The sequence below is a fragment of the Mangrovivirga halotolerans genome, assembly GCF_026241165.1.
Classification (GTDB): domain Bacteria; phylum Bacteroidota; class Bacteroidia; order Cytophagales; family Cyclobacteriaceae; genus Mangrovivirga; species Mangrovivirga halotolerans.
Genome location: NZ_JAPFQN010000002.1, coordinates 173,014 through 230,684, shown reverse-complemented (window position 1 = coordinate 230,684; position 57,671 = coordinate 173,014). Strand labels below are relative to the sequence as shown.

Genomic DNA, 57,671 nt, shown 5'->3' with positions numbered 1-57,671 from the left:
GGTATTGCTGGGAAACGATGTCTTGCGAAAAAACACTTATCTGAATGCAGAAAAATGCGATTAAAAAACAAGAAAAAAATTTCATCATGACTAAATCATTTTTTCAAAGATAAACAATTACCTGTCTGATACATAAATAAGTATTATCTGATACATTATAATTTGCTATAAAAATAATTAATTCTCATAAACAAAATTTTATATAATAAGTTATAAGTAATGTAAACACCCATAAACATAAATAAATCAGATGAACTTTACATTGCACCAATTAAGAGTTTTTGCTGCTGTAACCGAACATCAGAGCGTGACCAAAGCTGCTGAATCCTTATTTATGACTCAACCAGCAGTGAGTATTCAATTAAAGCATTTACAAGATCAATTTGATGTTCCTCTTACCGAGGTCATTGGCAGAAAAATACATATTACTGATGCCGGAGAGGAATTAGCTATCCTGGCGAAAGAGATATTGGGCAATGTAGATGAAATCCAAACCAAAATGTCTGCTCTTCGGGGCGTTACCGCGGGTAAGCTCAAGCTAGCGGTGGTCTCTACTGGGAAGTATTTCATGCCGCATTTCATCAGTGAATATCATGAAAGGTATGAAGAAGTAAAATTATTTGTAGATGTTAGTAACCGACGAAAAGTACTTTCATCTCTCCAATCTAATGATGTTGATTTTGCAGTGGTTTCAATTTTGCCGGATCTTGAAGGAATAGAATATGAAGAAATCATGCCTAATCCTCTATATGTGGTTTCCGGGACTAATTCCAACGTTCCCTATAAGAAATATTATGAGCCTCAGGATCTGGAAGAAATACCTTTTATTTTCAGAGAGGAGGGATCCGGGACCCGAACGATGCTTGAAAAATATATTGCTGAGAATAACATCAATCCCAAAGTGATGCTAGAGCTTACTACTAACGAAGCTGTAAAACAGGCTATTATGGCAGGATTAGGGGTTTCAGTAATTTCAGCATATTCAATGCGACTGGAATTAAAAAATGATGAACTAAAAATACTTCCGGTTAAGGGTTATCCCCTGGTTAATACCTGGTACCTCGTGTGGTTAAAAGGTAAAAAATTCTCACCTGCTTCCTCAGCTTTTCTGGATTTTATTAGATCTGAAAAGGAGCGAATTTATGAGGATAAATTTGCCGATTATTTTATCGAAAAGGAGAATTACCAGGGTACTAAAGTGGTTATTAAAGATTGAGATAAATTAAAAAGGATCAGGTTGTTTAACGTTGATGAATGAGAAAGAGGCTGTTTTTATCAGCCTCTTTCCAATTTATATTATCTGGATTTGTCAAATACCAGATGGCCATTTTTGAATAATTTATCAAATTGAATAATTTTTAGAAAATTTATTTAAATTAAGGGGTTAGTAGCTGATAATTTTTAACTAATCTTTCTTCCTGATGCGAACATTTTTGCTTCTGTTGATTTTGACAGGAATTTCAATCAACGTTAGTGCACAAATAAGATATATTGTAAAAACAAGTGATTATGTGACCTCCCAACAATTGCATACTTCCATATTGCCTCAGATTGATTCAGAAGAATTGAAATTTAAGTCTTTCAGAACCCTGGTACCTTCGCTGGTAAAAAGAAATGAACCCTCATTTGCAGACAAGATATTTTTTATTAATAAACCTTCGGATATTAGTAAAGATGCTTTCTTAAAAATATTAGATGAAAATGAATTAATTGAGATAGCAGAAGAGGAGATTGTTTATGAGACATTTGAGGTAACAAGCGACTCGCTAAATTCAAATCAATATTATTTGGAAATGATCAATGCTTTTGAAGCCTGGGATATTTCTAAGTCATCAAGTGATGTTATCATTGGTATTGTAGATAGCGGCATTGATCTTGATCACGAGGATCTAAAGTCAAAACTTGCTCAAAATACAGACGAAATTCCTTCCAATGGTATCGATGATGATGGCGACGGTTTTATAGATAATGTCAATGGCTGGGACTTTGCAGGTCCTGATATTAATAATATATACTATGGTGGTGACCCCGAAGTGGGAATAATTGAATTTGGTTCTAATCATGGTACAATGGTTTCGGGAGTTGCTGCTGCTGCTACCAATAATAACACAGGGATCTCAGGGGTCGGGTATAATGCTTCTTTATTGATAACCAAACATTCTTATGACAATCAGGATTTCCTGGATGGAAGATTGTTTTTTGTTATGGCAGGAGTGTTGTATATGATAGAACAAGGTGTGGATATTGTTAATATGTCTTTTGGAAGTACCAGAAGAAGTGAAATCTTTCAGCAAATTATTGATTACGGACATGAGAAGGGAGTGCTTTTTGTTGCTGCAGCAGGAAATTCCGGTTATAGACAATTGACTTACCCTGCGGCATTAGATGGTGTAATTGCTGTAACTTCTTCAGATGAGAACGATGAGATTTCAACCTTTTCAACCTTTGGTGATTTCATTGATATCATAGCTCCCGGATCATCAATTTATACGACCTCTGCTGATAATTCTTATACCACCGTCGACGGAACTAGCTTTTCATCTCCGATAGTTGCCGGAGCTTTGGCCTTATTAAAAGGTAAATACCCTGATTTTTCTACCCGACAAATAACAGAGCTTTTAAAGATCTCCGCAGATAAATCCATACTACCTGACGGAGATTTTGTGTTTAATAAGTTATATGGAGCAGGGCGTATTGATATACTAAAAGCATTAACCATTAAACCCTCAGCAATCAGTTTTTCAAATATAAAAATTGTAAATGAAAAGTCTGGTCAGAAAGCTGCACCTGGAGATACCGCTATTGTATATGGCCTGATAAAAAATTCCTTATGGAGAAGTACAAATGCTCTCACTATTGAATTGTCAACAGATTATTACGGGATAAATATATTAGATAACCAGATTTCTCCCGGAGTTATAGATAGTTCAATGGAATTTAATACAGTGAGCACCCCCTTTAGATTAGTACTTAATTCAGATATTCCTGATGATAAAGAAATTGTTTTTAGAGTTACATACTCAGATGATAGATATTCATCGTTTGAAATATTTTCTTTTATTTTCAATCCAACACACTTAAATATTGACCAGAATCTTATTTCAACTACTGTTTCCTCAAAAGGTAGAATAGGATATGATGATGCGCCATATTATTCTGAAATAGGAAATGGGTTTTTATATAAGTATAAGAACCTTGTATCTAATATGGGATTAATGATGACTTCAAATGGTAAATTGTCAAACAATGTTATTAGAAGTAATTATAGTATTAATGATGATTTTACTATTATTGATAGAATTGAAAGACAAAATCCCGGCTTGTATTCCAACGAAGAATTAAGTGGTTCTTTTCATGATCTTAATAGTTATTCTCCTGTAGGTGTTCGAGTAGATTACCGGACGATGGTCTGGAAAGAAGCGCCAAATGATAAATATTTTATTGTTGAATATGAAATAGAAAATCAATCACAGGAAGATATTAATGATTTTTATTTAGGACTTTTTTCTGATTGGAATATTTCAATAGAAGGGAAGAACGACCGAGCCGGATATTTTTCGGAAAAAAATATAAATTTTGGATATGTCCATAACCTGGAAGAAAACGATACTATTTATGCAGCCATTCAACCGTTGAATGGAGATTTTAATTATTGGGCAATCGATAATGATTTAAGTATTCCCGGGAATCCATGGGGGATCAATCTCACCTATTCTGATGAAGAAAAGATTGAGTCGATGACTTCGGGAATCGGAAAGGCAAAAGCAGGAGATAATCCTGAAGGTCGTGATGTATCTCATACAGTCTCAATTGGGCCTGTTTCAATTAAAACAGGGGAGAAGGTGAAATTAGCATTTGCAGTTCATGCCGGTGATAGTTTGAATGATGTTTTAAACTCTGCAAAAGCTGCTTATAACATGTATAATTCCACTTTTAAAGCACCAATCCCTGTAGTAGATACTACCTATGTGTGTTATGGAAGTAATGCTGAAATTATTGCAAAAGGCGCTCTTAAATACAACTGGTATAAAATGAACACGGGAGGTGTTCCTGTACTAAAAAATGCCGATAGAATTGCTTTAAATAACATCACGAAAGATACTGTTTTATTTGTTTCGAACGCTGAAAATGAGTTTGAGAGCATTAGAACTGCTGCGGTGGTAAAGGTAATTGGTAATGCTTCTATTAATTTGTCAAAACCCGAATCGATTATTTGTCCGGGCGATTCGATTCAGTTATCCCTTCCTTATCAACCTGGTAATCAATATCAATGGTCTACAGGAAGTAATGAAAGATCGATTACAGTGAAGGAAGCTGGTTTATATAAAGTTGAGGTGTCAAATCCTGAGTATAGTTGTTCAAGTATTGAAAATCAAATTCAAATAGCCTATCGTTCAAAACCAACCAGTGTAATGAGTAGCAATTTTGAAAATACTACTGTTTATCTTCATCAATTGATAGAGTTTACTGATCAAAGTATTGGTGCGATGAACAGGTATTGGGATTTTGGAGATGGTGAAAATTCTATCGAGCAAAATCCTACCCGCAGATTTAAAGATACCGGGGACCTTTCAGTTACCTTAACAGTAACGGGCGAAAGTGGTTGTCAGGATGTTGCAACTACTCTTTTTAAGGTAACCGACATTAGAACGTTACTTGATGAAAATGAACTGTTTGTTTTTCCGAATCCAAGTTTAAGCGGAGTGTGGAAAGTATTGAACATCACTGAAGATGCAAAACAAGTAAGGGTGGTTAATCTTCAAGGAAACGAAATGCTAACTGAATACATTCATGATGAAGAAGAAATTATCATAGATGGTCGTCTGTGGCCTGCAGGTATTTATGTCTTGCAGATTTTTATTCGGCAAAATGGCATTTACACGGAGGAAATAGCTCTTCAATATCATAAGCTTATTAAACAATAAATCAATATCAAAAAAAGCGGCCTCAAAAGAAATTATCCTTAAGGCCGCTATTAATTTTTTATTAAAATTCTAAGCTTCTTCTCTCGCTAATTTTTCGATTAAATCCTTAAAATGCTCAGTAAACTGAATATAATGCTCTCCAGTACCAGGTCCGCTAAAGCCGGTATGGATATATCTTATTTCTTTATCTTTATCTAAAACGATGGTTGTAGGGAAAGCAATCACCCTGTTTAACATTGGAAGAGTTTCTGCCGCTTTTTCTTTATCTGCATTACCAGCAATTAAAACCGGGTAGTTTACTCCCAGACGATCTTTCATCTTTGTAACTCTCTTTGAAGCATACTCAAAATCATCTTTTTGTTCATATGCTAGTCCAACGATCTCTACAGGTAAATCCTGATTTTTTCTGTACCAATCTGCAAGAAACCTTGTTTCATCCATACAGTTTGGACACCAGCTACCAAGTAGTTGAACAATTATGACCTTATCTTCAAATCTTTTATCTGATAAGGAAACCATATTCTTTTCCAGATCGGGGAACTCAAAATTAAATGAATCATACCCCTCTTTCATATAAGTCATTTCAGAAGGATCTGGCAAAGAAGCATCGGGATCAGGAACAGCCGTCCAGTCTTCATACCAATGGATTCCAGACCAGAAGCTCCCGTCTAATGATCCATCATTTGCAATTTTTGCAGTAAACAAAAAAGCATGGTCTCCATCAAATGTGCTCAATTTCAAGCTATCGCCATCTACAACGCCAGTGAGATACCTGTAATCACCTGTTGGAGTTAAAAAAGTTCCTTTTACATCCGTGCCATTTTGATTGAATTCACCAACCGCCTCAGTAGTGTCTCCTTCAGGTGTGACAAAGGTGACTGAATATCTTTCATGAAGATTGGCCGTTTCAGAATTAGCCGCTTCAAATTCAGGTTTATCAGATAATTGAGCTTCAATGGGAATTCGGTAATCATTTGACTTATAATATTTAACAAACTCTCCAGAAAAGCTTTTTTCACCAAATTCGATTTCAAAGGCACTGTCAAAAATACTTAGAGAAACCTTGGCAGAATCTCCGGTTATAGAAAAAGTGTCTGAAGGCATTCTTTCTTCACCATTTATAAATGTTAAAAGATATTTTTCATCTGCCACTTCGCTTAATTCAATAGTGAAAGGAAGGATGTGTCCGTCCATATTCATTTCAGCTCTGTATTTACCAGTAACGATCTCTGGGTTTTCAGTATTTTCGGATTGTTCCCCACATCCTCCCACCATAAAAGTGAGTAATAGTATTAATGCGATTTCAGAAATGGTCTTCAAGCTCATAAATATTATTTTTTTGCCGTAATTAACGATTTTAAGCAATTCAAAGATAATTTTTTTTATGGAAGTGTCTTCAATTTGACGAATATTCTGTCAAATAATTAAAAAAGTACGGAATTTCCTCCCACCTTTTCCCACTTTAGTAACTAATTTTTATTATTTGCTTATAAATAACTGATAATCAAATACTTAATGTCAATTTACTCTTTCTTAACTAACTGATTTTGAAAGTTTTAATTCCTTTTGTTTGGTACTGAATAATAAGAATTTTATATTAGGTGGTAAAAAGTGGGGTGAAGTGGTGGAAATTGTCAGACTTTACTCTACATTTGTGAATTGAAAAGGAATAAATAATTAGCGCGCGTTTAAATGGCCTTTTTTACAAGTGAATATGAAATAAAGCTGGATGCCAAGGGGCGGTTAACACTGCCTTCGAAGCTGAAGTCCGGTCTCCCTGAATCGAATGGGAGTGAGCTTGTATTGAGAAGAGGTTTTGAACAATGTTTGATATTGTACCCGATGACTGAGTGGAAAAAGATCTACCAGAAGATTGCCGGGTTAAATGAATTTAATGAGGAACACAGAAAATTGCAACGCAATTTTTTCAGGGGAAATTCGGTTGTAGAATTAGATAGCTCGGGCCGGATCCTGATTCCAAAGCCAATGATGAGTTTCGCAGAACTCGATCGTGAGGCAGTATTAGTGGGGGTGGGAAACAAGATCGAATTGTGGAACCCTGATATATATAATAATTATTTGATCGACGACCAGCAAGAGTTTTCTGCATTGGCAGAAAAGTATCTGGACTCGAACTAATGTTCTTTGAAAGCTATGATGTACCATAAGCCGGTAATGCTTAAAGAGTGTCTTGAGGGACTGGCCATCAAACCAGAAGGTATTTACGTTGATGTAACCTTTGGTGGAGGCGGTCATTCAAAACCTATTTTAAAGTATTTATCGGAGGGTAAACTGTTTGCATTCGATCAGGATGTTGATGCTAAGGCGAACGCTGACCAAATTGAGTCGCCGAATTTTCAGTTTATTCAGAGTAATTTCAGGTATTTAAAAAAGTATTTAAAGCTGTACGGTATCAATAAGGTTGATGGAGTTCTCGCTGACCTGGGGATTTCGTCCCATCAGATTGATGTACCGGAGAGAGGCTTCTCAACAAGATATGAAGCCCAGCTTGACATGCGGATGGACCAGAACACTAACCTAACAGCCGAAGAAATTGTCAATACCTACTCTGAAAGTCAACTGCATCGTATTCTGGGGATCTACGGGGAGCTTAAAAATGCCCGTACCGCCGCAGCGACGATCGTGTCACATCGAATAAATAAACGAATTCAAACCGTTAATCAGTTAAAAGAAGTTTTGCAGAAATGTACGCCCCGTGGGAAAGAGAATAAATATCTGGCCCAGGTGTTCCAGGCGCTTCGCATTGAAGTTAATGATGAAATGAAAGCACTGGAGGATTTTCTGATGCAAACAGCTGAAGTAATCAGACCCGGAGGTCGGCTGGTAGTGATGTCATATCACTCACTGGAAGACAGACTGGTTAAAAACTTTATTGCAAAAGGCAATTTTCAGGGCCAACCTGAGAAAGACTTCTACGGTAACCTGATTCGTCCTTTCGAGCCGGTAAATCGAAAACCCATCATAGCGTCTGAAGAAGAAGTGGCTGAAAACAGCCGCGCAAGAAGTGCAAAATTGAGAATTGGTGAACGACTAAAAGATGAGTAAAAACACAAACAAGGCAAAAAGTCAAAGCAACAAAGCTGCTAAAAAACAGGGGTTTTTCTCCCGTTTCGAGCAGGTAGTAAGCTTTGAGACCGTCTTTCGAGACGGACTGCCTGTCAAGTTTTTACCATACATATTGTTTTACACAGCGATATGCATCTTTTACATCGGCCATACTCATTATGTAGATAAGACCATACTCAAGATCAATCGTCTTGAGCAAGAGGTAGAAGATTTACGGGCCGACTTCCAAACCTCACAAGCTGAATACAAAATTCAAAGTAAGCAGTCAGAGGTAGCAAAAAGGGTCAAAGCCCTGAAGTTAAAAGAGAGTGATGAACCGCCGTATAAAATTGAGTTGACGGAAAAATGAATATAAAACGTTCCATAGTACTGAGGGTCAGAATTGCCTTTATTATTATGTTCGTTTTTGCCCTCGCCATTATTTATAAGATCATTGAGATCAAATATATAGAAGGCGAAAAATGGGTGGAAATGGCAGAAAGTATAGGTTTTCGTGACAAGGAGGTAAATGCTGTCCGGGGTAACATCTACTCCGATGATGGTTCTTTGCTTGCTACCTCTTTGCCTTTTTATCGCGTGGCATTTGATGCCACAGTCTGCGATGATGAGGTCTTTAAATCCGGGATCGATTCACTTTCCATGATGCTTGCCGCTCATTTTGGTGACAGAAACAAGGCATCTTACGAGAGATTGATCAAGCAGGCACGTGCCAAAGGTGACCGATATATCGTACTTGGAAAAAGGTACATTAATTACAGGGAGAAAAAAGAGCTTGAATCCTGGCCGATCTTCAGAAAGGGCCAGATGAAAGGTGGAGTAATATTTGAAAAAGAAAACAGAAGGTATAAACCATTCAGACAATTGGCAGCCAGAACTGTTGGGTTTACTAACAGTGAAAAGAAGGGTGTTGTTGGTCTGGAATTTAGCTTTAATAATAATCTGGCCGGACAAAACGGTCGTGCAGTATTTCAAAAGGTTGGTAACGGTAACCTGAAACAGATCTACGATGGTAATGAAGTGAAAGCCATTGACGGATTTGATATTCAAACTACTATCGATATCAATTTACAAGATGTAGCAGAATCATCATTGCGTAAACACCTTCGAAAGCACGATGCTAATTATGGATGTGTGGTCGTGATGGAAGTGGCAACAGGTGAGATCAAAGCTATTGCGAACCTAAGCAAAAACGCTGAAGGTGAATACCGCGAACGATATAATTATGCTGTAGCAAGCTCCGTTGAGCCTGGTTCTACATTTAAAATAGCTTCGGCAATTGCGTTAATGGAAGAAACCGGTCTTGAACTTTCTGATACTATTTACACCGGCAAGGGAGAATTTAAGTTTTACGACCGCACGATGCGTGATCATAAACCTGGCGGTTATGGAACTGTAACTCTAAAGGAGGCTATTGAAAAATCATCAAATATTGCTGTTTCAAGGTGGGTTGATCAGAGTTTCAACACGAAACCTCAGCGCTTCATGGAATATGTGAGATCTTTTGGTCTTTCCGAACCACTTAATTTTCAAATGGTGGGAGAAGGGAAGCCATATTTTAAAGATCCGAATGCATCAGACTGGTATGGCACAACTCTGCCTTGGATGTCAATTGGTTATGAGTTGAGAATGTCACCATTACACATGCTGACTTTTTATAATGCCATCGCAAACGAGGGCAAAATGGTGGCTCCGATCATTGTTAAAAGTATTAGAAAGGCTGACGATGTAATTGAGCATTATGATACAAGGGTAATCAGGGATCAAATAGCTGGTAAAAGTACCCTATTAAAGATCAGAAAAGCGTTGGAAGGAGTAGTTGAAAGAGGAACGGCGATGAACATCAAGGGAACAGATTATAACATCGCGGGTAAAACCGGTACAGCTCAGAAAGTTAAGGACGGCAGATATACTAAAAATTATTACACAAGCTTTGCTGGATATTTTCCGGCTAAAAATCCTAAGTATTCTTGTATTGTAGTCATCGATAGTCCGAAAGGATATTTCCAATATGGTAGTGATGTTGCAGCTCCGGTATTTAAGGAGATTGCTGATAAAATCTTCTCTTTAGACCTGAACCTTCATCAACCATTACCATCGAAATTTGCTGTTGAAAAAGGGATTTTCCCTGTTGTCCAGTCAGGAAAATACGATGATTTAAATCTGATATTAAACAAGCTGGGTATCAGCAATCATTTAAGCGAACCGGCAGAATGGGTGAAAGCTTCGATTGATGGCACCAGCATCAAATGGAATGAAAAGTCTCAATCAGAAGGATTGATGCCTGATTTGAGAGGGATGACGGGAAGAGACGCTCTTTTTTTACTTGAGAACAAAGGAGTGAGAGTAGAACTTGCCGGTAAAGGCAGGGTAGCAAAACAATCACAATTACCGGGATCCAAGTTGATCCGCGGTAGTTATGTAACACTAACATTAGAATAAAATATAGTGAATAAATTAAGCGACATATTATATAAAGTTTCTATCAGGCAGGTGAAAGGCGAAACAGGCATGTCTGTCAGTGCTCTGGAAATCGATTCAAGGGCCGTGAAGCCTGACAGTTGCTTTGTCGCGATTAAAGGAACTGTGGCAGATGGGCATGATTACATAGACAATGCGGTAGAAAAGGGTGCAAAAGCTATTGTTTGTGAAACATTGCCAGATAAACTTTTTGATCACATTACCTACGTTGCTGTAGAGAATACCGCTGTTGCCCTGGGCACAATGGCCTCTAATTTTTACGGCAATCCGTCTGCCAGGCTGAAGCTTGTTGGTATAACCGGTACTAATGGCAAAACTACCGTGGCTACTATGCTGTACAGGTTATTTCAATCTCTTGGCCATAAATGTGGATTGATCTCTACTGTTGAGAACAGGATCGATCAAAAAGTGATCCCATCAACGCATACAACTCCTGATGCGATCAGTTTGAATAGACTCTTAGCAGATATGGTTTCAGAGGGTTGTTCATTTGCTTTTATGGAAGTGAGTTCTCATGCACTTGCTCAACACAGGGTAGCAGGTGTTGATTTTGCCGGTGGTGTTTTTACCAATATCAGTCATGATCACCTGGACTATCATAAAACATTCGATTCTTATATCGAAGCTAAAAAGTTGCTTTTTGACGGGTTGAGGCAAGATGCTTTTTCCCTGGTAAATATTGATGACAAGAGAGGGCGAGTAATGGTTCAGAACACTCGTTCTTCAGTAAATACATATGGACTACGTCAGCTTGCTGATTATAAAGCGAAAATGATCAGCAATACACTGCAAGGCATGGAATTACAAATCCATGATCAGCATGTATGGTTTAAGCTGATCGGAAAGTTTAATGCTTATAATTTATTGGCTGTATATGCAGTAGCGGTTCTTTTAGATGAGGATCCTACTGAAGTACTTTCGGCAATGTCCGAGCTTAATGGTGCTCCGGGCAGATTCGAACTGGTGATTTCACCGAAAGGAATTACCGGAATAGTCGATTATGCACATACACCTGATGCACTGGAAAATGTTCTGGAAACAATTGCAGACTTAAGAACAGGCAATGAACAAGTAATAACTGTAGTAGGGGCCGGAGGAAACAGGGATACAACAAAAAGACCTGAAATGGCTTCAATAGCAGCCAGATTCAGTGACAGGGTGATCTTAACCAGTGATAATCCAAGATTTGAAGATCCGATGGCGATAATCAAAGATATGGAAAAAGGTCTCGGACCGACACAGGTTAAAAAGAAAGTAAGCCTGCCAGACAGGAAGGAAGCGATTCGTTTAGCAGTAAACTTTGCTGAACCTGGTGATATTATTCTTATCGCCGGAAAAGGACATGAAACCTATCAGGAAATCGAAGGGGTTAAACACGATTTTGATGATCGTGCAGTATTGAAGGATATGTTTGAATTAATGAATGACTGAATATAATGCTGTATTATTTATTTGATTATCTCGACCAACAATTTGACATGCTCGGAGCAGGAGTGTTTCAATATATTTCATTCCGGGCAGGTATGGCAGCATTACTATCGTTATTGATAACGATCATTTTTGGTAAGAGAATAATCTTATGGTTGCAAAGAAAACAAGTTGGTGAAACGGTTAGAGATCTTGGTCTGGAAGGACAGCTTCAAAAAGCAGGAACTCCTACTATGGGAGGTGTTATTATTGTTGCAGCGATTCTCCTGCCGGTTATCCTCTTTGCAAAACCTGATAATATTTACATTATCCTACTACTGGTTACAACTATTGTGATCGGAGCTATTGGGTTTCTTGATGATTACATAAAGGTATTTAAGAAAAATAAAGAGGGACTTAGAGGTAAGTTCAAAATGATCGGGCAGATCTCCCTGGGATTAATAGTAGGTCTTACTCTCTATTTTCATGAGGATGTTGTGATCAGGCAATTTGAAAAGGCTGATGAAAAAGATCAGATCGAGATAGTTGAGGCTACTCCTGAGTATGAGGATGTAAAATCAATGAAAACTACTTTCTACTTTTTGAAAAATAATGATTTTGATTATACCGAGTTGACCGAAGCTATTGGCTTACCCGAAGATCTGACCTGGTTGATCTATACTCTTATTGTAGTATTTATTGTGACTGCAGTTTCTAACGGGGTTAATATAACTGATGGAATTGATGGTCTGGCTGCAGGTACTTCTGCTATCGTAGGGCTTACACTGGCAATCTTAGCTTATGTGTCTGGTAATGCTGTGTTCAGCCAGTATCTGAATATTATGTACATACCCATGTCCAGTGAACTGGTGATATTCTGTGCCGCCTTTGTAGGAGCGTGTATTGGTTTCTTGTGGTACAACGCTTACCCGGCACAAGTATTCATGGGTGATACTGGTAGTTTATCACTCGGAGGAATTATCGCTGTGCTTGCACTTGCAATAAGAAAGGAGTGGTTAATACCGGTGCTATGTGGTGTATTTCTGATTGAGAATTTATCAGTAATTCTTCAGGTGAGCTATTTCAAATATACCAGGAAAAAATACGGTGAGGGGAGAAGGATCTTTTTGATGTCGCCACTTCACCATCATTATCAAAAGAAAAATTACGCAGAACCTAAAATAGTAACAAGATTTTGGATCGTGGGTATCCTGTTGGCGATCATATCGCTGGCTACCCTCAAACTGAGATAAGAAATATTAATGGCTGACAGAATAATCATATTAGGCGCTGGAGAAAGCGGAACAGGTGCAGCTTTGCTTGCTGAAAGCAAAGGCTTCGAAGTGTACCTTTCCGACAGTGGAGCTATTGCCTCTAAATATAAGGTGAAGCTCGATAAGGCCGGTATACATTATGAAGAAGGAGGCCATGATTATTCTAAATGGGTTGGAGCTGTTCTTATGGTAAAATCACCAGGTATTCCCCCACAGGCTGATCCGATTAAATGGTGTAAAAAGAATAATATTCCTGTAATCGGAGAAATCGAATGGGGTGCCAGGTTTACTAAAAAGCCAATAATTGGAATTACCGGAACTAATGGGAAGACTACAACAACCTTACTGACTCATCACCTGGTGAAATCTGGTGGACTTAATTATGCTCTAACCGGCAATGTTGGTAAAAGTTTTGCGGAGGCTGTAATCGATAACGAAAAATACGACGGATATGTAATTGAAGTGAGCAGTTTTCAGCTTGATGACACTGTTGAGTTTAAACCAAAAATTGCTGTGTTATTAAACGTTACTCCTGATCATTTAGACAGATATGAAAATAGCATGGAGCTGTATCTATCTTCAAAAATGAGGATTGTAGCTAACATGGATGAGAATGACCACTTCATAGCTAACATTTCTGATGAATATACCTCGAGAGGAGTAGAAAAGGTAAAAAATAAGGTTGGCTTGATCTCATTAGATATAAACAATAAGAAAGCGGCTGTTAATATCGGGGAAAATGAGATCAATTTTAATCTGGATAAAAGAAAGTTTACAGTGACAAGTGAGGAATTACCTGTTAAGGGGCCTCACAATATGATCAATGCCGGGGCAGCGATTGCAGCAGCAATCAAGTCAGGAGTATCCGAATCTGACATAAGAAAAGGATTGGATTCTTTTGAAAATGCACCTCACAGGCTTCAACTGGTGACTAAAATTAATGGAGCTTCTTATGTCAATGATAGTAAAGCCACCAATGTAGAAGCTGTTTACTATGCATTGAAAAGTTTTGAAGATCCGATTATCTGGATCGCCGGGGGAGTTGATAAAGGAAACGATTATGAAATGATTCTTCCCCTGGTCAAAGAAAAGGTCAAAGCCCTAATTTGCATGGGGACTGATAATAAAAAATTAATTGATGCTTTTAGTGACCATGTTAAAACATTTGATACAGGCTCACTTAAAAAAGCGATGGCAGTGGCTTATGCAGAGGCGACAACAGGAGACGTTGTTTTACTTTCTCCGGCTTGTGCAAGTTTTGACCTGTTCAAGAATTATGAAGACAGGGGAAACCAATTTATTGAGGCAATAAATAAATTAAAAGAGGAGGTGAGTGATGACTGAAAAGATCAGACTATGGACTCAGGAAAATCTAAAGGGTGATCCGATAATCTGGGGAGTAATGTTTGCCCTGGGGTTGATCAGTATTTTCGTGGTTTATTCTGCGACAAGCACGCTTGCTCACAGAAATCACTTTGGTAATACCGAATACTATCTGATCAGACATACTATCCTTGTATTTCTATCATTTTTTACTGCTTACCTGGCGCATAAAGTCGATTTCAGGTACTTCAGTTTGTTATCAAAACTGGCATTATGGATCAGTGTGCCATTATTGCTTTATGCGTGGTTGTTTGGAAATACGATTAACGCAGCAAGCCGTTGGATTACGATACCATTGATCAATCAGTCTTTTCAGCCTTCGGATTTGGCTAAAGTAGCCCTGATTGTTGCTCTTGCTTCGATGCTCAGTAAACGACAACTAAAAATTGAAAACGTAAAGATCACTTTGCTACCAATACTGATATGGATTTTTATTGTCTGCAGTTTGATAGCAATGACAAATATGAGTACAGCAATACTTCTGTTTCTCACTTGCATGCTCTTGATGTTTATCGGACGAGTTCCTGTTAAATATCTGGCGATGCTTGTATTGATTGGAGCTATTGCTGGTACAGCGGCATTCACCATAGGACAGAGGGGAGAAACAGTGGTAAGCAGGGTGGAAGCCTTTCTGGATGATGATCACATAGGTTATCAGGAAAAGCATGCTAAACTGGCTATCGCATCCGGAGGTACTATCGGTAAGGGTCCCGGGAAAAGTGATGGAAGAAATTTTCTTCCTTCAGCATATGCTGACTTTATCTATGCGATCATTCTTGAGGAATACGGAGTAATAGGCGGTGTAGCAGTATTGATATTATACCTGGTGCTTCTGGTCCGGGGGATGCGTATGGTTGCGAATAGTGAAAAGGCATATGAAGGATTGCTCAGTGCCGGAATATCATTTTCGCTGGTGCTACAAGCGATGGTGAATATGGGTGTAGCTGTTGGTCTGGGTCCCGTGACAGGATTACCGTTACCATTTGTAAGTATGGGTGGTACCAGTTTGTTATTTACAGGTTTGGCATTTGGTATAATGCTCAGCGTAAGTAGAGGGCCGCAAGTTTCGCTTAATGAAGGAAAAGTTAAACAAGGAAAAAATTTTGCTAAAGCAGCTTAATGAGTAATAAAGGACCATATCGAATAATCATTAGCGGTGGAGGTACCGGAGGGCACATTTATCCAGCTATTGCCATCGCAGAGGAGATCAAGAAGCGTCATGAAGATGCAAAGATTCTCTTTGTCGGAGCCAAGGGGAAAATGGAAATGCAAAAGGTTCCTGAGGCCGGTTTTGAGATAAAGGGTCTTTGGATAAGTGGTATACAAAGAAAAGCTTCTGTCAGAAACCTTCTTTTCCCCGTGAAATTGATGAAGAGTCTGATCGATGCTCGTCGCATTATTAAAGCATTTAAGCCGGATGCTGCTGTTGGAGTAGGTGGCTATGCGGCAGGTCCATTGCTGTATGTGGCAGCCAAAAGAAAAATACCTACTCTGATCCAGGAGCAAAATAGCTTTGCAGGCTTAACTAATAAATGGCTCGCAAAAAGTGTTGATGTGATTTGTGTGGCATATAAAAATATGGGAAGATTCTTTCCACCTCATAAGATCAAACTTACCGGAAACCCGGTCAGGGCAGAAATTGCTGAAAATATGCCAGCGAAGTCTGAAGCCGCTGAACATTTCGGGTTCGATGCAAACAAGCCAATATTGCTGATTCTGGGGGGAAGCCTGGGAGCTAGAAGTATTAATGAAGGAGTGCTTAAAAATCTTAAAAAGTGGACACGAGAAGGAATTCAGGTGTTCTGGCAATGTGGTAAATTCTATCACGAGGAGATGCAGCACCGCGTAGATAAGATTTTAGGATTAGATAAATCAATGGTGAAAGTAACACCTTTCATTAAAGAAATGAATAAGGCCTATGCTTTGGCTGATTTGGTGGTAAGTCGGGCTGGAGCGCTTTCAGTTTCTGAATTATGTCTGGTTGGCCGTCCGGTAATATTTATTCCTTCACCACATGTTGCTGAAGACCATCAAACTAAAAATGCTCAGGCATTAGAAGAACATGGAGCAGCAATTTGTCTGAAGGATTCAGAACAAAGTGAAAAATTAGGTGACCTGGTTTCAGAGGTCATCACCGATGAAGATAAAAAATCAACATTAGCAAGTGCTATCAAGAAGATGGCTCTGCCAAATGCGACAAAAGATATTGTAAACGAATTAGAGAAATTATATAAGTGAAAATAGCGGATTACGATAACGTATATTTCCTTGGGATCGGAGGCATTGGAATGAGTGCCCTGGCTCGCTGGTTTGTCGATAGAGACAAAGCGGTAGCTGGTTACGATCGCACATCTTCAACTCTGACGGATAAATTATCCAATGAAGGGATGGAAATACATTTTGAGGATAATCCGAATTACATCCCGGCTAAGTTCAGAGATCCTGAAGCTACCCTGGTTATTTATACTCCTGCAATCCCTAAAAAACACGATGAGTTTGATTTCTTCAAAACGAGTGGGTTTACGATTTATAAGAGGTCAGAGGTATTAGGGATGATCACTAAAGATCATAAGACTTTAGCAGTGGCAGGAACTCATGGGAAGACAACGACAAGTATAATGCTTGCTCACCTTTTATATCATGCAGATTTGAATATGGAAGGATTGCTGGGAGGTATTGCTACTAATTATAATTCTAATTTATTGCTCAATCGCAAGGATGAAGAACCAATAATCGTGGTTGAAGCCGATGAGTTTGACAGAACTTTTCTTCGATTGCACCCTACTTCAGCTATAATCACAAATATGGATGCTGATCATTTGGATATTTATGGGCAGCATGAGGAGTTGGTGAAATCGTTTAAAGAATTCATTGAATTAATTCCAAAAGGACAAAAGCTTTATTACCACAATTCACTTAAGAATCAGCTGGATGCCCTGATTAAGGAAAGAGGATTAGTTGGAATCAGCTACGGAATCGATGAGGGAGATATAAAGGCCAAAAATATAAGAGTTGAAGAAAATGCTTTTGTTTTCGACATGTCTTACGAGCCTGAGAATTTGTTTTTTGGAGGCCTAGTTCTTCACCAGCCTGGTTTTCATAATGTGCTAAACGCCATAGCCGCATCAGCTATAGCACTTGATAACGGTTTGGAAAAGGAGGATTTGTTCAGTGGACTGGAAAGTTACAAGGGAGTAAAAAGAAGGTTTGAATATATCAGTATTACGGATAAGGCAGTTTATATCGATGATTATGCTCATCACCCTACTGAAATAACCTCACTTATTGATTCTGTAAGGAAATTATACCCCGATAAAAAAATGACGGTAATATTTCAGCCTCATTTATACACCAGGACAAGAGATTTTGCAGATGGATTTGCCGAATCACTGGATAAGGCTGACGATGTTATTCTGATGCCGATTTATCCTGCAAGAGAAGAACCTATTGAAGGAGTTGATTCGGAAATGATTCTGAATAAAATGAAGAATGAGAATAAGATAGTGATCGACAGAGAAGATTTGATCGCTTTATTAAAAGCCCGTGAACCTGAATTGCTTTTAACAGTTGGAGCGGGAGATATAGATAGAGAAGTAGTGAGAATTAAAAATATGCTCGAAGCATCGTGAAGAAGTTTTTAAATAAAATATCGATCCATACACCTGTGAAGGTAGCAATTCTGGCAGTAGTCTTTGTGGCTCTGGCTGGTTTTGCCGGTAACAGGTACCATACCCGGACTTGCTCAGAAATCAATGTCAGGTTAAAGGGTATAGAGGATAATTATTTTATCAATGAAGAAGATGTGGTATCGGCTCTGACATACAATGGAGTGCCTTTATCTGGAAATAGCTTTGAAAATATCAACCTTAAAGATCTTGAAAAGAAGATCCTGAAACAACAATACATCAAAACAGCAGAAGTGTTCCGCGGACTTGGAGGAAATCTTGTTGTTGAAGCAGAACTGGTAAAGCCGGTAGCCAGATTAGTTCAGAATATGGCAGCCGATGCTTACATAGGTATTGATGGCAGGATCATTCCGACTTCAGATCGATATACACCAAGAATGATGATCATAACAGGCGATTATGTAAAAAGTATAATTACCGGAAAACTTACCGAACAACCTGGTAATCCGATAATGAACCTTATCAAAAAGATCGAAGAGGATGAGTTTTTGAAAGCTCAGATTGCTCAGATAGACATTGATAAGAAGGGCAATGTAATTCTTTATCAGCAGGTAGGGAAGCAACGGATCGAATTGGGTAAGCCCGTCGATCTGGATAAAAAATTAAAAAAGCTGGAAGTGTTCTATAGTGAAATTCTACCTCGAAAAGGCTGGAATCATTATGACAGAGTTAACCTGGCTTATGAAGATCAAATTATTTGTGAATAGAAAAACAGACACCACCATAAATTATACAGTATCATGGAATACGAAAAAATAGTTGTAGGCTTGGATATTGGAACCACCAAGATCGCAGCCATTGTAGGAAAGAAAAATCAACACGGAAAACTGGACGTTCTCGGAATGGGACAGGCTGTTTCTGATGGCGTAGTCAGAGGAGTAGTTAATAATATTGATAAGACCGTTGCTGCCATCCAAAAGGCAATCAGAGAAGCTGAAGAGCAGTCTGGTATTGATATCAATGTTGTAAATGTAGGAATTGCCGGCCAACATATCAGAAGTTCTATGCACCATCATAGCATAACCAGAATTTCTGATGATGATGAAATCACGGTTGAGGATGTAAATCGACTGACCAATGAGATTTACCGTATTATGATGCCTGCTGGAAGTGAGATCATTCACGTAATGCCTCAGGATTATATGGTTGACTACGAGGAGGGAATTCTTGATCCTGTTGGAATGGCAGGAACTAAGCTCGAGGCTAATTTCCATGTAATCACAGCTAAGACCAACGATATTAAAAATATTCACAAGTGTGTTAAAAGAGCAGGACTAGAGGTTGAAAATCTGATACTGGAGCCACTTGCATCCAGCTTGTCAGCACTTAGTGATGAAGAAAAAGAGGCTGGTGTTTGCCTTATCGATATCGGAGGTGGTACTACTGATATTGCGATTTTCCATGATAATATAATAAGACATACCGCTGTGGTTCCTTTTGGCGGAGATATAATCACATCTGATATAAAGCAGGGGTGTAGCGTAATGCAAAATCAAGCTGAGTTGCTTAAAACCAAATTTGGTCGTGCAATAGCAGAAGAGGCAAGTCCAAATGAGATAATCAGTATACCCGGTCTCAGAAACAGGCCTCCAAAAGAGATCTCTATAAAAAATCTTGCTTTCATTATAGAAGCAAGAATGGAAGAGATCATCGAATATGTACACAGCGAAATCATCGCTTCAGGATATGATGATAAGCTTGCAGCCGGATTAGTGGTCACTGGTGGTGGATCACAATTATTAGGCATTAAACAATTGTTTGAATATATGACTGGCAAAGATGTCCGTGTCGGATTCCCGAACGAACATCTAGGCAAGAGCAAAATAAATATTGTGAAGAGCCCGATGTATGCAACGGGTGTCGGATTGGTATTGACCGGATTCAGATCGCTGGACGAGCGTGAAGAAAGATATAAAGCATATCCAGCCAACCGTGAAGCAGGAAATGAGAACACCAGTAAACCTAATGGTGGTGACTTTTTCAAAAAGATCATCAACAAGACCAAAGGATTACTGATCGATGATATCGATAACACTAATTATTAATTATTTAAAAGAACTAACTAACCGTCCCGGGTCACGCCGGACGGCACTATAACCACAATTTAAACCGTAGAAATTATGTCAGACAACGGATTTACTTTTGATATCCCCGAACATCAAAAATCGATCATAAAAGTGATCGGTGTTGGGGGAGGTGGTAGCAATGCTGTTAACCACATGTACAATCAGGGAATTAAAGATGTTGAATTTGTCGTCGTAAATACAGATTCACAGGCGTTAAAGGCCAGTCCGGTACCCTATAGGCTTCAGATCGGAACCCACCTGACTGAAGGACTGGGAGCAGGAGCTAATCCTGAGATCGGAAAAAACGCTGCTATCGAGAGCAAAGAAGAAATTAGAGAGCTTCTTGGCGACGGAACAAAAATGGTATTTGTCACTGCCGGAATGGGTGGTGGTACAGGTACTGGTGCTGCTCCGCAAATCGCCAGGATAGCAAAAGACATGGATATCCTTACAGTAGGTATCGTCACTGCGCCTTTTGGATTTGAGGGCAAAAAGAAAATGGCTGCTGCAGAAGCAGGAATAAAAGATTTAAAAGAATGCTGCGATACAGTTATCGTCATTCTTAATGATAAACTGAGAGAGATCTTTGGTAATCTGGCTATCAGGGAAGCATTTGGTCGGGCAGACAATGTTTTGACAACTGCTGCTAAAGGTATCGCTGAAATAATTACTGTTCCGGGATATGTCAACGTCGACTTCCAGGATGTTAATACAGTGATGAAAAACAGTGGTGCTGCAGTAATGGGATCAGCCCAGACTGAAGGCGAGAACAGGGCCCTGAAGGCTGCAGAACTGGCGATCAGCTCTCCTTTATTAAATAACCGTGACATCCACGGTGCTGAAAAGATTCTTCTTTCAATCATCTCCGGAGAAGAAGCTGAACTGCAAATGGATGAATTGACTGAGATTACTGAGTACATCCAGGAAGTAGCTGGAGATGAAGCAGAAGTGATTTTTGGTCATGGCATTGACCCTGATCTGGGCACAGCATTGAGAGTGACGCTTATCGCTACTGGTTTTGATGCTCCAAGCACAATCAAGGAAAATGTCGAATCAACAAACTCGAAGAAGGTCTTCGACTTGGAATCAAACAGGCAAATTAAATTATTCGGAGAGAACAACGATTCAAAATCATCAAAGAAAAATGATAAGCTTGATAACGGCCCGTCCCAATCAAGTCAATTCATTGCAAGAGATCAGGAAGAAGAGGATAAAGCCAACAACCTCTTCGACCTGGATGATGATTTTGAGGTTGTCGATGATGAGGAAGTCCAAAACAAAGAAGAATCTACTGAAAGTAATGACAGTGGAGAGGTTAAAAGGACTTTTGTATTTAGTGAGATCGAAATGAAAAAGCAAAAGCTCCAGGAACAGGCAATGGAGCGAAAGCAAAAATTAAACAATTATAACAGTACTCCTGAAAAACGTGATGAGGAATACAAAGAGAAATTCAAGGTGCCGGCTTATTTAAGAAAAAAAGTGGACTTGAAAGAATCTCAGCATTCTTCAGAACGAAACATGAGTAAGTATAATTTAAACGATGATAATGAGATCCTGGGGAACAACAAGTATCTGCATGATAATGTAGACTAATCCCGAAGGTCGCGAATATATAATCATTCATAGTCCCGGAATATGTCCGGAACTAAAAATAATATGTAGTTATGGTGGTGTAGAAAGAACATGGACCGCCACTTTTGCGTCGAGATTGATATTTATTTTTTCCATAGCCTTATTTTTTTTGACGATGGTCTGTGTTCTTTTTTAATAAATCTCTGACTACAAAATTATTTTTTATTTACGGTTAGTTAGGTGGTAAATACCGGCCTCACTTTTTGCAGGACGATGGCTTACAATTCTTTGCGGGCCGGTATTTTTTTTCTAACCATTAAGACTTGGTTAGTTAGGTAGAATGCCGGAATTTTTTGCGGTTCCCCTGGTCCGGGAAAGGCTTTAGTGCTCCGCTTCCGGCATTTCTTTTTTAAAATTTGAGAAATGCTTCTACTTGCTCGTCAATTAGTTGTTTATATAAGTCATTAAGTACTTCTTCGCCATCAAAATGCTTATGGATAAAAGAAAGCTTTGGCTTATGGGCTAACACATGGGTACCACAATAGTTAAAAATATCTGTTAGATGACTCAATGCCAAACCTGCACCCTGCACTCCTGAAGAAAGGCCCACCAAAGCACATTTCTTATTTGAGAAAGTATCAGGATATTGCATACCATCAATGAAAGCCTTTAAAACACCAGGAAATGAACCATTATATTCAGGAACAATAAATATAAATTTGGTTGTATTTAACATCCGTTCTCTGAACTTATTAAAAACTTCATGCTTACCCGCATTTTCATAAAGTGCCGAAAAAACAAAATCATCCGGAAGATCATCCAGTGAAATCACAGGAGCTTCAATTCCTTTTTCGCTGAGACAAGTTTGATAATAGGCAGCAAGCTTTGGACTTACCGCATCTTTTCGGTTTGTACCACTTATTATTGTATAGATCTCTTTATTATTATCCATAAAAAATGAAACTTCATGATCCATCGTCAATACAACGGATATTGTTAATAATTATTCTCAGTATTTATTCTATGATGGCTGATTCCCTTCTTTCCATTTAATATTACATCCCATGCTTGGGTGTTGAACTGCAGGAATGTCATCACCATCTAAAACGGCTTCCAAAACCTCAATAAGATCTTTTCCTGTGACTGGAATATCATTTCCGGGTCTCGATTCATCAAATCTGCCTCTGTAAATACACTGCATATTTTCATCGAATACAGAAAAATCAGGAGTACATGCAGCGTCGTATGCTTTGGCTACTTCCTGAGTCTCATCATATAAATAAGGGAAAGGAAATTCCAGGGCATTTGCTAATTGTTTCATATTTTCCGGAGAATCATCAGGATAGTTGGTAATATCATTTGAACTGATCGCGATGAAATTTATACCCTCATTTTCATATTTTTCAGCAACTTCAACAAGTTTTTTCCTGATGTGAATCACATAAGGACAGTGATTGCAGATGAACATTACTACAGTGGCTTTAGCACCTCTGAGATCATTTAAAGTAAATGTTTTTCCGGAAACTGTGTCAGGTAAATTAAAATCAGGGGCCTGGTACCCGAGTGGTATATCTTTTGTTGGTGTTAGTGACATATTTTTATTTTTAATATTTATACCGTAAAAACGGCTGATTAGTTTACTTTAATTCAAAATTATAGATTATCGTAAAGGATTGCATTTAAGGATGGAATAAATTAACCTTAAGTTTCAATTTACTTATTGACAAAATCAGAAAAATAATACCCGTGGCAAACTCTATACTCGATCAACTCAATGAATCTTTAGCAGTAATTAAAGAATTAGATATTGAAAAACCTGAATATGGTATAATCCTGGGTACCGGCTTAGGTAAATTAGTAGAAAAAGTTGATATCAAACAGACGATATCTTATGAGTCGATCCCGCATTTTCCTGTTTCTACTGTCGAATCTCATTCCGGACGATTAATTTTTGGTAGAATAAAAAATAAGCCTGTCGTCATAATGCAGGGGCGATTTCATTATTACGAAGGGTACTCAATGGAGCAGGTGACTTATGGAGTCAGGGTAATGAAATTGCTCGGGATTAATAAACTTATAATCAGTAATGCAGCCGGTGGTTTAAATAATGATTATGAAAAAAGTGATCTGATGATTATTGAAGATCACATCAATTTATTTCCGGAAAATCCCTTAAGAGGTAAAAATGAAGATAGTCTTGGTCCGAGATTTCCTGATATGTATGAACCATATGATAAGAATATGATCAGGATGGCAATGGAGTTTGGGAGAGATGAAAAGGTAAGAATTCATAAAGGGGTATATGCCGGTGTTCAGGGACCAAATCTTGAAACTCCTGCAGAATATAAGTTTCTAAGAATAATTGGAGCAGATGCAGTTGGAATGTCTTCTATACCTGAGAATATTGTAGCTATTCATATGGGGCTCCCGGTTTTTGCCATATCTGTAATCACGGATCTATGTACACCCGAAAAATTGAAACCAGTATCTATTCCTGAAATAATTTCAGCTGCTGAAACCGCTGAACCAGCTATGACCAGAATAATTATCCGGCTGATCGAAGAATTTTAGTTTTTAAAAATAAGTTTGCCACCACTAATTTCTTCAACTTCCACCAATGGAGGACGTTGAAGTGATATAACATCGCCAAATCCGGTTATTACACCGGTAATGCTTTCTGTGGGGTTAATTTTGACATCGTTTTTTCCACCATAGACTAAATCTACTTTTTTGCTTTGAAGGGTAGAAGCGTCAAACTGTCCAAAATTGTTTCTGTACTGAAAGTGAAGAGAATCCGCATTTCCGGATAAACTAACATTTGAAAAACTATTGTTATAGATTGATACTGCTCCTACAGTAGCAAACTGTAAATTAATATCACCCATTCCATCATCGATTTCCAGGTCAAATGTATTTATAGGTTCGACTGTTTGTAGTTCTAAATTGCCATACCCCCTGTAGTATATTTTGACATCAGCTGGAATTGGTAAATGGATCATTGTTCTTACCGGTGACCTGACCCAGGAACACGTGTTGCTGTCTTTTATATAAAGTGTATCTCTGTAAATATTCGTTTCTATTTTATGCAATAAGTTTTCAGGACCTTCAACTGTTATCGTTTCAGTTTGAGAGTCTGAAAACCGAATGTCAACACCGGTTTCTATGATAATATGCGAAAAAGTACTTATTGGTCTTTCTTCAATAGCATGCCCGCCTGCTTTTTTAAAGCAACCAAATGAATCCTGGTCGTTGCATGAAACAACCAGTAATAAGATTGTAGGCAGTATGTAAATCAATTTCTTCATAATCCTGCAAATATTCCCAATTCTATATTTTCCGCATTTCCTAAATGACTTCGCAATGCAAAATGAAATCCCATGAAGTCAGTAAGTTGATATCTTGCAGAATATCTTTGATAAAATAACTGTCCTGGATGAGCCTCATTATACAGGTAATACCCAAGCTGAAATAAGGCTCCAAACCGGCCAAAGCTAACTTCATATCCACCTGTCATACCCACACGACGAAAGTCAGGAGGTGTGTCGTTAATAAATGCAGGGTGGCGACTAAGGTCTTTTTTCAAGGCCAGGTTGTGAAAATAATCTAATCCTACTGCCCATTTTCCACGGTTTTGTAAAATAGGGTAGTAAAGAAATAAAAAATTGTAGAAAGGCTCTCTTTCGTTTACATCAAAGGAAGCTTCCTGTTGCATACCCCCAGAAGCAGTTAAGGTGTATTTTAAGTTTTTAGGACCTTGATCCTCCAGAGTAGGCACTTCTGACAAATCTGGTTTTGATGTGAAAGGTGTGTACCTCGCTCCAAGACCACCATTTATAATGTTTATCCCTTTATTGGGCTTAGTAAATGACCCATTACTTGCATGATAAATACCAATATTCAGGAAAGTAGCCCAATTATCTGTGACTTCATATGCAAATGAAAGATCCCCACGGATAACTGTATTTATATGTGATCCAAGCAATACATTTTTATTGTTGGTTTCCATGTCAAAAGGCTTGTCATTATAACTGACGCCAATTCCTGTAGCAAAATCAATCTGAAATCTTTCCTTTTTCAGAATTGGAAATTGTAAGGTAGTGGAAAGCCCAAACAGATTGCCAAGATATTGCTGGTTGAGATCAAAGTAATTAAATGAAAATTTGAAAGTAGGATAATTGTGCTCCTTTTCCCATTTTCTATAACCGTAGGTATGTTTAATAAGATGGAAAGCAAAACCATTGGGGCGGGCATCACGGGAAATAATACCTACCTCGGGTCCATGCTTCATAATAAACCCACGATTTAATTCAGCTACATAAGAATATCTGTAGGGAGATTTTTCCCCCTGGGCAGATGTTAAAAAATGTGAACCCAAAAACAGGGTAAAAACAGCTAAAAGCCTGATATTCATTGAAATGTAAATCTTTAAGAGCCTCAAAATTACCCATTGCAAGTGTATTAGACAATAGAAAAGGGCTGACAAATTAAAAATCTATTAAATTAGAAGATAATTTTCATAGTTTTGCATCAAATCCTGCTATGTCAATCAGCGTAAAAAACATATCAAAAATATACGGAGAACAGCATGCGGTTAAAGATTTATCTTTTGAAGTAGCCAAAGGAGAGATCCTCGGATTTCTTGGACCAAACGGCGCTGGTAAATCTACAACCATGAAAATTCTTTCCGGCTATATTCCTCCTTCTAAAGGTGAGGCATTTGTCTGTGGTCACAATGTAGAAAAAGAACCTTTGTCCGTTCAGAAAAAAATCGGCTATCTTCCTGAACATAATCCAATGTATTTGGAAATGTATGTTCATGAATTTTTGAGGTTTTGCGGTAAACTACAAGGACTTAAGGGAAAAGAATTAAAACAGCAAGTAGAAAAAATGGTATCTCTTTGTGGATTGACAAGAGAGCAAAACAAACAAATTGGAGCTTTATCAAAAGGATACAGACAGCGTGTAGGATTGGCTAAATCACTTTTACACGATCCTGAGGTATTGATACTGGATGAACCAACCAGTGGACTCGACCCCAATCAGATCGTTGAGATACGCAATGTGATCAAAGAAGCTTCTAAAGATAAGGCCGTAATTTTTTCTACCCATATTATGCAGGAGGTGCAAGCATTATGTGATCGGGTTGTTGTTATAAATTTAGGCTCGAAAGTAGCTGATAAAACTGTTGAGGGGTTAGGGCGCGAAATATTTAAGGAAAAAGTAGTGATCATAGAGTTTTTAGAGGATACCGATGAGGCAATGTTCGAACAAATCAATGGGGTTGAATCTGTGAAAATGATCAATCCAAAGAAATTTCTGATTAGCAGTAATGAAAATATTGATATCCGGCCTGCTCTATCTGCTTTTGCAGCTAATAACTCATTAACAGTGGTTGGATTACAACAGGAAGAAAAATCTCTCGAAGAAGTGTTTCATAAATTAACAGGAGGAGGGAATTAGATCATGTGGACAGTTTTTATAAAAGAACTAAATACATTTTTTAACTCTCTGATCGCATACCTGGTCATCGGTGTTTTTCTCACAGCGGTGGGCTTACTGGTCTGGGTATTTCCGGATACTTCGGTTTTGAATTATGGTTATGCAGATCTGGAAACTCTTTTCGGATTTAGCCCTTACGTATTTATGTTCCTTATTCCGGCAATAACCATGAGGATGTTTGCTGAAGAAAAAAAGGCGGGAACTATGGAATTACTATTTACTAACCCGGTCAGCGATACTGGATTGATCGCCGGAAAGTTTCTGTCCTCGGTAGTCATCATTTTACTCGCTGTATTACCGACTTTAGTATATTATTATTCTCTTGTTGAATTAGGACAACCGGAAGGAAATATTGATGGTGCTGCTGTAACAGGATCATATATTGGTTTATTACTTCTGGGAGGAGTTTTTGCTGCTATCGGGATCATGTCAAGTGCTATTACTATAAACCAGATCACAGCATTTATAATAGCTGTTTTTCTCTGCTTTATACTTTATACCGGACTTTCATCATTGGCTCAGGTAGATGTGTGGGGTAGCTACTCATTATTACTTACTCAACTAAGCCTCAGTTATCATTATGAAGCTTTGGGTAAAGGATTAATAGATTCAAGAAATGTGATTTATCTTCTGTCAGTTATAATTATTATGCTGGCTATTACTAAAACCGTATTATCATCGAGAAAATGGTAAATCAAAAGAAATTAGCTGCGATATTGAATCTTACCATAATCGTTCTTATGGTAATTATACTGAACCAGCTGGCTTTCAGGTATTTTACTCGTATAGATCTAACGGAAGATAAAAGGTATACAATAAAAGAACCAACCAGAGAACTACTGAAAGAACTAGATGATGTAGTTTATGTGGAGGTGTATCTTGAAGGTGAACTTCCTGCAGGATTTGAACGGTTTAAGAAAAGTATCAGGGAAACATTAAATAGCTTCCAGGTATATGCCGGAAGAAATATTCAATATAATTTTATTAATCCTTCAAGTGCTGCATCTACACAGGCACGAAATGCTTTTTACAGAAGGTTAGTTGAAAAGGGGATTCAACCCACGAATCTTTTTGATACTGAAAATGGAAACAGAGTTGAAAAGCTGATATTTCCCGGAGCCTTGATCTCATATGGAGGTACAGAAGTGGGAGTCAATCTGCTTAAAGGTTCTGGTGGGCAGACAGCAGATCAAAAATTAAATACTTCAATAGAAAATGTTGAATATGAGTTGGCCTCAGGAATTAAGCAGGCATTAGGTCTTGAAAGACCAAAAATTGGCTTACTGAAGGGACATGATGAGGCTGATTCAGTTTATATCGCAGGGGTTACTAATTTAATGGCGGAGCGGTATGATGTGGTAGATGTTGATATATCTGAGGTTCAGAATTTGTCAGGGTATGATGCAATTCTTGATATTCAACCTAAATCGGCATTTTCAGATCTCGATCTGTATAAATTAGATCAATACCTTGTTAAAGGTGGAAATATTTTAATGTTTGTTGACCCCGTAAATGTAAATATAGATAGTGCAGGTAACGGGCAAGGTGGAACCGTAGCAGTTCCGATAGATCTGAATTTAACTCCTTTCTTATTTAAACACGGGCTGAGAATAAATGCTAACCTGGTTCAGGATCTGAATGCGGGTACTTACCCTGTCGTAGTAGGAAACTTTGGAGAAGATCCACAGATAAAACCTTTACAGTGGCCTTTCTTCCCTCTATTTAATAATTATACAGACCATGAAATTGTAAAAGGCCTGGGTGTATCTCTGGGTAAATTTGTCAGTACTGTTGATACCGTGTTATCACAGGGAATCAAAAAAAGATATTTAATCTACACGAGTCAGTATTCAAGGGCATTGAATACTCCATTACCAGTGGATATCAATGATATGCGTGATATTGTAGAGGAAAATTTCGTGAACCAAAGGCCTTTACCGGTAGCAGCATTAAATGAAGGTAATTTTACTTCAATGTATGCAAACAGATTCTTACCAGCAGGAGCTGATAAAGAAACTTTTGCTACTAGCGGTGAAAAGGGAAAGCTTTTGGCTATGGGTGATGGTGATTACCTGATCAATGATATAGGAATCAGGCAAAACAGGCCTTTACCAGTGGGGTTTGATCAGTTTACTCAGACACAATATGCGAATGGCGAATTTTTAATGAATGCTTTAAGCTATATGATCAATGACCAGGGAATCATACTTGCTAAAAATAAAGAAATTGAGATCAGACCATTGGATAAAATTCAGATACAGGAAGAAAAAACTTTCTGGCAGGCTATAAACTTAATATTGCCACTGGTTTTACTTATTTTGTTTGGAGTAATAAAAGCGTTTATCAGAAAGAAAAAATATACCGGTTTTGGGAATAATTAGTAACGCAAATAAAGTCAGAATAGGTATCGTCGCTGTTTTAGTGTTGACGATAGTTTTGTTGCCGGGAATTACTGACAGCGGAAAGAATCTTGAAGTATCCGAGAATATCTTTGCAGTAAGTGATACCTCAGGCATCGATATGATAGTTTTAAATTCGGGTAAGGGTGAAATCATTATTAAAAACAGAAGCGGTGAATGGTATGCTGGAAATACTGAAATAGATGATGCGCTCAGACAGGTTTTATTAGCTGTAATCAATAAAGTAAATGTTAAAAGACAGATTCCTGATTCCCAGGCAGAAGAAGCGATGAAGCAACTTCAAGAAAATGGAATTCAAGTGTCTGTTTTTAAAGGGGATAATAAGGTTAAAGAGTTTATTGCGGGAGGAAATGAAAACAGAACAATTTCCTATATGGCTCAACCTGATTATTCAGAAATTTATATCGTAAATATTCCTGGGTATCAGGATTATGTAACCGGTATATTTGGTTTAGACAGGTTAGCATGGAAATCGAAGGCTTTTTATAAAGGCGATCCAAGAACCCTTAAATCATTCGCTATTATTAATAATGAAGGAGATACCGCTGTAAAAATTAAAGGCAGTGGTGTTTATTTTTCAGTTAAAGACCTGAATGGAAAATTAGACTCTACGAGGATGGATCAGTACCTTGGTGCATTATTTAACTTACGTGTTGATACTCACTTGAATCCGGAAAATTATCCCGAGTATGCTTCTTTTATCGAAAATAATAATCCTGCCTTTAGTTATATAATTGATGACATTTCTTATGAGTCCCCTCGAATAATTGACTTTTATCCTGTGCCTCAACGTCAGGGATTTTATTTTACCCAAATGGGTGAAGATCTTGCAATTTTCAGGCAAAATGATGTGGAACAATTAATTGTTCCCGCAGAATTTTTTCGAAAAGAAAATAGTAATCAATCCTTATTCTAAATTCTAATATTTACACCGAGACTATTTGTTTATTCATTTGTTTTATTTTACTTTGTAACTCAAAGTACTTTTAGAATGAATCAACGGAAAAAATATATAGACGATCTTAAAGATATCAGGGAAATGATGAATCGCTCATCGCGTTTTATTTCTCTAAGTGGCATGTCAGGAGTATGTGCAGGAATATTTGCTCTAGTGGGATCTTACCTTATTTATGATTTGCTCTACACCGATGTAGAGCAGTTGGGAACTTACAGATTATCGGTTACTTCAGATCAGGCAACAAAATTGATGGTTATCGGGGCCGTTGTTTTTTTTGCAGCAATTTTTTCTGCGATCTTTTTTACAGTTCGTAAAGCACGAAAAAATAATCAGCGAATCTGGGATTATCAAACCAGGAGACTGCTTGAAAATTTCTTTATTCCATTAACAGGAGGTGGGATAGTTTGCCTGATTCTGCTTTTCAAAGGATATTACGATATCATTGCCGGGTTAACATTAACGGTATATGGCCTTTCCCTGATTAACGCTTCTTCAGTGACTTATAAAGAAGTTAAAAGTCTGGGTATAGCAGAATTGATACTTGGAATCCTTGCTGTAATTTTAACTGGTTACGGGTTGCTTTTTTGGGCAATCGGGTTTGGGGTTTTGCATATAGTTTATGGTGTTTTAATGCAAATCAGGCATAAGTAGTGAAGGAATTCTTAAAGGATCTTAATAAAGCATTTGAAAATAAGGTGAGACTGGGAATTATGTCGGCCCTTATTGTAAATGATGCTGTGGATTTTACCGAATTAAAAAATTTGCTCGGCGTGACTGACGGGAATCTGGCCGGGCACCTTAAATATTTGGAGAAGCATGAATTTGTTGATTATGAAAAAACATTTGTTGATAAAAAACCTAATACTAAATACATGGTGACCAAAAAAGGAAAAGCAGCATTTAAAAAACATATTAAAGCAATTGAGAAACTTCTAAAATAAAATTTTTTATCTAATAACTTTGTAATATAAAGTACTTTAAAAACTATGGAAAATAATGAAAACCCACCAATGCGCAATCAGGAATCACAGTCATACTTTGAGAGGTTGATGACATCCCTGAGAAATTCTGTAATGCTTAAAATGCTAGTTGTAGCGTTTTTGGTATTGTTATTACTTATACCAACCGGAATGATTATAAACCTGATCGAAGAACGCAAGGAACTAAATGAATTCGTTACCGAGGAGGTAAGTGGAAAATGGGCAGGAGAACAAACTTTGGCAGGACCTGTATTAACAATACCTGTAATAGAGAAAAAAAGGACTTCTGATTGGCATGAGGAAGATCCTCAATACAAATATTCAACAAAATATCTGCAGGTTTTACCTCAAAATTTGAAGATTAACGGAGAAGTCGTACCTAATAAATTAAGCCGTGGTATTTATGAGGCCATTGTTTATGAGAGTAATATTCAGATTAGTGGAGACTTTTCTTTCGAGCCAAAAGAAGAACTTGGAAATTATGATAGCATTGATTATCAAAATGCGTTCCTTACTATAGGAATATCCGATCTTCGGGGTGTTGAAGAACGCATAATCGTTAATTGGAATGGAACTGAATCAAAGGTCAGGCCCGGAAGTAGGATTAGAAAAATTATCGAGTCGGGTGTTAGTGCTAATGTAAATGCTGAAGGTCTTAAAAATAAAAATGTATCTTTTGGGTTGAACCTGAAATTAAAAGGAAGCTCCGATCTTTCCTTTATCCCATCCGGAGGAGAAACAATAGTTAAAATGAGATCATCATGGCCTTCACCAAAATTTGGAGGTACAATAATACCAGATGACAGAAACGTAACATCAGAAGGTTTTAATGCAACATGGAAAACCCTGGAAATAAACAGGAATTTTCCTCAGTCGTGGTTTGGAGATGAATATTCAGATGCATTTAACCGTTCATCGTTTGGTCTTTCATTATTAAATCCTGCTGATCAATATCAAAACACACTCAGAGCAGCTAAATATGCTATTTTGACTATTACTCTTACCTTTTTGATATTCTTTTTATCCGAAGCAATTAAAGGGCAAAGAATTCACCCCTTTCAATACATCCTGGTTGGCTTTGCGCTTTGCTTATTTTATGCTCTTCTTATAGCTCTATCAGAACATATGCCATTCAATACAGCTTATCTGTCAGCTTCTATCGCTATAATTAGTATGATATTCTTTTATTCTCTTAAAGTATTTCAGTCAAAAAGGTTCGCTTTTGTGGTCTTGGGCTTACTTGTTGCGCTTTATGGATTCCTTTATGTGACTCTAAAACTGGAAGATTATGCCCTGTTAATGGGAACTTGCGGATTGGCCATTATTCTTGCCTTAACAATGTATTTTACAAGAAATATAAACTGGTATAAATTGAGTAGGGGGACAGCTTAATATTATAACATTTATATAAATAAGGGTGTTGCATAGATATTGTAACACCTTTTTTTATACAAAAAATACGAATACAGGCTAAACTGATATTGTTTTGGTAAATTGAATATAACTCTAATTAAATCAGTGAATAATTAATGGCAATACTTGGGAATATCATTAAGTCTGCTCTTGAATTCAGCGAAAAAGTATTACCGGAGAAGTCTCCTGTAGAAGAACAAAAGGAGGAGCTCCTAAAGCTTCTAAAAAAAGCTTCTTCGACATCATTTGGGAAATATTATGGTTTTAGTAAGATCCTGAAGAGTAAAGACCCCATTAAAAAATTCAGAGAGAATGTACCTCTTCATGATTATACCAGTATTTATGACAGATGGTGGTCTCAGCAAGTCAAGGGCTTTGAAGATATTACGTGGCCCGGTAAGCCAAATTATTATGCGTTAAGTTCGGGCACAACAGGCAGCCAGGCAAAGAGAATTCCTGTAACGGATGATATGCTGGCTTCGATCAGAAAAGTTGGTATCATGCAGTTACTTTCAGTATCTAACTATGATCTTCCAGGTGATTTTTTTGAAAAAGAAATTATGATGCTGGGTAGCAGTACTGACCTTGATAAGGCAGGAGATCATTATGAGGGTGAGATTAGTGGAATATCGGCAAGCAATATACCCTCCTGGTTCAGGGGTGTATACAGGCCCGGTAATGAGATCGCAGCGACTGATGATTGGGATACACGTATAAAAAAGATTATTGAGGATGCCCCTTCCTGGGATATTGGAGCGATTAGTGGAATTCCCTCCTGGAATGAACTAATGTTAAAATCTATCATTAAGCATTATAACCTTAAAAATATCCATGAGATTTGGCCGGGTTTATCAGTTTTTGTGTCAGGGGGTGTTGCGTTTGAACCTTACAAAAAGAGCTTTGAACAACTTATAGGAAGGCCAATCACCATAATTGATACGTATCTTGCCTCGGAAGGATTTTTAGCTTATCAATCCCGACCGAATAAAGACATGGCCATGAAGCTGGCCTTTAATGCAGGGATATACTTTGAGTTTGTTCCTTTTGAAGAAAAGTATACTAATGAGGAGGGGATGATTAAAGAAGGAAGCCCGGTGTATGATATAGGCAGTGTTGAGGAAGGTGTAGATTATGCCTTGATTATTTCAACAAATGCTGGTGCCTGGAGGTATATGATTGGAGATACAATCAGATTTACTGATATAGAAAGAGCTGAAATTATCATTACAGGCCGAACCAAACACTTTCTGAATGTAGTAGGGTCCCAATTATCGGTCATTAAAATGAATGATGCCATCCGCCAGGTTGAGGAGAAATTTGAAATGGCTATACCTGAATTCACTGTTGCCGCAGTACGCGAAGATGATGGAGAATATTATCATCACTGGATAATTGGATCTGACGAAGAGAGAGATTCAACAGAAGTAGGCCGGGAAATTGACAGGTATTTATCAGAATCAAATAAAAATTATGAAGTGGCAAGGGGTAAATCTCTTAAAGGTCTCAAGTTACGGATAGTTCCAACAGAAATATTTTACGATTGGAATGAAGCTAATAAAAAGAAGGGCGGACAAGTAAAAATGCCTCGGGTGATGAAAGAAGATAAATTCAGAGAGTACGTTGAATTTATTAACAAGAGATTATTTAATCAGACTGACCGCTAGAAGAGTCAGTATTTTCTTCTATTAAAGCCATTATTTCTTCAGGAGAGAGATATAAGTTTTTAATTCTGTTTTTATAATCCTCAGGAATGTCAGACCGGTTAAGGATAAAATTTTTGGTCTTTCTTATTTTTCTACCTAATCCCTGGTTAACAGCATATATGTCTGCTGTTTGTTCAGCACTCATAAGAAACTTTTTATTCAAAGAATAGCTTATTCCAAATCCCATCATTGCAAGGGCAGAGCGGTCTTTGTAATCCATTATATGACCAAGTTCATGAGCGATCCAGCCCATCAATACATCTTCAGGCAGATCTTCAACAGGAATTGATCCTTCAGTTAATTGTAAGGCAGGAGTAATTTTTATTCTATATCTTCGTTTGTCTTTTCTCTTAAGTATATCAGAAAAATTAGGTTGAGCCTGCATGAAAGATTTGCTGATATTTTTTGTAAACACAAAGTCTATATGTGTATTTGTCAACTCCGGAAAATATTTCAAAGTCTCATACACTTCTTTTCTGATTTTGTCAGGCACAGTCTTATTTGCCATCATTTGAATAGAATCACAATAATTTTGTGACTTGCTGCTAAAAATAATTGCTAAAAATAATAAGATTGATAATGTGAAATTTTGTTTACCCCTGATCATATCTTTAAAACTACAAAAGAATGATTGCAATCTGAAATATATTGGTTATCACTATGTTGAATATGTTACATCTGTGCTTGTATCTTAAAAAAATATAAAATATTAAGTCAAATTCTTTTTCGATTTGGTAATAATCTTAAAATTTATTGGTGAGAATAATCTAAAAATCCTTTGATTTATTATTGAATAGGGTAATTTTAGTTGTTTAAAAATGACTAAAGGAAATAGTAAGGAAAAGTAGGCGTGTTTTTTTAATCTTACGCTCTTTATTTTATCTTTACGCCCATTAAACAGAACCTAAGATTTAACTGTTACTATGAAGTTCATCGTTTCATCATCAGCATTACTGAAGCAACTCTCCGGAATTAACGGGGTGATCACCTCAAGTCCGGTAGTACCTATATTAGAAAACTTTTTATTTGAAGTAAGTGAAGGTAAATTGACCGTAACTGCTTCAGATCTTCAAACCAGCATGATCACAGAGATCGATGTTGAATCAAAAGAAAGTGGAAGCATAGCTGTTCCGGCAAGAATATTACTTGATACATTAAAGAATTTACCTGAGCAGCCAGTAACTTTTTCAATTGATGAAGATACTTATGCTGTAGAGATCAGTTCTGATAATGGTAAATATAAACTATCAGGTGAAAACGCAACTGATTTTCCAAAGGTACCAACGGTTAGTGACGGGTATTCTTTTAACGTAAGCACAGATATCTTTTCAAAGGCTGTGAACAATACGATCTTTGCGACAAGCAATGACGAATTGAGACCGGCAATGACTGGTGTCTATATGAAATTGACAGATACTAACGCAACGTTTGTGGCAACAGATGGTCACAGACTTGTTCGTTACAGAAGGGTAGATGTCGCTGAAGATATAGACCACCCGATAATTATTCCACGAAAGGCCCTTAACCTATTGAAGGCTACTTTACCTTCAGATAACACAAATGTAAATGTTGAATATAATGCAACTAATGCATTCTTTAAATTCAACAATATTCAAATGATTTGTCGACTTATCGACGAGCGTTTCCCTGATTATGAGAATGTTATTCCAATGGATAACGATAACGAAATGTCGATCGATAAGGGTGAATTTTTAAGTTCTCTAAGAAGGATCAGCATTTATGCGAATAAAACTACTCACCAGGTTAGACTTAAGATTACTGGTAGTGAACTTCAGATTTCAGCTGAGGACCTGGATTTCAGTAATGAAGCTAATGAGAGACTGAGTTGTGAGCACGATGGAGATGACCTCGAAATAGGGTTCAATGCGAAATTCCTTATCGAAATGTTGAATAATGTAGATTCTAAGGAAATATTGATGAAATTTTCAGCACCTAATAGAGCTGGTTTAATATTCCCTAAGAATGGAGATGAAAACGAAGATATTTTAATGCTTGTTATGCCGGTTATGCTTAGCAATTACAATTAAGATTAACTTCTTATATACAATATTAAGTCCTCCCAATTTGAGAGGACTTTTTTATTAACCATAATTAAAATTTAATCGTATGTTAACAGGAAGGGTTTTATTTTATTAGCCTTTCATGCTAATTTTATATTTTTATATAAGGATTTATTCATGATTAAAATTAGGATTCAACTCACTATTGTGATCACGTTGATTGCATTATTTAATTTCTCATGTGATAATAAATTAAATAACGGTGAGAATAATGGACAAAACACTCTTTCTGGTGAGATAAAGAGTGATGATAACTTTAATGAAAGCCAGGTTTATGTTTCAAAAAATTCATATGAAACTGACTTGGAATTGAAGCATACTTTTGACAATACTAAAGTTAAAAACATTATTCTTCTAATAGGAGATGGAATGGGCCCTGCTCAGGTTTATTCAGGAAAGACTGCTAATAAAGGAAATTTATTTTTAGATCACTTTCAAATTGTCGGCAAGTCAAAAACGAATTCTTCAGATAGCTACATTACAGATTCAGCCGCAGGAGCCACAGCTTTTAGTACAGGAGAAAAGACTTACAATGGAGCAATTGGCGTAGACCCAAATGGTAAACCCTTAGAAACTATTCTCGAAATAGCCGAAGATAATGGGTTGTCTACCGGCCTAGTAGCAACAAGTACTATTACTCACGCAACTCCGGCATCATTTATAGCTCATCAACCCGAGCGGAGTATGCATGAAGAGATCGCTGCAGATTTTTTAAAGACCGATATTGATGTTTTTTTAGGAGGAGGAAGGAAGTATTTTAAAAGTCGAAAAGATAAAAGGAATCTTCTTGAGGAACTTGAAAATAAAGGGTATAATCTTTTATTGAAGCCTGAAGAATTACAAGGTAATTTAAAAGGTAAAGTAGCGGGTTTATTTGCTGATGATGAGATGGATAAATACCCTGCCAGAGGAGAGTTTCTTCCGACAGCTACTGAAAAAGCTCTTTCACTTCTTTCTAAAAATGAAAAAGGATTTTTTTTAATGGTTGAAGGTTCTCAAATTGATTGGGGAGGTCATGATAATGATCTGGCATATGTAATCAATGAATTTAACGATTTTGATCGTTCTATTGGAGTAGCATTGAAGTTTGCCAGTCAAAATGAAGGTACTCTGGTTATTGTAACCGCAGATCATGAAACCGGAGGTTTGACTCTTATTAGTGGTGACCTGACAGAAGGAAAAGTTGAAGCTAAATTTTCAACAGATTATCATACAGGAGTTCCTGTACAGGTGTATGCATATGGACCTCAACAGTCATTGTTCTTAGGATCTTATGAAAATACAGCAATTTTTAGTAAAATGATGGAAGCTTTCGGGTTTTAACCGGCTTCTTTATGTCAAAACTATTCTTTTCAACTACTATTAGATCACGGTCTCTTGGAGTAGCCCTTTTAATTTACCGTTCTGCAATTGGTGGTATGTTACTAGGACACGGAATTCCTAAATTGATCAATTTTGAGTCCTTAAGTCAGACTTTTCCTGATCCTTTGGGTTTCGGTTCTGTATTAAGCCTTATACTGGTAATTATTGCCGAGGTGATTTGTGCAATTTTAATTATTGTCGGTTTACTTACTAGGTTTGCTGTAATTCCTGTTTTAATAACCATGTTAGTTGCTGTGTTTATAATTCATGGTGAGGATGGCTTTTCAGCTCAGGAATCGGCACTTCATTATTTTCTGGCAAGTGTATTTTTAATGATCGTTGGTCCCGGGAAATATTCTTTTGATGCCTGGATTTCAAAAAGGAGAAAATCAAAATTCTTTAAATAAAAAAAGCCCGCAATCATTTGATCGCGGGCTTTTTTTATATTTTTTCTTCTTTTTATTGACCTAATATTTTTGCATCAACAAAAAAGTTAGAGTAAACATTTATAACATGATCTTCAGTTAGTATCTGATCAGTAGTGACATCAGTTTTTAATGTGTAAGCTCCTGCTTTAATATACTCTGCCAAATCTACGTCTTGAGTTTCAAGGCTGAATTGTGTTACTCCTGTTGGTACATTCGTTTCTGTTGCGATCAGTTTTTCCGGAAGACCTTCAGCAGAAATATAAATATTGATCTCATTTAAAAAATCAAAATTACCTGCTTCAGGAGAATTAAGTGTTAAATTTAATTCAACCAGCTTGCAAGATTCCACCATATCAGCCCTTGAATCATTACTTTCAAATTCCTGTGATCCGCTAGATTGAACTTCAGGAGTAGTAATATTATCTATAAGGCCTACACTGGTTTGACCTGGAATAGTAAAAGAAGTTTCCTCGTCGTAATAAAATTGAGTAAGACTATCAATCGTTTCGCAACTGCTCAATAAAAATGTAATTACAGTAAAGCTTAAAAATGTTAATTTTCTCATAAAAAGTTAATTTAATCTTCAATACATAAAGATGCAGCTCCTAGTATCCCTGCATTATTCCCCAAAGAAGCTTTTTTGATCTTTAAATCTTCCGTATAATATTCAGGAAGATATTGGCTCAAAACTTTTCGTATCTCTGGCTCAATGATTTTTAATCCGGCAGACAATCCACCGCCGACATATATATCATTAATATCCAAAAGACGTAAAGTGGTAACCAGCGCCTTTCCTAAAAGTTCTCCAACTTTTTGAAAAACTTTGATTCCTACAATATCACCTTCTAATCCTGCAAGTGCGACATCTTTCGGGCGAAATGATTTTAGGTCATTGATCTCACTTTCCGGGTGTTCCTGAAGAATATTCAGTGTCATCCTCATGATTCCTTTTTTTCCGATATATGACTCAAGAATCTTGCCATCTTCGGATAATATATGACCAAGTTCCAGGGCATTACCTTTTCCTCCATTAAAGATCTTTTTATTAAAGATTAATCCTGAACCCACTCCAGTGCCTAGTGTAATAAATAAAAAAGTTTCTGGCATCTTACCCGAGCCGAAATTGTATTCTCCTAAGGCAGCTGCATTGGCATCATTTTCCAATTTAAATACCTTGTCAGGAAAAGCATTTTGGAGCTCTTTATAAAATTTCCTTCCTCCGAGATTTGGGATATTAGGTAAATTGAGAATTTTCTTACGATCTCCAGAAAGCATTCCAGGCAATCCAATACCTATTCTATCTATTTCCGGAAACCGTTTGATCTCACTACCCATTACTTCAATAAAATGGTTGATAAAGGTGGTGTCATCGGGCCTGTCTTTAGTAGTGCTATATTTTATTTTCTCAAGGATCTTACCTTTTTCACTGACAACCCCGATTTTTATATTAGTACCTCCTACATCTACACCAAAATATTTTTTCATAAGTATTTGCGGTTTGTTTTTTCTAAAAATAGTCAATCACCTATAAATCTTAAAATTCATTTTATTCTGTTGCGATATAGTTTGGAGGCATTCCTTTATGTTTTCTTAATAATGTTGAAATTGCTCCTGTTTTCAAGCTGTTTGCCATGAAATGAAAGACAGATTTTGTTTGAACTCGGTCAAATTTTATTTCCCCATAATGGAAATGTTTGTCTCCAACCTGATTATTTGAATCTAAAAGTTTGTTGGCTAGAAATGTTTCTACAGGTTTTTCTTTAGTGGTTTTGTGCTTGTGAAATAGTTCTACTTTTAGATTCGTATAGGGCATTAACAGCCATCCATATGAACTATCATGATTTCCTGTGAAAGAAAAAGTTAAAGGTTCTAAATTTCCGGCTATTTTCATGTGGGTTATAGGAGTTATAAATGAGTTTAAAGAAGACATTTTCATGCTGGAGAGTTTACCTGTTGCAGTAAATGTTTGGCCGGGACTATCATAATTTCCTTTGATATTAATTACCAGGGCGGTACCATCCATGAATTTACTCCGCGCATTTATTATATAATCACTATTTAGGGTGATTTTATCTTGAAGATTAGTGAGATTGAATATCTCAGCGTTTAACGATGTAATGTTTAGTTTTAAGAGGTCTACATTAACATTGATCTGCTTTTCGGAATATTTTACCAAAGAATTTTTTAGTATAAGTTTTGGGATGAAAAATTTAACAGGTGTTGACTTTATCATTCCGGCAAATAGGGGTTTTACTGGTTGTTTAGGAAGAGGAAGGGTTTTGTTTCTGAACAATTCGAGACGGACAGAATCAACTAACATCGAATCTAATTTAATATAGGCATCCAGTGAATCGATAACAGGATTAAACATTGTTAATGATTTCACTTTAATAGTCGGGATATCTGTCTGGAATCCTTTTTTTAAAGAAGTTTCATAAACAGGATAATTTGGGATATATTTTATTCCATTAATTGTTAATTTTTTGTTCTTATAATTCATTGCCTGAATCGTATAATCAAACAGACTATCTACATCATGATATTTGATATTGTGTACGGAAATGACAGCATTTTTTAAATCATAAGGTTTATCTCTATGGATCATTGCACTATCCGTTCTTATCTGAGTGATCCTGATATTTACTGGTCCTGCGCTAAGTTGAAGTTTTGTATTATCATGTGAATAATAAAACTTGTAATTAGAATTTTTAAGTTCAAGCCCTTTTAGAAGGAATCCTGAAGATATTATTTTCCATATCTGATTTTGGCTATTCTGATGGGTGACATCAGTTGAATCTGTTGAATTGATTTGTTTTCTAAATAGAGATACATCAAGATTATCTACACGAAGCAGATTAGCATCAAATTTATTACTAAATAATAATTTAGGTATTGAAATCCCTGATAATAAAAATTGATTAGCTGTTGCTTCTAAATAATTTTTCGAGGTGTCTCTTTTTAAGCTATCGTGAGGTGATATTTTTATACCAGATAAGCGGACACTTTCTGAAAAAATTGAAAGATCAACATCGCGGACTTCAAACTTATGTCCTGATTTAGCATTGTTGATGGCATTTAAGACTTTTCTTTCAGTAATAAATTTGAGAGATATTAATCCAATCAACAAAATGATTGAAATTAGAATTACCCAAAGCCATTTTTCTTTTAAAATAGATGGTGCCATCTATTTAAATTACGCGATTACTTTATAAAATGCATATTCTAAGCCCTGAAATGTAAACTGAAAGTAGTTTCTTTCCCTACTTCTGAATGAGTTTTTATATCACCACCATGTAATTGCATGATTTGTCTTGCCAGTGCAAGGCCGATACCTGATCCTTCTTTTTTAGTAGTATAAAAAGGTATGAATATCCGTTCAAGTTTAGATTGATCTATACCGGGACCATTATCGGTTACGGCAATACAACCAAGACCTTGACCGTTATTGAATGCTTTAATAGCAATATTTCTTTTCTCTTGTTGAAGTAGTGCTTCTCTTGCGTTTTTAAGTAAATTGATCAATACCATTTCAATAAGCTCTTCATCAGCATTGATCATCATTTCATCAGGTTTTACTTCACATAATAATTCAATATTGTCTTTTTGAAAATCTTCTTTTAATAATTGTAATATAGACTGAAGTAAGATCTTAACATTGACAGGTCTGATGTCAGTTTCAGGAATGTTACTGTATTCCCGATAAGCATTGACAAACCTTAGCAGACCACGACTGCGATTTTCAATCGTTTTTAGTCCGTCACAAAGGTCTTGATAAGATTCTTCTTCGATTTTGAAATCACCGTTATCCATTTGGCTGGCATCTTCTACAATGATCTCATTCAGAGAACTTATTAATGTCGATATTGGAGTAATGCTGTTCATGATCTCATGGCGCAAAACCTTTGTTAGATTTTGCCATGCTTCCAGTTCGTGTTTTCTTAACTCATTCTGGATATTCTGAATGGCAACTAAAGTCCAGTTCTGACCCTCCATTTTGAGTCCTGTTGTATTAATTGAAAGCTGTGTATCAGGATCAGTTTTTAATAAATAATTCTGGCCAGGACCTAATTTCTTGAAAGTTTCGTACAATTTATTATTTACTACTTCCAGATCTTCTATGTTTTTCATCTGACCTATTCCAAGAAGTTTTTTAGCCGAGTTATTTATTATGCCTATCCGACCTTCAGAATTGTATGAGATGATACCGGTTTGAATATGTTGAAGAACAGTATATAATACCAGGTTTTGTGTCTCTGCTTCAGACCGTATCTTTTTAAATGCATTTAAAACTTCATTAAATGCATTATTCATAATTTTAAAAGTCTTTCCTTTATTATTGTGAGTACTGAAAGTTGAATTGAAGTCAGCATATCTTATCGATTCCAAAAAACGGGTAACTTTTATATTGATATCATTACAATAATAAATAAGGCTCCCCATTGTGAACAGCGTAAAAACAACCCAGATAAAAAATAAAAGTGAAAAGCCGTCATTAATAAATGCCAGGCATGCCAGGCAAGTAAAAGCAGTAATAATTATTACCCTGAAAATTACTCCGATTATAAAATTTTTAAAGACCATATTTCTCTAACCTCCTATATAATGATGACCGGGTCAGCCCTAATTCCTGTGCTGCCTGAGTAACATTTCCATTAAATTTCTTAAGTGCTTTTCTAATGAGGATTTTTTCGACTTCCTCAATATTCAATTGGTCCAGACTTTCTTCATTAAAACTTTTAGAATGTGGAGCTCCAAGATTGCTGAAAACATCCTCAGGCTGAATAATCTTATTATTAGTCATTATTATTGCACGCTCAATAGCATGTTGTAATTCCCTGACATTTCCAGGCCATTGGTATTTTTGCATTCTGGATATAGCTGCTTCACTAGCTTTGACCACTTCCTTGTTATACTTTTTGGTGTAATGCTGAATGAAGTGATCAGTTAATAAAGGAATATCTTCAATTCTGTCTCGCAATGCAGGTAATTGAACTTCAATCGTATTGATTCGATATAACAGATCCTGTCTGAATCCACCACCATTAACCATCTCGTTTAATGGCATGTTAGTAGCGGAGATCAATCGGATATCTATATCAACTTCTTTATTGCTTCCAACACGAGTTACCCTTCTATTTTGAAGAACAGTCAATAATTTTGCCTGATGTGCTGGTGAAATATTTCCAATTTCATCAAGGAACAAGGTGCCTTTATTAGCCATTTCGAATCTTCCTGCCCGATCTGCTTTAGCATCGGTAAAAGATCCTTTAACATGACCAAACAGTTCACTTTCAAATAGAGTATCTGTAACTGCACCCAGGTCTACAGAAACAAAAGCTTCATCACTACGGTGAGATGAACGATGAATAGCTCTTGCAATCAATTCTTTTCCTGTTCCATTTTCTCCGGTAATTAAAACATTGGCATCAGTAGATGCAACCCTTTCTATTGTTTCAAAAACACGTTGCATGGCGGGGCTTTGACCAATTATTTCAGAGAATTTCTTATCAAGATCAGCATACAACTGCTGCTTTTCTCCTTTCAAGGCATCTACCTCCAGTTTGCTTTGTCGCAATTTTAATGCAGAATATAACGTCCCCAATAATTTTTCATTTTCCCAGGGTTTTAATACGAAGTCAGTAGCACCTTCTTTAATAGCACGTACTGCAAGATCTACATCGCCATACGCAGTAATTAAAACCACAACAGCAGCCGAATCGATTTCAAGGATCTTATTTAACCAATGAAAACCTTCTGAACCACTACTCACATCCTTAGTGAAATTCATATCAAGAAGAATGACATCATAATGTTCATTGTTAAGAAGATTTGGGATATTCTCAGGTTTAGATTCTGTATCTACTCTTAAAAAGTGTCGCTTTAAAAAAATCCTTGCTGCCCTGAGAAGATCTTCATTGTCATCGACTATTAAAATAGTGCCTTGTTTTACTTCGCTCATATTTTGTTATCTATTCTACTAAGATAAAGGCTAAAACCATACCATAATAAAAAAGCGCTCTTCCTTAATGGATCTTGAATTGACGTAAAATGTCCGAATTTAATAAATTCAACGTTTTTGGCCATTTTTTTCCTTTAAATTATTTTTAAGCTTTATTCCTAAGATAATATATTAGTGAATAAGGGTGTCCGTCAGCGGACGGTTTTGTTCGGCCTGGTACACTTTGAATTATAAAAGTGGCTGAAATAGTGCTTTTAGACCATGTTTTGTTCTGGCACGACTTTTTCAATATAGTATTTGAAAAATAATTTTTTTATGGATCGAAAAATTGAAACCAAACGTTGGACCTGGAAAAAAATTAGCGGAGTTTTATTAGCTTCGATAGTTGTCATTTTTTTAGCATTTCAGCTGATATTTGGTGATAACAGAAGTTCTTTGAATGTTGAGTCAGAACGAATAACTACAGCAACTGTAAAGCAAGGAGCATTTCAAGAGTTTATTCCTGTAAATGGTAATGTAGCCCCTGGGGAAGTTTATTATCTGGATGCAATAGAAGGAGGAATAATACAAGAAGTAATCAGGGAATCTGGAGCCAGTGTCAAGGAAGGGGATACAGTTTTAATGCTGACAAACTCAAAACTTCAGCTTGACGTCATGCAAAGAGAAACTCAGCTATATGAGCAAATCAATAATTTGCGTCAGACCAGGCTGCTTCTTGATCAGAACGACCTGAGCCAGCGAGCACAACTTGCTGAAATTGATTATCAGCTTAATATTTTAGAACCTCAGTATCAACGAAGCAAAAAGCTTTACAACGAAAAATTGATCAGTGAGCAGGAGTTTGAACAAATAGAAGAGCAACTAAAATATAATAAAAACCGCCGTTCGCTAACTTACCGGTCTTATCGCAATGATTCAATAGCAAGAGCGATCCAGATGAACCAGTTATATCAATCTGAAAAGAGAATGGTAAGAAGCCTTGAAGCGGTAGGACAGATTCTGGATAATCTGATTATTACTGCACCTGAATCCGGACAGTTATCAGCACCTCAATTAGAGGTTGGGCAATCTGTCAATGCTGGTCAGCGACTTGGACAAGTGGATGTTATGGATAATTATAAAGTGAGAGTAAGTATAGATGAGCTTTATTTGCCACGAGTAGATATCGGTCAGAAGGGGACATTTACATTTACAGGAAACCAATATACATTAAAAATCAATAAGATCTATCCGAACATCGCTGACGGAAGATTTCAGGTAGATATGGTTTTTGCCGGAGAGGTACCTGAAGGAATAAGAAGAGGTCAAACTTTAAGGATAAGATTAGAATTAGGCAATCTGGAACAAGCAATACTACTACCAACAGGTGGATTCTTTAATGACACCGGTGGTCGTTGGATTTATGTATTGAATAGTGAGGGTACAAAAGCCTATAAAAAAGATATATCTATCGGAAGAAGAAATCCGGACTATTATGAAGTATTAAATGGGCTTGAACCAGGTGACAGGGTGGTTATTTCAGGCTACGATAATTTTGGTGATAACGAAGTATTGAATTTAAAATAAATATAAAATGGAAAATATTTTAAAAACTGTAGATCTGCAAAAATTATATCGAACAGAGGAAGTAGAGACAACTGCTCTTAATGGTATCAATATAGAGATCAAAAAAGGTGAATTTGTTGCGATAATGGGGCCTTCTGGTTGCGGTAAATCCACGCTGTTAAATATCCTAGGCTTATTAGATAATCCAAGTTCGGGAGAGTATCATTTTATTGATACCGAAGTTTCAAATCACTCAGAAAGACAAAGAGCTAAACTTCGAAAAGGAAATATAGGGTTTGTATTTCAGAGCTTTAATCTGATCGATGAACTAACAGTTTTTGAAAATGTAGAATTGCCTCTTCTTTATTTAAAAGTACCTTCAAGCGAAAGAAAGCAGAAAGTGGAAGAAGTACTCCAGCGAATGAATATTATGCATCGCAGAAATCACTTCCCTCAGCAATTATCCGGAGGACAGCAGCAACGTGTTGCTATTGCCAGAGCGATTGTTGCCAGACCTGCAGTAATACTTGCAGATGAGCCTACTGGTAACCTTGATAGTGCAAATGGCGAAGAGGTAATGCGTTTGCTAGAGCAACTTAATGGAGAAGGTACTACCATCGTAATGGTTACGCACTCTCCTCATGATGCGAATTATGCCCACAGGATCATTAATCTGTTTGATGGCCAGGTGGTTACCGAAAATATTAAAGAACAATTCCATGTATAAAGGATCCGCAATGATCCGATGACCATCTATTAATCTCACCATCATGTTTAAAAATTATTTCAAAATAGCATTCAGGAACTTATGGAATACAAAATTCTATTCCACAATTAACATCCTTGGCCTTGCCATAGGAATAGCCTGCTGTATACTTATTGTACTTTTTATTCTCGATGAAGTGAGTTACGATAAGCATTTTAAAGATTCTGATCGAATTTACCGGGTCACCAGTGAAATAAACTTTGGCGGAAATCATAATCACTATACAACAGGGCCAGCTCCCCTTGGGATGGCACTCCTGGAGGATTATCCTTATGTAGAAAGTTACGGAAGATTTCGAACCTGGGGTGATTTCCTGATGAAAGTGAATGAGGGAGATCAAAATAAAAAAGAGTACGGCGTCGTTTTTGCTGATTCCTCGATTTTTACTGTTTTTTCAATTCCATTTTTACATGGAGACCCAGGTAAAGTACTAAAAGAACCGAATACAGTAGTGATTTCGGAATCAATTGCCCTGAAATATTTTGGAGAGACTGATGTGATTGGTAAAACTCTCCTGGTTGATGATGATAATAAATTTAGAATTGACGGGGTCATTAAAGATCTTCCAACTAATACGCACTTTGATTTTGCAGTGTATTTTTCAATGCTAAACAGGGAGGATAGTAAAAATGATATATGGTTAAGTAATAATTTTCAAACCTATTTTAAGTTAAAAGAGGGGGTGGATCCCGAAGAATTTGAAGCTCGGATTAGAGAGGATTTTTTAACCAAATACATTGGGCCTCAAATCACTAATTTACTGGGCACAACATACGACGCTCTTGAAAATGAGGGTAGTTTTGTTAAATATCATATTCAGCCTGTAGAGGATATTCATTTACATTCACAATTGAATAATGAATTATCTGCAAATGGTGATATAAAATATATCTATATTTTTAGTACTGTTGCCGGCATAATACTTTTAATCGCATGTATAAATTTCATCAATTTATCCACTTCACGGTCTTTAAAGAGGTCTAAAGAAGTAGGGATCAGGAAGACATTAGGATCAAGAAAGAAACAGCTGGTTTTTCAATTTTTAACAGAGAGCCTGATTATATCATTCTTTTCCTTATTACTTGCTGTTTTAATAGTTGAATTGGTAGTGCCAATCTTCAATAATACTTTTGATAAACAGATTTCCACAGATTACTTTACACAACCTCAGCTATTATTGGTTTTAATATTTATTTTGATATTAACTGGCTTAGCAGCAGGAAGTTATCCGGCGTTGATGCTTTCGTCTTATAAGCCGGTGGAAGTTCTGAAAGGTGGTAAAGTTGTAGGAAAAGGTTCCTTTTCATTAAGAAATATATTGGTAGTAGGGCAGTTTGCTATTTCAATTATTCTAATAATCGGAACTCTCGTTATCACAGGTCAGCTAAATTATATACAAAATAAAAACCTGGGATTTGAAAAGGATCGGGTATTAATCATTAATGATGTTTGGAATTTAAATGATCAAGCTAAGGTATTTAAAGAAAAAGTCAGTGGTCTGGCTTCGGTAAGTAATACATCCTTAACTAGTTTTCTGCCAGTAGAAGGTTATAGCAGGAGCGATAATATGTATTGGAGAAATGGCACAAATCCATCACCGGAATCATCAGTAAGTATGCAAAGCTGGGGAGCAGATGGAGATTATTTCAATACTCTTAATTTAGAATTTATCGATGGACAGGCTTTTGATTCTGATGCACCTTCAGACTCTGCTACTGTGGTATTAAATGAGTCCGCAATAAATCAATTTGGATTCAAGGGAAATCCAGTTGGGCAATATATTCATTCCTTTGGTTTTGATGATGTTACCGGCCAAATAGACAGAGAAACAATTCTGGCTTATAAAGTAATTGGGATAGTTAAAAATTTCCATTTTAATTCGCTTAAAGAAAGCATAACCCCGTTGGGAATTTTCAATCGTAATAATAGGGGTGTCTTATTAGTCAAATTGAAATCTGAAGATTATAAAAATCAATTAGCGGCTATTGAACGCATTTGGAATTCAATTAGTCCGGACCAGCCTTTCTTATATAATTTTCTTGATAGCGATTTTGAATCGATGTATGTCGCAGAACAGCGAGTGAAAAAGTTAATGCTGGTTTTTTCAGGATTGGCAATACTTGTAGCCTGCCTGGGACTTTTCGGACTTTCTGCTTTTACGGCAGAAAAGAGATTTAAAGAAATTGGTGTCCGAAAAGTGATGGGTGCAGAGACTAACCAGGTGGTATTTATGCTGCTCGGAGGATTCATGAAACTAGTCTTTATAGCATATTTGATCGGAGTGCCTATAGCATGGTTTGCCATGAAAGAATGGTTACAGGACTTTGCCTATAAAACCGATATTAATGCTTCCTATATTTTAGGTGCTCTTATACCGGCATTTCTCATTGCACTTATAACAGTATCCTATCAATCGGTAAAAGCCGCACTTAGCGATCCGGTTAAGGCTTTAAGAAATGAATAGAAAATCTAATCAATAACCAGTATGTGGATCAATTACTTTAAAATAGCCTTAAGAAATCTTCTTGCTAAAAAGCAGTATACAATTATAAACCTGGTTGGTTTATCTGTCGGGTTAGGAATTTCAATGATTATACTCTTTTTTATTGTTCAGGAGCATAGCTATGATAAATTTAATTCAAATTATGATCGGATTGCCAAGGTTATGATGCATGAGGTGGTGGACGATGAAGAAAATTATTCTACTTCAACACCACCAGTATTAATGCCCACGATAAAAGAAGAGTTTCCACAGGTAGTAGCTTCTACTCGTTTTATCAATACCTTAAATATGACCAGGGTAGCCGGGGGAAAGAGTATTAATCAACTTACACATCTGGTTAGTTCTGATTTTTTCCAGATTTTTGATTTTGAATTTGTAGGTGGGACACCTGAAAATGCTTTGTCCTCCTATTCTAATGTAATTATAACAGAATCCATAGCTAAAAAATATTTTGGTTCTACTGATGTGATCGGTCGTCCCATGGAAATCCAGGTTGGCCCTGAATACGAAGAATACCTTGTTTCAGGAGTGGTAAAGGATCCAGGTTACAATTCTAGTATACAGTTTGAGGTTATTCTTCACGATGAACAATTTAAACAGGTTTTTGGCAAAGACGGATTGGAAGGATGGTTCAATGTATTTGGAGAAACTTTCATACTACTTGAGAAAGATGTTCCATTTAAAGAAGTTGAAAGCATATTGCCTAAAATGGTTAAAAAAGCTCTAGGTGAAGAGTATGTTGAAGGAACATATTGGTTTTCTTTATTACCATTATCTGATCTTCATGTTAATGGTGAAGATCCTGCTGGAATGTCTATAACCACTGATCCGCAATTACTTAGAATATTGGGTGGTATAGCCATTCTTATTCTGGTTATTGCCTGTATAAACTTTACAACCATGGCGATTGGCAGATCTATCACCAGATCAAAAGAAGTTGGAGTGAGAAAAACAATGGGTGCTCGATATAATCAATTGTTCATCCAGTTTATGGTTGAGGCTTTTCTTATAACCCTTTTTTCTGCTTTGGTTGGGATTGTATTGGCAAAATTAATATTACCAGTATTTAATAACCTGTTTGATAAAAATGTAATACTCCTTTTTGAGTCTAAGTATATTTTTATTCTGTTGGGATTGATTGTAGTAATAACTTTTGCAGCAGGTGTATATCCGGCAATCTTTCTTTCCTCTTTAAAACCTGTAAGAGTACTTAAATCTCACTTGACATTGAGTTTTGGGAAACAAAATCTACGTAAAGGATTACTTGCCTTTCAGTTTTTTATATCAATATTTCTGATCACCTGTACTTTAATAATGTACAGGCAGATCGAACAAATAAGAAACTTTGACCTGGGTTTTGATAAAGAAGCAATAATTCAAATACAGGTTTCACCTAAACCATCTCCCGACCTGGTACCCTATGTAAACAACGGATTTAAAAAGACTGTACCTTTCTTGAATGCCCTCAATAATAACAGCTTCATAGAAAAAAGTGCCACTACTTTGGCTACCTATGGTAATAATACCTGGTGGGCAGGAGGTTTTCCATTAGCTGATGGTAGTATGTTTAGATTTAGAATGAACATTGTTAGTCCTGATTATGCTGAAACCATTGGGCTTGAATTTTCTGATGGAAGGAATTTTTCTGATAACCCAGCTGATAGTTCAGCAATGATCATCAATGAGAAGATGGCTGAATTATTGGGAATGAAGAACCCAATTAATGAACAATTACCAAGTGTTGAAAAATTTGATCCTCATAAGATTATTGGTGTGGTTAAGAACTTCCATCATGCATCACTTTATGATGATATCGAACCTATAGTACTTGTTCTAAACCCGGACTTAATATTTTCTGGTCTTGCCCATCTCAATATTCCTGGGGGGCTCACGCCAACAGTAATAGCTAAGATTAACGCAGAGGATTTTGGCGATAAAATTGAGGAAATTGAAGAAATATATACTTCAATTTATCCGGGTGAGCCATTTGAATTCAGGTTTCTGGATGAAACAATTCAAAGGCAATACGAGGAAGATGAAAAATTGAGTAAAATGGTGACCGCTGGTGCTATTATTTCAATAATAATTGCAGCAATGGGACTATATGCACTGGTATCCCTGGCAATCAATAGCCGAACAAAAGAAATTGGCATACGGAAAGTAATGGGCGCTGATACTTTATCCTTGTCCGGGATGTTCAATATGGAATTTATTAAAGTTACAATTATAGGAATAATCATTGCTTTGCCGGTGAGCTTACTTTTTATGCAAAAATGGCTGAGTTCATTTGTTTATCAGGAAGTAAACTGGCTGTGGATAATGGTCATTGCAATACTAATTGGATTGGTTTTTACTCTGAGCATCGTAACGGTCAATACCTTAAAGGCTGTTTGGGTAAATCCGGTTGAAACATTAAAAGACGAATAATTTATGAATTCATTTTTACATATGTTGAGGGCCTCGATGAGAGTGCTATTAAAACAAAAGACAAATACGGTTATAAATTTACTTGGGCTGGGAATTGGAGTAGCCGGTGCATTGATACTGTTTATTATTCACAATCACTTCTCTGGTTATGATAAGTTCCATGCAGATCACGAAAAAATCTTCAGAGTTGTAACTGATGATAATCATAATGGTGAAACATTCAATTTATCAGGAGTCCCTGCGATTTTACCTGCAATGACTGAAGATAAATTTCCTCAAATTGAAAAAGATGTTTTCATTTCCGGATTGTATAGCAATAATATGCTGATAACCATTCCTAAAAAAGGGGGTAAAGAAGAATATTTTCAGCTTAGTGATAAGGAAGGTATTAGTTACACGGAAAATAGCTTCTTTGAAATTTTTAAGAGGGACATTATCCGTGGAAATAAAAGAAAAATATTAAAGAATAAAAATGAAGCGGTAATATCAAAACGAATGGCTGCCAAATGGTTTGGTTCAGATGATGTTATTGGAAAAGAATTTGATCTCGATGGCCATGGAATGTTCAGAATAGCTGGTTTAATGGAGGATTACACTAATAACACAGGTTTTCCATTTGACATATTTTTATCCTATTCAACAATAAAAGACGAAAAGGAAGCACCAGGGTGGGAGAGCCTTTATAGTGATGATAATTACTTTGTAAAAGTAAAAGAATCAGACTTGAGACATGAGGTTGATATGGCCTTAGTGCAAATGGTTAATGAATTGTCAGAGAATAATCCGGAAAACTTTGAAGGTCGTAATTTCAGGCTGCAGTCTCTTGAAGAAACTCATACAGATACTCGCTATGGTAATTACAACAACCGTAGTATTTCTGAAGGTACTTTAACATCCTTACTTGTTATTGCCTTATTACTGCTATTGACTGCCTGTGTGAATTTTATAAATCTTTCTACTGCAGTGGCTAATAAAAGAAGTAAAGAGGTTGGTGTCAGGAAAGTTTTAGGCAGTTCCAGAAGTTCGTTAGTAGCTAGATTTTTGCTGGAAACGAGTATATTAACTCTAACGTCTTTGATTCTGGCACTTATTATTAATCTGTTAATACTAGAGCCACTAAATGGTTTTCTTGACCTTAGGCTTGATAAATCAGTTATCTTGAATTTCAAATTCATATCTTTTAGTATAATCGTTTGGATATTTCTAACTGTGGTTGCTGGCTTTTATCCGGCGATACTTCTTTCCGGATTTAAACCCGCCTTGACTTTAAAAGGCCGATTTAACTTTAAAGGATCTTTTAGTTACAATTTGAGAAGAATACTTGTCGGCGGTCAATTTTTTATCTCACAGGCATTTATAATATGCACGATCATTATGATTAGCCAGATGGCCTATTTTAAAACCCATGACATTGGTTTTGATAAATCAGGTATTATTGTGATCGATTTGCCTTACCATGATAATCAAAAGTCTACTAAATTCAAGAATAACGCCATGGAATTTAGTGGGGTGACCAATGCTACTTTGGGGATGGCATCTCCAAGCTCAGGTTTGAGTTCTATGACCAGCGCCAGGATTGAAGGATTTTCAGAGCCCTATAATTTAAATGTTAAACCAGGTGATCACCATTATATTGAAACATATAATATGGAAATTATAACAGGTGAAGGACTGGTTGAAACAGATTCTATAAACAGATTTGTAGTTAATGAAACCTTTGTAAAAAAACTCGGCTTCTCAGATCCTTCTGAAGTTGTAGGCAAGATGATGACTGTTTGGGGAACTGAAGCACCTATTACAGGTGTGGTAAGGGACTTTCATGTTACCAGTTTTAAAAGAGAAAAACAACCTGTTGCAATTTTTGTCCAGCCTGAAAATTATAATCACATTGGAATAAAAGTCGCTAAAGGTAACATCCAGAATACTGTTCAACATTTGCGAGCGTCATTTGATGAGATCTATCCAAGATATGATTTTGATTATCAATTGTTAGATGAATATTTAAATGAAACATTTTATGCCGATGAGGAAAGGCTGACTAAAATTTTCTCCATTTTCTCGGGGCTTGCAATCTTTATTGGCTGTCTTGGTCTTTATGGATTGATCAGTTATATGGCTCAGCAAAAAATGAAAGAAATTAGTGTGCGTAAAGTGTTGGGTGCCTCTGAAAATCAATTGCTTTGGGTATTCTCTAGTGAGTTTTTAAAGCTTTTGGTAATCGCTTCTTTGGTAGCAATACCTGCCAGTTATTTTCTAATGGATTCCTACTTGAGTGAATATGCATATAAAATAAGCATCTCACCGCTGTATTTTTTCGCAGGGTTGATCACCACAGCATTTATTGCTTTTGTGGCAATCAGTTACCGAAGCTATAAAGCTGCTTCAACCGATCCTGTCATCGCATTAAAAGATGAATAGCATTATCTATTAACCACCATGAAAAACTATTTTATTATTTCCTTTTTAAGAAATATGAAGAAAAACAAGATGTTTTCCTTCATAAATATCTTTGGACTAGCCATAGGTCTTGCTTTCAGCCTGATGGTATTTGCATGGGTTCATAATATGTATTCAGTTGATAAATTCCATAGTAATATAGACCGGATTTACCAGGTTATGGAACATCAAACATATAGTGACGGGAATATCCTAACAACAAGGGCAACGCCAGGAGTTTTAGGTCCGGAATTTGAAAAAGAAGTTCCGGAAGTTGAACTGGCAGCACGAGCAACCTGGGATTATAATATGATAAGTTCAACTGATGATAATTCCGTACGGCAGGTAATTAGGTTTACTGACCCGAATTTCTTAAAAATATTTTCATTTCCCGTTCTCGAAGGCTTTCCTTCACTTAACGAACCAAATGAAGCAGTTATTACAAAAAAAGCAGCTTTGGAACTATTTAATAGTGTCAATGTAGTTGGTAAAACCATGACATTAAATGGTAGTGAAGATTATAAAATATCTGCAGTTTTGGATTTGGATAAATCAAAATCAAGTATAGATTTTGATGTGCTGGTTCCATTTCAACCCTATTATGATCATAATCAGTGGATGCATACCTGGGGAAATAATAATACACTTTGTTATGTTTTATTAAAAGAAAATGTTGATTACAATATAGTTAATAGCAAAATATCCGATTTTATAAAGAAAAGGGTTGAAGGATCTGTAGTGGATTTATTCCTTTATCCGTTTAAAGACATTTTTTTAAAAGGGTCTTTTCGACGAAAAGTTGAAAAAGGCGGACAAATTGAAAATCTTAAAATTTTCATCGTGATCGCCGTCTTCCTTTTAATTATCGCATGTATAAATTTCATGAATTTGTCTACTGCGCAATCGGTAAAAAAAGCTAAGGAGACAGGGATTAGAAAGGTTATTGGAGCCAGTAGAATTTCTCTTATCCGAAATTATCTTTTTACTACTTTAATCTATGCAGTTTTAGCTGTCGTCGCAGGATTAGTTTTGGTTGAGTTGATGCTTCCGTATTTTAATTCTATTTCTCCTTTAGAAGTTGAAGTCCCTTACGATAGTTTAATATTCTGGATTGGTGTTGTATCAATAGTTCTAATAACTACTTTAATGTCTGGTATCTACCCGGCCATTTACTTATCAAATTTCAAAGCAGTAAGTATTCTTAAAGGAAAGATTGAAAAGGGAAAATCTGCTCTTCGGTTCAGGCAATTGTTAGTAGTTGTTCAGTTTAGTTTGTCAATTATATTAATTACCGGAACAATATTTACTCATAATCAATTGAAATATATGAGGAATAAAAATATTGGTATGGATAAGGACAGGATAATATTTTATTACCCTCATCAATCTTTGTTTAAAAAGTTTGACAGCTGGAAGAATGAAATCGAGAAATTGCCTGGTATTGAGTTAGTAACCCGATCAGATCAAAGCCCGATTAGAGTTGCTAACAATACTGGTGACCCTGTTTGGGAAGGTAAGAATCCTGATGACCATGTAATTTTCGATGTGGTAAGGGTTGGAGAGGACTTTACCGAAACTGTAGGTATTAAGATAAGCAAGGGAAGAAGTTGGGATGGCAGAGCAACTGACTCACTTGGATTTGTAATTAATGATGAAGCAGCAAAGCTGATGGGGATGAAGAATCCTGTCGGGGAAAAATTATCTTTCTGGGGAAAAAATGGTACTGTTATTGGTGTTTTTGAGGGCGTTCACACTGGTTCTTTAAGAGGACCTATAGCACCAACTATACTTAATTATGATCCACTTAATACGTGGAGAGTGTTGGTTAAATTTGAGCCATTTCAGGAAGAGGCTGCCCTGGCATCACTACAATCATTGCATTCTGAATTTGATAAGGTTGGCCCATTTGAATACAGCTTTATGCATGACGAATATGATAATCTTTATAAAAATGAAGAGATTGTTGGTAAGCTTGCTGGTGTATTTACCATTGTTGCAATAATTATTTCCTGTTTGGGTTTATTTGGGTTGGCATCTTTCTCTGCTGAACAACGGACCAAAGAAATTGGAATCAGAAAAGTACTGGGCAGTTCAGTTAATAGTATTGTTTTTAGTTTCAATGCCTCTTTTATAAAGCTATTAATCATTTCTACAATAATTGCTGTACCAATTATTTACTTCATACTCGATATCTGGTTAAATGACTTCACCTATCATTTACCTTTAAAAGCTTCGATATTTATACTTGGCTCAATAAGTGCTTTTTTAGTTGCTATCATAACTGTTTCCTATCATGCACTAAAGGCTGCTCATGCTAATCCTGTAAATGCTCTGAAAAATGATTAATTATTTTATAAGCTCTTTTTTAAGAAATATGAAGAAAAACAAGATGTTTTCCTTCATAAATATCTTTGGTTTAGCTATAGGGTTTGCATTTAGCCTGATGATTTTCATCTGGGTTTTTAATATGTACTCGGTGGATAAATTTCATTCAAATATCGATCGGATTTACCAGGTGCTGGAACATCATCCATTTAATGATGGTACTGCCATGACCTCCAGGTCTACTCCTGGAATGTTTGCTGTGGAATTCAAAAGAGATATACCTGGAGTAGAGTTAGCAGCCAGATCCACATGGGATTATAATATGGTTACCTCATTCGAAAATAATACTGTAAAGCAATCTATTAGATATGTCGATCCCGAATTTTTGGATATTTTCTCTTTTCCGGTTTGGGATGGAACACCTTCTCTCAAAAAGTCTACTGATGCAGTTATTTCTAAGCAAGCAGCAATTGAATTATTTGGAGTCGAGAATGTTGTGGGAAAGACTTTTTTATTAGATGGAGAGGACCAATACACTGTTTCAGCAGTTTTAGAAGTGAATAAAGATGCATCAAGTATTCAATTTGATGTTTTACTTCCGATGCAACCATATTTTGATCAGAACCCCTGGCTTCATAAATGGGGTAACAATACCTTATTGACTTATGCTTTGCTAGATGAAAATACTGACTATAAGGATGTTAGCTCCAAAGCTAAGCATATGGTAAGAAATCATATCAGCGGAACAAATGTTGAAATGTTTCTTTATCCTTTTAGGGATGTGTATCTCAAGGGAACATTTGAAAATAAAAAAGAAAAAGGAGGATTGATTAGTACTCTTAATATCTTCATCATTATTGCTGCTGTTCTCTTATTAATTGCCTGCATAAACTTCATGAATCTTTCTACTGCCCAATCGATGAAAACGGCTAAGAACACAGGTATACGAAAAGTGATCGGAGCCAGTAGATTTTCATTAATTAAGAAT

46 protein-coding genes (2 of these 46 only partly in view) are annotated in these 57,671 nt (G+C 36.6%); 34 read left to right on the top strand and 12 right to left on the bottom strand.

All coding sequences use genetic code 11. The features are described 5' to 3' along the window. Nucleotides 1-88, bottom strand: partial view of a hypothetical protein gene (locus OO013_RS02225; protein WP_266054951.1) — the beginning only. Its footprint begins 323 nt before the window's first position; 88 of the gene's 411 nt are visible here — the first part of the coding sequence; it begins with the start codon at nucleotides 86-88; the stop codon falls past the left edge of the window. Nucleotides 89-250: 162 nt separating this feature from the next. Between OO013_RS02225 and OO013_RS02220 the strand changes: the two genes are divergently transcribed. Together OO013_RS02220 and OO013_RS02215 are read left to right on the top strand one after the other, a co-directional pair. After that, a complete protein-coding gene (locus OO013_RS02220) occupies nucleotides 251-1,216 on the top strand; it encodes a LysR family transcriptional regulator (RefSeq protein WP_266054950.1) in 966 nt (321 codons plus the stop codon). 205 nt (nucleotides 1,217-1,421) lie between these two features. After that, a complete protein-coding gene (locus OO013_RS02215) occupies nucleotides 1,422-4,925 on the top strand; it encodes a S8 family serine peptidase (RefSeq protein WP_266054949.1) in 3,504 nt (1,167 codons plus the stop codon). Nucleotides 4,926-4,994: 69 nt separating this feature from the next. Here OO013_RS02215 and OO013_RS02210 read toward each other — a convergent pair whose 3' ends face one another. Then, a complete protein-coding gene (locus OO013_RS02210) occupies nucleotides 4,995-6,251 on the bottom strand; it encodes a peroxiredoxin family protein (RefSeq protein ID WP_266054948.1) in 1,257 nt (418 codons plus the stop codon). A 366-nt stretch (nucleotides 6,252-6,617) separates the two neighbouring features. On the opposite strand from OO013_RS02210, the gene mraZ reads away from it, so the two are divergent. The 13 genes from mraZ (at nucleotide 6,618) to ftsZ (ending at nucleotide 21,899) form a co-directional block, all read left to right on the top strand. Then, a complete protein-coding gene (mraZ, locus tag OO013_RS02205) occupies nucleotides 6,618-7,064 on the top strand; it encodes a division/cell wall cluster transcriptional repressor MraZ (protein ID WP_266054947.1) in 447 nt (148 codons plus the stop codon). Nucleotides 7,065-7,079: 15 nt separating this feature from the next. Continuing rightward, on the top strand, nucleotides 7,080-7,991 hold the full coding sequence (gene rsmH / locus OO013_RS02200) for a 16S rRNA (cytosine(1402)-N(4))-methyltransferase RsmH (protein WP_266054946.1): 912 nt from the start codon (nucleotides 7,080-7,082) through the stop codon (nucleotides 7,989-7,991). Next, nucleotides 7,984-8,361 carry an FtsL-like putative cell division protein gene (locus OO013_RS02195; RefSeq protein WP_266054945.1) on the top strand — a complete coding sequence of 126 codons (378 nt, stop codon included), beginning with the start codon at nucleotides 7,984-7,986 and terminating at the stop codon, nucleotides 8,359-8,361. The genes rsmH and OO013_RS02195 overlap by 8 nt, the downstream gene beginning before the upstream one ends. Next, entirely contained in the window at nucleotides 8,358-10,451 is a 2,094-nt protein-coding gene (locus tag OO013_RS02190; protein WP_266054944.1) for a PASTA domain-containing penicillin-binding protein, read from the top strand. Before OO013_RS02195 ends, OO013_RS02190 begins: the two co-directional genes overlap by 4 nt. A gap of 6 nt (nucleotides 10,452-10,457) precedes the next feature. Continuing rightward, nucleotides 10,458-11,921: a UDP-N-acetylmuramoyl-L-alanyl-D-glutamate--2,6-diaminopimelate ligase gene (locus OO013_RS02185; RefSeq protein WP_266054942.1), complete on the top strand. Its 1,464-nt coding sequence runs from the start codon at nucleotides 10,458-10,460 to the stop codon at nucleotides 11,919-11,921. Nucleotides 11,922-11,926: 5 nt separating this feature from the next. Then, nucleotides 11,927-13,150 carry a phospho-N-acetylmuramoyl-pentapeptide-transferase gene (mraY, locus tag OO013_RS02180; protein ID WP_266054941.1) on the top strand — a complete coding sequence of 408 codons (1,224 nt, stop codon included), beginning with the start codon at nucleotides 11,927-11,929 and terminating at the stop codon, nucleotides 13,148-13,150. A gap of 9 nt (nucleotides 13,151-13,159) precedes the next feature. Continuing rightward, a complete protein-coding gene (murD, locus tag OO013_RS02175; protein ID WP_266054940.1) occupies nucleotides 13,160-14,515 on the top strand; it encodes a UDP-N-acetylmuramoyl-L-alanine--D-glutamate ligase in 1,356 nt (451 codons plus the stop codon). Next, entirely contained in the window at nucleotides 14,508-15,674 is a 1,167-nt protein-coding gene (locus OO013_RS02170; protein WP_266054939.1) for an FtsW/RodA/SpoVE family cell cycle protein, read from the top strand. The genes murD and OO013_RS02170 overlap by 8 nt, the downstream gene beginning before the upstream one ends. Further along, on the top strand, nucleotides 15,674-16,792 hold the full coding sequence (murG, locus tag OO013_RS02165) for an undecaprenyldiphospho-muramoylpentapeptide beta-N-acetylglucosaminyltransferase (RefSeq protein ID WP_266054938.1): 1,119 nt from the start codon (nucleotides 15,674-15,676) through the stop codon (nucleotides 16,790-16,792). The genes OO013_RS02170 and murG overlap by 1 nt, the downstream gene beginning before the upstream one ends. Then, on the top strand, nucleotides 16,789-18,183 hold the full coding sequence (murC, locus tag OO013_RS02160) for a UDP-N-acetylmuramate--L-alanine ligase (protein ID WP_266054937.1): 1,395 nt from the start codon (nucleotides 16,789-16,791) through the stop codon (nucleotides 18,181-18,183). Before murG ends, murC begins: the two co-directional genes overlap by 4 nt. Beyond that, nucleotides 18,180-18,947 carry a cell division protein FtsQ/DivIB gene (locus tag OO013_RS02155; RefSeq protein WP_266054936.1) on the top strand — a complete coding sequence of 256 codons (768 nt, stop codon included), beginning with the start codon at nucleotides 18,180-18,182 and terminating at the stop codon, nucleotides 18,945-18,947. Before murC ends, OO013_RS02155 begins: the two co-directional genes overlap by 4 nt. A gap of 33 nt (nucleotides 18,948-18,980) precedes the next feature. Continuing rightward, nucleotides 18,981-20,285 carry a cell division protein FtsA gene (gene ftsA, locus OO013_RS02150; protein WP_266054935.1) on the top strand — a complete coding sequence of 435 codons (1,305 nt, stop codon included), beginning with the start codon at nucleotides 18,981-18,983 and terminating at the stop codon, nucleotides 20,283-20,285. 75 nt (nucleotides 20,286-20,360) lie between these two features. Continuing rightward, a complete protein-coding gene (gene ftsZ, locus OO013_RS02145) occupies nucleotides 20,361-21,899 on the top strand; it encodes a cell division protein FtsZ (RefSeq protein ID WP_266054934.1) in 1,539 nt (512 codons plus the stop codon). 388 nt (nucleotides 21,900-22,287) lie between these two features. Here ftsZ and OO013_RS02140 read toward each other — a convergent pair whose 3' ends face one another. Together OO013_RS02140 and OO013_RS02135 are read right to left on the bottom strand one after the other, a co-directional pair. Continuing rightward, nucleotides 22,288-22,830 carry an NADPH-dependent FMN reductase gene (locus tag OO013_RS02140; protein WP_266054933.1) on the bottom strand — a complete coding sequence of 181 codons (543 nt, stop codon included), beginning with the start codon at nucleotides 22,828-22,830 and terminating at the stop codon, nucleotides 22,288-22,290. A 69-nt stretch (nucleotides 22,831-22,899) separates the two neighbouring features. Next, nucleotides 22,900-23,472 carry a thioredoxin family protein gene (locus tag OO013_RS02135; protein WP_266054932.1) on the bottom strand — a complete coding sequence of 191 codons (573 nt, stop codon included), beginning with the start codon at nucleotides 23,470-23,472 and terminating at the stop codon, nucleotides 22,900-22,902. A gap of 152 nt (nucleotides 23,473-23,624) precedes the next feature. On the opposite strand from OO013_RS02135, the gene OO013_RS02130 reads away from it, so the two are divergent. Further along, nucleotides 23,625-24,449 (top strand): purine-nucleoside phosphorylase, encoded by an 825-nt coding sequence (locus tag OO013_RS02130; RefSeq protein WP_439651813.1) that lies wholly within the window; start codon nucleotides 23,625-23,627, stop codon nucleotides 24,447-24,449. Here OO013_RS02130 and OO013_RS02125 read toward each other — a convergent pair. After that, entirely contained in the window at nucleotides 24,446-25,183 is a 738-nt protein-coding gene (locus OO013_RS02125) for a GIN domain-containing protein (protein ID WP_266054931.1), read from the bottom strand. The two genes, OO013_RS02130 and OO013_RS02125, sit on opposite strands and share 4 nt — an antisense overlap. Then, entirely contained in the window at nucleotides 25,180-26,289 is a 1,110-nt protein-coding gene (locus OO013_RS02120) for an acyloxyacyl hydrolase (RefSeq protein ID WP_266054930.1), read from the bottom strand. Before OO013_RS02120 ends, OO013_RS02125 begins: the two co-directional genes overlap by 4 nt. Nucleotides 26,290-26,417: 128 nt before the next feature. On the opposite strand from OO013_RS02120, the gene gldA reads away from it, so the two are divergent. The 8 genes from gldA to OO013_RS02080 all read left to right on the top strand — a co-directional run bounded on the left by gldA (nucleotide 26,418) and on the right by OO013_RS02080 (nucleotide 34,812). After that, on the top strand, nucleotides 26,418-27,338 hold the full coding sequence (gldA, locus tag OO013_RS02115; RefSeq protein ID WP_266054929.1) for a gliding motility-associated ABC transporter ATP-binding subunit GldA: 921 nt from the start codon (nucleotides 26,418-26,420) through the stop codon (nucleotides 27,336-27,338). 3 nt (nucleotides 27,339-27,341) lie between these two features. Further along, nucleotides 27,342-28,070, top strand: coding sequence for a gliding motility-associated ABC transporter permease subunit GldF (gene gldF, locus OO013_RS02110; RefSeq protein WP_266054928.1), 729 nt, complete (start codon nucleotides 27,342-27,344; stop codon nucleotides 28,068-28,070). Beyond that, on the top strand, nucleotides 28,064-29,758 hold the full coding sequence (gldG, locus tag OO013_RS02105) for a gliding motility-associated ABC transporter substrate-binding protein GldG (RefSeq protein WP_266054927.1): 1,695 nt from the start codon (nucleotides 28,064-28,066) through the stop codon (nucleotides 29,756-29,758). The genes gldF and gldG overlap by 7 nt, the downstream gene beginning before the upstream one ends. After that, nucleotides 29,745-30,713 carry a DUF4340 domain-containing protein gene (locus OO013_RS02100; RefSeq protein WP_266054926.1) on the top strand — a complete coding sequence of 323 codons (969 nt, stop codon included), beginning with the start codon at nucleotides 29,745-29,747 and terminating at the stop codon, nucleotides 30,711-30,713. The genes gldG and OO013_RS02100 overlap by 14 nt, the downstream gene beginning before the upstream one ends. Before the next feature lie 75 nt (nucleotides 30,714-30,788). Beyond that, nucleotides 30,789-31,406 carry a hypothetical protein gene (locus OO013_RS02095; RefSeq protein WP_266054925.1) on the top strand — a complete coding sequence of 206 codons (618 nt, stop codon included), beginning with the start codon at nucleotides 30,789-30,791 and terminating at the stop codon, nucleotides 31,404-31,406. Further along, nucleotides 31,406-31,696 (top strand): winged helix-turn-helix domain-containing protein, encoded by a 291-nt coding sequence (locus OO013_RS02090; protein ID WP_266054924.1) that lies wholly within the window; start codon nucleotides 31,406-31,408, stop codon nucleotides 31,694-31,696. Before OO013_RS02095 ends, OO013_RS02090 begins: the two co-directional genes overlap by 1 nt. Nucleotides 31,697-31,741: 45 nt before the next feature. Next, entirely contained in the window at nucleotides 31,742-33,127 is a 1,386-nt protein-coding gene (gene creD / locus OO013_RS02085; protein ID WP_266054923.1) for a cell envelope integrity protein CreD, read from the top strand. 137 nt (nucleotides 33,128-33,264) lie between these two features. Then, nucleotides 33,265-34,812 (top strand): GH3 family acyl-acid amido synthetase, encoded by a 1,548-nt coding sequence (locus OO013_RS02080; RefSeq protein WP_266054922.1) that lies wholly within the window; start codon nucleotides 33,265-33,267, stop codon nucleotides 34,810-34,812. Here the strand turns inward: OO013_RS02080 and OO013_RS02075 are convergent. After that, nucleotides 34,793-35,359: a hypothetical protein gene (locus tag OO013_RS02075; protein WP_266054921.1), complete on the bottom strand. Its 567-nt coding sequence runs from the start codon at nucleotides 35,357-35,359 to the stop codon at nucleotides 34,793-34,795. The genes OO013_RS02080 and OO013_RS02075 overlap by 20 nt on opposite strands. A 415-nt stretch (nucleotides 35,360-35,774) precedes the next feature. Here OO013_RS02075 and dnaN point away from each other — a divergent pair, with 415 nt between their 5' ends. The 3 genes from dnaN to OO013_RS02060 all read left to right on the top strand — a co-directional run bounded on the left by dnaN (nucleotide 35,775) and on the right by OO013_RS02060 (nucleotide 38,701). After that, nucleotides 35,775-36,899 (top strand): DNA polymerase III subunit beta, encoded by a 1,125-nt coding sequence (gene dnaN, locus OO013_RS02070; protein WP_266054920.1) that lies wholly within the window; start codon nucleotides 35,775-35,777, stop codon nucleotides 36,897-36,899. A 150-nt stretch (nucleotides 36,900-37,049) separates the two neighbouring features. Beyond that, complete coding sequence (locus OO013_RS02065; RefSeq protein WP_266054919.1) at nucleotides 37,050-38,255, top strand: alkaline phosphatase; 1,206 nt, start codon at nucleotides 37,050-37,052, stop codon at nucleotides 38,253-38,255. 11 nt (nucleotides 38,256-38,266) lie between these two features. Beyond that, the gene (locus tag OO013_RS02060) at nucleotides 38,267-38,701 is read left to right on the top strand and encodes a DoxX family protein (RefSeq protein WP_266054917.1); all 435 of its coding nucleotides are present in this window, start codon (nucleotides 38,267-38,269) and stop codon (nucleotides 38,699-38,701) included. 52 nt (nucleotides 38,702-38,753) lie between these two features. On the opposite strand, the gene OO013_RS02055 is transcribed toward OO013_RS02060, so the two are convergent. The 5 genes from OO013_RS02055 to OO013_RS02035 form a co-directional block, all read right to left on the bottom strand. Continuing rightward, a complete protein-coding gene (locus OO013_RS02055; protein WP_266054915.1) occupies nucleotides 38,754-39,287 on the bottom strand; it encodes a hypothetical protein in 534 nt (177 codons plus the stop codon). A gap of 11 nt (nucleotides 39,288-39,298) precedes the next feature. Then, complete coding sequence (locus OO013_RS02050) at nucleotides 39,299-40,207, bottom strand: ROK family protein (RefSeq protein ID WP_266054914.1); 909 nt, start codon at nucleotides 40,205-40,207, stop codon at nucleotides 39,299-39,301. A 61-nt stretch (nucleotides 40,208-40,268) separates the two neighbouring features. Beyond that, the gene (locus OO013_RS02045) at nucleotides 40,269-41,906 is read right to left on the bottom strand and encodes a hypothetical protein (protein WP_266054913.1); all 1,638 of its coding nucleotides are present in this window, start codon (nucleotides 41,904-41,906) and stop codon (nucleotides 40,269-40,271) included. Nucleotides 41,907-41,944: 38 nt separating this feature from the next. Further along, complete coding sequence (locus tag OO013_RS02040; RefSeq protein ID WP_266054912.1) at nucleotides 41,945-43,303, bottom strand: sensor histidine kinase; 1,359 nt, start codon at nucleotides 43,301-43,303, stop codon at nucleotides 41,945-41,947. Continuing rightward, a complete protein-coding gene (locus OO013_RS02035) occupies nucleotides 43,293-44,681 on the bottom strand; it encodes a sigma-54-dependent transcriptional regulator (RefSeq protein WP_266054910.1) in 1,389 nt (462 codons plus the stop codon). The genes OO013_RS02040 and OO013_RS02035 overlap by 11 nt, the downstream gene beginning before the upstream one ends. A gap of 315 nt (nucleotides 44,682-44,996) precedes the next feature. Here OO013_RS02035 and OO013_RS02030 point away from each other — a divergent pair, with 315 nt between their 5' ends. The 7 genes in view from OO013_RS02030 to OO013_RS02000 are tightly spaced (at most 43 nt apart) and all read left to right on the top strand, a layout consistent with a single transcriptional unit that may run on beyond the window. Next, nucleotides 44,997-46,247 (top strand): efflux RND transporter periplasmic adaptor subunit, encoded by a 1,251-nt coding sequence (locus OO013_RS02030; RefSeq protein WP_266054908.1) that lies wholly within the window; start codon nucleotides 44,997-44,999, stop codon nucleotides 46,245-46,247. A 7-nt stretch (nucleotides 46,248-46,254) separates the two neighbouring features. Continuing rightward, the gene (locus OO013_RS02025) at nucleotides 46,255-46,953 is read left to right on the top strand and encodes an ABC transporter ATP-binding protein (protein ID WP_266054906.1); all 699 of its coding nucleotides are present in this window, start codon (nucleotides 46,255-46,257) and stop codon (nucleotides 46,951-46,953) included. 43 nt (nucleotides 46,954-46,996) lie between these two features. Next, nucleotides 46,997-49,456, top strand: coding sequence for an ABC transporter permease (locus OO013_RS02020; protein WP_266054904.1), 2,460 nt, complete (start codon nucleotides 46,997-46,999; stop codon nucleotides 49,454-49,456). Nucleotides 49,457-49,477: 21 nt separating this feature from the next. Continuing rightward, nucleotides 49,478-51,922, top strand: coding sequence for an ABC transporter permease (locus tag OO013_RS02015; protein WP_266054902.1), 2,445 nt, complete (start codon nucleotides 49,478-49,480; stop codon nucleotides 51,920-51,922). 3 nt (nucleotides 51,923-51,925) lie between these two features. Beyond that, nucleotides 51,926-54,340 (top strand): ABC transporter permease, encoded by a 2,415-nt coding sequence (locus OO013_RS02010; RefSeq protein ID WP_266054901.1) that lies wholly within the window; start codon nucleotides 51,926-51,928, stop codon nucleotides 54,338-54,340. Nucleotides 54,341-54,358: 18 nt separating this feature from the next. Next, on the top strand, nucleotides 54,359-56,704 hold the full coding sequence (locus tag OO013_RS02005) for an ABC transporter permease (RefSeq protein ID WP_266054900.1): 2,346 nt from the start codon (nucleotides 54,359-54,361) through the stop codon (nucleotides 56,702-56,704). Nucleotides 56,705-56,732: 28 nt separating this feature from the next. Continuing rightward, nucleotides 56,733-57,671, top strand: partial view of an ABC transporter permease gene (locus OO013_RS02000; RefSeq protein ID WP_266054899.1) — the start only. The gene runs 1,371 nt beyond the window's last position; the window shows 939 of its 2,310 coding nt (coding positions 1-939); its start codon is at nucleotides 56,733-56,735; its stop codon lies off the right edge, out of view.

Coding starts and splice junctions, on each gene's coding strand:
- creD (WP_266054923.1), top strand. CDS start 31,742: ATGGAAAATAATGAAAACCCACCAATGCGCAATCAGGAATCACAGTCA.
- OO013_RS02055 (WP_266054915.1), bottom strand. CDS start 39,287: ATGAGAAAATTAACATTTTTAAGCTTTACTGTAATTACATTTTTATTG.
- rsmH (WP_266054946.1), top strand. CDS start 7,080: ATGATGTACCATAAGCCGGTAATGCTTAAAGAGTGTCTTGAGGGACTG.
- OO013_RS02020 (WP_266054904.1), top strand. CDS start 46,997: ATGTTTAAAAATTATTTCAAAATAGCATTCAGGAACTTATGGAATACA.
- dnaN (WP_266054920.1), top strand. CDS start 35,775: ATGAAGTTCATCGTTTCATCATCAGCATTACTGAAGCAACTCTCCGGA.
- murD (WP_266054940.1), top strand. CDS start 13,160: ATGGCTGACAGAATAATCATATTAGGCGCTGGAGAAAGCGGAACAGGT.
- gldG (WP_266054927.1), top strand. CDS start 28,064: ATGGTAAATCAAAAGAAATTAGCTGCGATATTGAATCTTACCATAATC.
- mraZ (WP_266054947.1), top strand. CDS start 6,618: ATGGCCTTTTTTACAAGTGAATATGAAATAAAGCTGGATGCCAAGGGG.
- OO013_RS02170 (WP_266054939.1), top strand. CDS start 14,508: ATGACTGAAAAGATCAGACTATGGACTCAGGAAAATCTAAAGGGTGAT.
- OO013_RS02030 (WP_266054908.1), top strand. CDS start 44,997: ATGGATCGAAAAATTGAAACCAAACGTTGGACCTGGAAAAAAATTAGC.
- OO013_RS02060 (WP_266054917.1), top strand. CDS start 38,267: ATGTCAAAACTATTCTTTTCAACTACTATTAGATCACGGTCTCTTGGA.
- OO013_RS02095 (WP_266054925.1), top strand. CDS start 30,789: ATGAATCAACGGAAAAAATATATAGACGATCTTAAAGATATCAGGGAA.
- gldF (WP_266054928.1), top strand. CDS start 27,342: ATGTGGACAGTTTTTATAAAAGAACTAAATACATTTTTTAACTCTCTG.
- OO013_RS02040 (WP_266054912.1), bottom strand. CDS start 43,303: ATGGTCTTTAAAAATTTTATAATCGGAGTAATTTTCAGGGTAATAATT.
- murG (WP_266054938.1), top strand. CDS start 15,674: ATGAGTAATAAAGGACCATATCGAATAATCATTAGCGGTGGAGGTACC.
- OO013_RS02065 (WP_266054919.1), top strand. CDS start 37,050: ATGATTAAAATTAGGATTCAACTCACTATTGTGATCACGTTGATTGCA.
- OO013_RS02135 (WP_266054932.1), bottom strand. CDS start 23,472: ATGTCACTAACACCAACAAAAGATATACCACTCGGGTACCAGGCCCCT.
- gldA (WP_266054929.1), top strand. CDS start 26,418: ATGTCAATCAGCGTAAAAAACATATCAAAAATATACGGAGAACAGCAT.
- OO013_RS02080 (WP_266054922.1), top strand. CDS start 33,265: ATGGCAATACTTGGGAATATCATTAAGTCTGCTCTTGAATTCAGCGAA.
- OO013_RS02190 (WP_266054944.1), top strand. CDS start 8,358: ATGAATATAAAACGTTCCATAGTACTGAGGGTCAGAATTGCCTTTATT.
- OO013_RS02010 (WP_266054901.1), top strand. CDS start 51,926: ATGAATTCATTTTTACATATGTTGAGGGCCTCGATGAGAGTGCTATTA.
- mraY (WP_266054941.1), top strand. CDS start 11,927: ATGCTGTATTATTTATTTGATTATCTCGACCAACAATTTGACATGCTC.
- OO013_RS02140 (WP_266054933.1), bottom strand. CDS start 22,830: ATGGATAATAATAAAGAGATCTATACAATAATAAGTGGTACAAACCGA.
- OO013_RS02045 (WP_266054913.1), bottom strand. CDS start 41,906: ATGGCACCATCTATTTTAAAAGAAAAATGGCTTTGGGTAATTCTAATT.
- OO013_RS02005 (WP_266054900.1), top strand. CDS start 54,359: ATGAAAAACTATTTTATTATTTCCTTTTTAAGAAATATGAAGAAAAAC.
- OO013_RS02220 (WP_266054950.1), top strand. CDS start 251: ATGAACTTTACATTGCACCAATTAAGAGTTTTTGCTGCTGTAACCGAA.
- OO013_RS02195 (WP_266054945.1), top strand. CDS start 7,984: ATGAGTAAAAACACAAACAAGGCAAAAAGTCAAAGCAACAAAGCTGCT.
- OO013_RS02050 (WP_266054914.1), bottom strand. CDS start 40,207: ATGAAAAAATATTTTGGTGTAGATGTAGGAGGTACTAATATAAAAATC.
- ftsA (WP_266054935.1), top strand. CDS start 18,981: ATGGAATACGAAAAAATAGTTGTAGGCTTGGATATTGGAACCACCAAG.
- OO013_RS02125 (WP_266054931.1), bottom strand. CDS start 25,183: ATGAAGAAATTGATTTACATACTGCCTACAATCTTATTACTGGTTGTT.
- OO013_RS02025 (WP_266054906.1), top strand. CDS start 46,255: ATGGAAAATATTTTAAAAACTGTAGATCTGCAAAAATTATATCGAACA.
- OO013_RS02075 (WP_266054921.1), bottom strand. CDS start 35,359: ATGGCAAATAAGACTGTGCCTGACAAAATCAGAAAAGAAGTGTATGAG.
- ftsZ (WP_266054934.1), top strand. CDS start 20,361: ATGTCAGACAACGGATTTACTTTTGATATCCCCGAACATCAAAAATCG.
- OO013_RS02215 (WP_266054949.1), top strand. CDS start 1,422: ATGCGAACATTTTTGCTTCTGTTGATTTTGACAGGAATTTCAATCAAC.
- OO013_RS02210 (WP_266054948.1), bottom strand. CDS start 6,251: ATGAGCTTGAAGACCATTTCTGAAATCGCATTAATACTATTACTCACT.
- OO013_RS02015 (WP_266054902.1), top strand. CDS start 49,478: ATGTGGATCAATTACTTTAAAATAGCCTTAAGAAATCTTCTTGCTAAA.
- OO013_RS02035 (WP_266054910.1), bottom strand. CDS start 44,681: ATGAGCGAAGTAAAACAAGGCACTATTTTAATAGTCGATGACAATGAA.
- OO013_RS02120 (WP_266054930.1), bottom strand. CDS start 26,289: ATGAATATCAGGCTTTTAGCTGTTTTTACCCTGTTTTTGGGTTCACAT.